75 protein-coding genes (2 of these 75 running past the window's edge) are annotated in these 56,766 nt (G+C 28.1%); 62 read left to right on the plus strand and 13 right to left on the minus strand.

Annotated elements, in window-relative coordinates; translation table 11 throughout:
* The 18 genes from XO11_RS00325 to XO11_RS00410 all read left to right on the plus strand — a co-directional run.
* Positions 1–1,003, plus strand: the 3' portion of a protein-coding gene (locus tag XO11_RS00325; protein WP_175417945.1) for a CHASE2 domain-containing protein. The gene continues 1,007 nt to the left of window position 1, outside the view; the window shows 1,003 of its 2,010 coding nt (coding positions 1,008–2,010); the start codon falls outside the window, past its left edge; its stop codon occupies positions 1,001–1,003.
* Positions 975–2,174: an HD-GYP domain-containing protein gene (locus XO11_RS00330; protein WP_014295596.1), complete on the plus strand. Its 1,200-nt coding sequence runs from the start codon at positions 975–977 to the stop codon at positions 2,172–2,174. The genes XO11_RS00325 and XO11_RS00330 overlap by 29 nt, the downstream gene beginning before the upstream one ends.
* Positions 2,167–2,820, plus strand: a complete 654-nt coding sequence (locus XO11_RS00335) for a DUF3307 domain-containing protein (RefSeq protein ID WP_014295597.1) — start codon at positions 2,167–2,169, stop codon at positions 2,818–2,820. The genes XO11_RS00330 and XO11_RS00335 overlap by 8 nt, the downstream gene beginning before the upstream one ends.
* 4 nt (positions 2,821–2,824) lie before the next feature.
* A complete protein-coding gene (locus XO11_RS00340) occupies positions 2,825–4,972 on the plus strand; it encodes a FecR domain-containing protein (protein ID WP_014295598.1) in 2,148 nt (715 codons plus the stop codon).
* A 24-nt stretch (positions 4,973–4,996) separates the two neighbouring features.
* A complete protein-coding gene (locus XO11_RS00345) occupies positions 4,997–6,250 on the plus strand; it encodes an HD-GYP domain-containing protein (protein ID WP_217671568.1) in 1,254 nt (417 codons plus the stop codon).
* 97 nt (positions 6,251–6,347) lie between these two features.
* Entirely contained in the window at positions 6,348–7,721 is a 1,374-nt protein-coding gene (gene dnaX / locus XO11_RS00350; RefSeq protein WP_014295600.1) for a DNA polymerase III subunit gamma/tau, read from the plus strand.
* A gap of 17 nt (positions 7,722–7,738) precedes the next feature.
* Complete coding sequence (locus XO11_RS00355) at positions 7,739–10,342, plus strand: glycosyltransferase (protein WP_175417946.1); 2,604 nt, start codon at positions 7,739–7,741, stop codon at positions 10,340–10,342.
* An 86-nt stretch (positions 10,343–10,428) separates the two neighbouring features.
* Positions 10,429–10,950 (plus strand): ribosome recycling factor, encoded by a 522-nt coding sequence (gene frr / locus XO11_RS00360; RefSeq protein WP_050899172.1) that lies wholly within the window; start codon positions 10,429–10,431, stop codon positions 10,948–10,950.
* Complete coding sequence (locus XO11_RS00365) at positions 10,947–11,675, plus strand: isoprenyl transferase (protein ID WP_014295603.1); 729 nt, start codon at positions 10,947–10,949, stop codon at positions 11,673–11,675. Before frr ends, XO11_RS00365 begins: the two co-directional genes overlap by 4 nt.
* The gene (locus XO11_RS00370) at positions 11,644–12,507 is read left to right on the plus strand and encodes a phosphatidate cytidylyltransferase (RefSeq protein ID WP_075780043.1); all 864 of its coding nucleotides are present in this window, start codon (positions 11,644–11,646) and stop codon (positions 12,505–12,507) included. Before XO11_RS00365 ends, XO11_RS00370 begins: the two co-directional genes overlap by 32 nt.
* A 15-nt stretch (positions 12,508–12,522) precedes the next feature.
* Positions 12,523–15,129 (plus strand): alanine--tRNA ligase, encoded by a 2,607-nt coding sequence (alaS, locus tag XO11_RS00375; protein ID WP_075780044.1) that lies wholly within the window; start codon positions 12,523–12,525, stop codon positions 15,127–15,129.
* Positions 15,130–15,143: 14 nt separating this feature from the next.
* Entirely contained in the window at positions 15,144–16,427 is a 1,284-nt protein-coding gene (locus XO11_RS00380; RefSeq protein ID WP_014295606.1) for an SLC13 family permease, read from the plus strand.
* Between the two features lie 9 nt (positions 16,428–16,436).
* Entirely contained in the window at positions 16,437–16,736 is a 300-nt protein-coding gene (gene gatC, locus XO11_RS00385; RefSeq protein WP_014295607.1) for an Asp-tRNA(Asn)/Glu-tRNA(Gln) amidotransferase subunit GatC, read from the plus strand.
* 2 nt (positions 16,737–16,738) lie between these two features.
* Positions 16,739–17,077, plus strand: a complete 339-nt coding sequence (locus tag XO11_RS00390) for a YraN family protein (RefSeq protein WP_014295608.1) — start codon at positions 16,739–16,741, stop codon at positions 17,075–17,077.
* Between the two features lie 80 nt (positions 17,078–17,157).
* On the plus strand, positions 17,158–18,837 hold the full coding sequence (locus XO11_RS00395) for a phospho-sugar mutase (protein WP_075780046.1): 1,680 nt from the start codon (positions 17,158–17,160) through the stop codon (positions 18,835–18,837).
* A gap of 17 nt (positions 18,838–18,854) precedes the next feature.
* Positions 18,855–19,448, plus strand: coding sequence for a hypothetical protein (locus XO11_RS00400; RefSeq protein ID WP_014295610.1), 594 nt, complete (start codon positions 18,855–18,857; stop codon positions 19,446–19,448).
* A gap of 13 nt (positions 19,449–19,461) precedes the next feature.
* Positions 19,462–20,196, plus strand: coding sequence for a tRNA pseudouridine(38-40) synthase TruA (truA, locus tag XO11_RS00405; RefSeq protein ID WP_014295611.1), 735 nt, complete (start codon positions 19,462–19,464; stop codon positions 20,194–20,196).
* A gap of 137 nt (positions 20,197–20,333) precedes the next feature.
* Positions 20,334–21,344, plus strand: coding sequence for a hypothetical protein (locus XO11_RS00410; RefSeq protein WP_156865344.1), 1,011 nt, complete (start codon positions 20,334–20,336; stop codon positions 21,342–21,344).
* Between the two features lie 33 nt (positions 21,345–21,377).
* Here the strand turns inward: XO11_RS00410 and XO11_RS00415 are convergent, their stop codons facing one another.
* The 5 genes from XO11_RS00415 to XO11_RS00435 form a co-directional block, all read right to left on the minus strand.
* Positions 21,378–22,022 carry a methionine ABC transporter permease gene (locus XO11_RS00415; RefSeq protein WP_014295613.1) on the minus strand — a complete coding sequence of 215 codons (645 nt, stop codon included), beginning with the start codon at positions 22,020–22,022 and terminating at the stop codon, positions 21,378–21,380.
* 1 nt (position 22,023) lies between these two features.
* Positions 22,024–23,001, minus strand: coding sequence for a methionine ABC transporter ATP-binding protein (locus tag XO11_RS00420; protein WP_232223905.1), 978 nt, complete (start codon positions 22,999–23,001; stop codon positions 22,024–22,026).
* A 5-nt stretch (positions 23,002–23,006) separates the two neighbouring features.
* Positions 23,007–23,798, minus strand: coding sequence for a MetQ/NlpA family ABC transporter substrate-binding protein (locus tag XO11_RS00425; RefSeq protein WP_014295615.1), 792 nt, complete (start codon positions 23,796–23,798; stop codon positions 23,007–23,009).
* A gap of 362 nt (positions 23,799–24,160) precedes the next feature.
* Positions 24,161–25,699, minus strand: a complete 1,539-nt coding sequence (locus XO11_RS00430; protein ID WP_175417948.1) for a recombinase family protein — start codon at positions 25,697–25,699, stop codon at positions 24,161–24,163.
* Positions 25,696–25,863, minus strand: coding sequence for a hypothetical protein (locus XO11_RS00435; protein WP_175417949.1), 168 nt, complete (start codon positions 25,861–25,863; stop codon positions 25,696–25,698). The genes XO11_RS00430 and XO11_RS00435 overlap by 4 nt, the downstream gene beginning before the upstream one ends.
* 209 nt (positions 25,864–26,072) lie before the next feature.
* Between XO11_RS00435 and XO11_RS00440 the strand changes: the two genes are divergently transcribed.
* A complete protein-coding gene (locus tag XO11_RS00440; RefSeq protein ID WP_175417950.1) occupies positions 26,073–26,810 on the plus strand; it encodes a DUF5131 family protein in 738 nt (245 codons plus the stop codon).
* 8 nt (positions 26,811–26,818) lie between these two features.
* Here XO11_RS00440 and tcmP read toward each other — a convergent pair whose 3' ends face one another.
* The 7 genes from tcmP to XO11_RS00475 form a co-directional block, all read right to left on the minus strand.
* The gene (gene tcmP, locus XO11_RS00445; RefSeq protein WP_175417951.1) at positions 26,819–27,955 is read right to left on the minus strand and encodes a three-Cys-motif partner protein TcmP; all 1,137 of its coding nucleotides are present in this window, start codon (positions 27,953–27,955) and stop codon (positions 26,819–26,821) included.
* Positions 27,956–27,970: 15 nt separating this feature from the next.
* Positions 27,971–28,666 (minus strand): hypothetical protein, encoded by a 696-nt coding sequence (locus XO11_RS00450; protein WP_175417952.1) that lies wholly within the window; start codon positions 28,664–28,666, stop codon positions 27,971–27,973.
* A gap of 75 nt (positions 28,667–28,741) precedes the next feature.
* Complete coding sequence (locus tag XO11_RS00455; protein WP_175417953.1) at positions 28,742–30,070, minus strand: type IV pilus biogenesis/stability protein PilW; 1,329 nt, start codon at positions 30,068–30,070, stop codon at positions 28,742–28,744.
* A gap of 14 nt (positions 30,071–30,084) precedes the next feature.
* The gene (locus tag XO11_RS00460) at positions 30,085–30,339 is read right to left on the minus strand and encodes a hypothetical protein (protein ID WP_175417954.1); all 255 of its coding nucleotides are present in this window, start codon (positions 30,337–30,339) and stop codon (positions 30,085–30,087) included.
* 128 nt (positions 30,340–30,467) lie between these two features.
* Positions 30,468–30,773: a hypothetical protein gene (locus XO11_RS00465; RefSeq protein WP_175417955.1), complete on the minus strand. Its 306-nt coding sequence runs from the start codon at positions 30,771–30,773 to the stop codon at positions 30,468–30,470.
* A complete protein-coding gene (locus tag XO11_RS00470) occupies positions 30,766–31,101 on the minus strand; it encodes a hypothetical protein (RefSeq protein WP_175417956.1) in 336 nt (111 codons plus the stop codon). Before XO11_RS00470 ends, XO11_RS00465 begins: the two co-directional genes overlap by 8 nt.
* A 77-nt stretch (positions 31,102–31,178) precedes the next feature.
* Complete coding sequence (locus XO11_RS00475; protein WP_175417957.1) at positions 31,179–31,802, minus strand: LexA family transcriptional regulator; 624 nt, start codon at positions 31,800–31,802, stop codon at positions 31,179–31,181.
* Positions 31,803–31,982: 180 nt separating this feature from the next.
* Here XO11_RS00475 and XO11_RS00480 point away from each other — a divergent pair, with 180 nt between their 5' ends.
* The 3 genes from XO11_RS00480 to XO11_RS00490 are packed head-to-tail and all read left to right on the plus strand — an operon-like array spanning position 31,983 to position 32,724.
* Positions 31,983–32,186: a helix-turn-helix transcriptional regulator gene (locus XO11_RS00480; protein WP_175417958.1), complete on the plus strand. Its 204-nt coding sequence runs from the start codon at positions 31,983–31,985 to the stop codon at positions 32,184–32,186.
* A gap of 41 nt (positions 32,187–32,227) precedes the next feature.
* Positions 32,228–32,503 (plus strand): hypothetical protein, encoded by a 276-nt coding sequence (locus XO11_RS00485; protein WP_175417959.1) that lies wholly within the window; start codon positions 32,228–32,230, stop codon positions 32,501–32,503.
* Positions 32,504–32,523: 20 nt separating this feature from the next.
* A complete protein-coding gene (locus XO11_RS00490) occupies positions 32,524–32,724 on the plus strand; it encodes a hypothetical protein (RefSeq protein ID WP_175417960.1) in 201 nt (66 codons plus the stop codon).
* Here the strand turns inward: XO11_RS00490 and XO11_RS00495 are convergent.
* On the minus strand, positions 32,721–33,101 hold the full coding sequence (locus tag XO11_RS00495; RefSeq protein ID WP_175417961.1) for a hypothetical protein: 381 nt from the start codon (positions 33,099–33,101) through the stop codon (positions 32,721–32,723). The genes XO11_RS00490 and XO11_RS00495 overlap by 4 nt on opposite strands.
* Before the next feature lie 187 nt (positions 33,102–33,288).
* On the opposite strand from XO11_RS00495, the gene XO11_RS00500 reads away from it, so the two are divergent.
* From XO11_RS00500 to XO11_RS00695, 40 genes are all read left to right on the plus strand, one after another.
* Positions 33,289–33,747 (plus strand): hypothetical protein, encoded by a 459-nt coding sequence (locus tag XO11_RS00500; protein WP_175417962.1) that lies wholly within the window; start codon positions 33,289–33,291, stop codon positions 33,745–33,747.
* A gap of 83 nt (positions 33,748–33,830) precedes the next feature.
* A complete protein-coding gene (locus XO11_RS00505) occupies positions 33,831–34,895 on the plus strand; it encodes a PD-(D/E)XK nuclease family protein (RefSeq protein WP_075780061.1) in 1,065 nt (354 codons plus the stop codon).
* A complete protein-coding gene (locus XO11_RS00510) occupies positions 34,896–35,738 on the plus strand; it encodes a hypothetical protein (RefSeq protein ID WP_175417963.1) in 843 nt (280 codons plus the stop codon).
* 69 nt (positions 35,739–35,807) lie between these two features.
* A complete protein-coding gene (locus tag XO11_RS00515) occupies positions 35,808–36,656 on the plus strand; it encodes a hypothetical protein (protein ID WP_175417964.1) in 849 nt (282 codons plus the stop codon).
* A complete protein-coding gene (locus XO11_RS00520) occupies positions 36,653–36,862 on the plus strand; it encodes a hypothetical protein (RefSeq protein WP_175417965.1) in 210 nt (69 codons plus the stop codon). The genes XO11_RS00515 and XO11_RS00520 overlap by 4 nt, the downstream gene beginning before the upstream one ends.
* Positions 36,852–38,132: a replicative DNA helicase gene (locus tag XO11_RS00525; protein ID WP_175417966.1), complete on the plus strand. Its 1,281-nt coding sequence runs from the start codon at positions 36,852–36,854 to the stop codon at positions 38,130–38,132. The genes XO11_RS00520 and XO11_RS00525 overlap by 11 nt, the downstream gene beginning before the upstream one ends.
* Positions 38,133–38,136: 4 nt before the next feature.
* Positions 38,137–38,604, plus strand: coding sequence for a single-stranded DNA-binding protein (locus XO11_RS00530; RefSeq protein ID WP_175417967.1), 468 nt, complete (start codon positions 38,137–38,139; stop codon positions 38,602–38,604).
* 3 nt (positions 38,605–38,607) lie between these two features.
* On the plus strand, positions 38,608–39,027 hold the full coding sequence (gene dut, locus XO11_RS00535; protein ID WP_175417968.1) for a dUTP diphosphatase: 420 nt from the start codon (positions 38,608–38,610) through the stop codon (positions 39,025–39,027).
* Positions 39,027–39,233 carry a hypothetical protein gene (locus XO11_RS00540; RefSeq protein WP_175417969.1) on the plus strand — a complete coding sequence of 69 codons (207 nt, stop codon included), beginning with the start codon at positions 39,027–39,029 and terminating at the stop codon, positions 39,231–39,233. The genes dut and XO11_RS00540 overlap by 1 nt, the downstream gene beginning before the upstream one ends.
* Positions 39,230–39,523 carry a hypothetical protein gene (locus XO11_RS00545; RefSeq protein ID WP_175417970.1) on the plus strand — a complete coding sequence of 98 codons (294 nt, stop codon included), beginning with the start codon at positions 39,230–39,232 and terminating at the stop codon, positions 39,521–39,523. The genes XO11_RS00540 and XO11_RS00545 overlap by 4 nt, the downstream gene beginning before the upstream one ends.
* Complete coding sequence (locus XO11_RS00550; protein ID WP_175417971.1) at positions 39,507–39,872, plus strand: RusA family crossover junction endodeoxyribonuclease; 366 nt, start codon at positions 39,507–39,509, stop codon at positions 39,870–39,872. Before XO11_RS00545 ends, XO11_RS00550 begins: the two co-directional genes overlap by 17 nt.
* Positions 39,873–39,883: 11 nt before the next feature.
* On the plus strand, positions 39,884–40,345 hold the full coding sequence (locus XO11_RS00555; RefSeq protein WP_175417972.1) for a DUF1653 domain-containing protein: 462 nt from the start codon (positions 39,884–39,886) through the stop codon (positions 40,343–40,345).
* On the plus strand, positions 40,345–40,560 hold the full coding sequence (locus XO11_RS00560) for a hypothetical protein (protein WP_175417973.1): 216 nt from the start codon (positions 40,345–40,347) through the stop codon (positions 40,558–40,560). The genes XO11_RS00555 and XO11_RS00560 overlap by 1 nt, the downstream gene beginning before the upstream one ends.
* A 4-nt stretch (positions 40,561–40,564) precedes the next feature.
* A complete protein-coding gene (locus XO11_RS00565; RefSeq protein ID WP_175417974.1) occupies positions 40,565–40,795 on the plus strand; it encodes a hypothetical protein in 231 nt (76 codons plus the stop codon).
* 1 nt (position 40,796) lies between these two features.
* Positions 40,797–41,060, plus strand: a complete 264-nt coding sequence (locus tag XO11_RS00570) for a hypothetical protein (RefSeq protein ID WP_175417975.1) — start codon at positions 40,797–40,799, stop codon at positions 41,058–41,060.
* Complete coding sequence (locus tag XO11_RS00575; protein ID WP_175417976.1) at positions 41,060–41,335, plus strand: hypothetical protein; 276 nt, start codon at positions 41,060–41,062, stop codon at positions 41,333–41,335. The genes XO11_RS00570 and XO11_RS00575 overlap by 1 nt, the downstream gene beginning before the upstream one ends.
* Positions 41,322–41,552 carry a hypothetical protein gene (locus XO11_RS00580; RefSeq protein WP_175417977.1) on the plus strand — a complete coding sequence of 77 codons (231 nt, stop codon included), beginning with the start codon at positions 41,322–41,324 and terminating at the stop codon, positions 41,550–41,552. The genes XO11_RS00575 and XO11_RS00580 overlap by 14 nt, the downstream gene beginning before the upstream one ends.
* Before the next feature lie 14 nt (positions 41,553–41,566).
* On the plus strand, positions 41,567–42,040 hold the full coding sequence (locus XO11_RS00585; RefSeq protein WP_175417978.1) for a sigma factor-like helix-turn-helix DNA-binding protein: 474 nt from the start codon (positions 41,567–41,569) through the stop codon (positions 42,038–42,040).
* Positions 42,041–42,051: 11 nt separating this feature from the next.
* On the plus strand, positions 42,052–42,675 hold the full coding sequence (locus XO11_RS00590; RefSeq protein WP_175417979.1) for a hypothetical protein: 624 nt from the start codon (positions 42,052–42,054) through the stop codon (positions 42,673–42,675).
* The gene (locus XO11_RS00595; protein WP_175417980.1) at positions 42,659–42,988 is read left to right on the plus strand and encodes a hypothetical protein; all 330 of its coding nucleotides are present in this window, start codon (positions 42,659–42,661) and stop codon (positions 42,986–42,988) included. Before XO11_RS00590 ends, XO11_RS00595 begins: the two co-directional genes overlap by 17 nt.
* Positions 42,985–43,815, plus strand: a complete 831-nt coding sequence (locus XO11_RS00600; protein ID WP_175417981.1) for a hypothetical protein — start codon at positions 42,985–42,987, stop codon at positions 43,813–43,815. The genes XO11_RS00595 and XO11_RS00600 overlap by 4 nt, the downstream gene beginning before the upstream one ends.
* Positions 43,815–44,486: a hypothetical protein gene (locus tag XO11_RS00605; protein ID WP_175417982.1), complete on the plus strand. Its 672-nt coding sequence runs from the start codon at positions 43,815–43,817 to the stop codon at positions 44,484–44,486. Before XO11_RS00600 ends, XO11_RS00605 begins: the two co-directional genes overlap by 1 nt.
* Positions 44,470–45,138 carry a phosphoadenosine phosphosulfate reductase family protein gene (locus XO11_RS00610; protein WP_175417983.1) on the plus strand — a complete coding sequence of 223 codons (669 nt, stop codon included), beginning with the start codon at positions 44,470–44,472 and terminating at the stop codon, positions 45,136–45,138. Before XO11_RS00605 ends, XO11_RS00610 begins: the two co-directional genes overlap by 17 nt.
* Positions 45,098–46,450, plus strand: a complete 1,353-nt coding sequence (locus XO11_RS00615; protein ID WP_217671571.1) for a DUF3440 domain-containing protein — start codon at positions 45,098–45,100, stop codon at positions 46,448–46,450. Before XO11_RS00610 ends, XO11_RS00615 begins: the two co-directional genes overlap by 41 nt.
* Positions 46,443–46,961 (plus strand): ParB/RepB/Spo0J family partition protein, encoded by a 519-nt coding sequence (locus XO11_RS00620; protein WP_175417985.1) that lies wholly within the window; start codon positions 46,443–46,445, stop codon positions 46,959–46,961. The genes XO11_RS00615 and XO11_RS00620 overlap by 8 nt, the downstream gene beginning before the upstream one ends.
* Positions 46,962–47,076: 115 nt before the next feature.
* Positions 47,077–47,286 (plus strand): hypothetical protein, encoded by a 210-nt coding sequence (locus tag XO11_RS00625; protein ID WP_175417986.1) that lies wholly within the window; start codon positions 47,077–47,079, stop codon positions 47,284–47,286.
* A complete protein-coding gene (locus XO11_RS00630) occupies positions 47,283–47,693 on the plus strand; it encodes a hypothetical protein (protein ID WP_175417987.1) in 411 nt (136 codons plus the stop codon). The genes XO11_RS00625 and XO11_RS00630 overlap by 4 nt, the downstream gene beginning before the upstream one ends.
* A gap of 426 nt (positions 47,694–48,119) precedes the next feature.
* Positions 48,120–48,500, plus strand: a complete 381-nt coding sequence (locus XO11_RS00635) for a phBC6A51 family helix-turn-helix protein (RefSeq protein WP_014295841.1) — start codon at positions 48,120–48,122, stop codon at positions 48,498–48,500.
* The gene (locus XO11_RS00640; protein ID WP_175417988.1) at positions 48,484–49,731 is read left to right on the plus strand and encodes a PBSX family phage terminase large subunit; all 1,248 of its coding nucleotides are present in this window, start codon (positions 48,484–48,486) and stop codon (positions 49,729–49,731) included. Before XO11_RS00635 ends, XO11_RS00640 begins: the two co-directional genes overlap by 17 nt.
* A gap of 2 nt (positions 49,732–49,733) precedes the next feature.
* Positions 49,734–50,948 (plus strand): hypothetical protein, encoded by a 1,215-nt coding sequence (locus XO11_RS00645; RefSeq protein WP_175417925.1) that lies wholly within the window; start codon positions 49,734–49,736, stop codon positions 50,946–50,948.
* Between the two features lie 4 nt (positions 50,949–50,952).
* Positions 50,953–52,557: a hypothetical protein gene (locus XO11_RS00650; RefSeq protein ID WP_175417989.1), complete on the plus strand. Its 1,605-nt coding sequence runs from the start codon at positions 50,953–50,955 to the stop codon at positions 52,555–52,557.
* On the plus strand, positions 52,554–52,721 hold the full coding sequence (locus XO11_RS00655; RefSeq protein ID WP_175417990.1) for a hypothetical protein: 168 nt from the start codon (positions 52,554–52,556) through the stop codon (positions 52,719–52,721). Before XO11_RS00650 ends, XO11_RS00655 begins: the two co-directional genes overlap by 4 nt.
* Before the next feature lie 65 nt (positions 52,722–52,786).
* Positions 52,787–53,389, plus strand: a complete 603-nt coding sequence (locus XO11_RS00660; RefSeq protein ID WP_014295846.1) for a DUF4355 domain-containing protein — start codon at positions 52,787–52,789, stop codon at positions 53,387–53,389.
* An 18-nt stretch (positions 53,390–53,407) separates the two neighbouring features.
* Positions 53,408–53,761: a head decoration protein gene (locus XO11_RS00665; RefSeq protein WP_175417991.1), complete on the plus strand. Its 354-nt coding sequence runs from the start codon at positions 53,408–53,410 to the stop codon at positions 53,759–53,761.
* A 15-nt stretch (positions 53,762–53,776) separates the two neighbouring features.
* The gene (locus XO11_RS00670) at positions 53,777–54,796 is read left to right on the plus strand and encodes a major capsid protein (RefSeq protein ID WP_175417992.1); all 1,020 of its coding nucleotides are present in this window, start codon (positions 53,777–53,779) and stop codon (positions 54,794–54,796) included.
* A gap of 65 nt (positions 54,797–54,861) precedes the next feature.
* Positions 54,862–55,044 (plus strand): hypothetical protein, encoded by a 183-nt coding sequence (locus XO11_RS00675; protein ID WP_014295849.1) that lies wholly within the window; start codon positions 54,862–54,864, stop codon positions 55,042–55,044.
* Positions 55,016–55,336, plus strand: coding sequence for a DUF6706 family protein (locus tag XO11_RS00680; RefSeq protein ID WP_014295850.1), 321 nt, complete (start codon positions 55,016–55,018; stop codon positions 55,334–55,336). The genes XO11_RS00675 and XO11_RS00680 overlap by 29 nt, the downstream gene beginning before the upstream one ends.
* The gene (locus XO11_RS00685) at positions 55,326–55,799 is read left to right on the plus strand and encodes a hypothetical protein (protein WP_014295851.1); all 474 of its coding nucleotides are present in this window, start codon (positions 55,326–55,328) and stop codon (positions 55,797–55,799) included. The genes XO11_RS00680 and XO11_RS00685 overlap by 11 nt, the downstream gene beginning before the upstream one ends.
* Positions 55,792–56,178, plus strand: a complete 387-nt coding sequence (locus XO11_RS00690) for a hypothetical protein (protein ID WP_175417993.1) — start codon at positions 55,792–55,794, stop codon at positions 56,176–56,178. Before XO11_RS00685 ends, XO11_RS00690 begins: the two co-directional genes overlap by 8 nt.
* Positions 56,175–56,766 carry the 5' portion of a phage tail tube protein gene (locus XO11_RS00695; RefSeq protein WP_175417994.1) on the plus strand. 374 nt of this gene lie beyond the right edge of the window, so 592 of the gene's 966 nt are visible here — the first part of the coding sequence; its start codon is at positions 56,175–56,177; its stop codon lies off the right edge, out of view. Before XO11_RS00690 ends, XO11_RS00695 begins: the two co-directional genes overlap by 4 nt.

The raw sequence follows: 56,766 nt of genomic DNA on the forward strand, positions 1-56,766 counted from the left end.
CAACGATGAACCAGGTGTATATTTACATGCGACTGCTGTTCAAAATTTGATAAACAATGAAAGAATGACAAGAGTTAATTATTTTTATACTTTGATTATTTTGACTTCTATTTTATTAGTAACCCTAATATTATTATCTTTTAATAAGATATACACCAAGTTATTATCCTTTGTGATTCCAATTGCTTATATATTTATCTCGTATTACTTATTTAAACAGCATATATGGGTTGATACATTTTATCCAGTAATGTCGAGTTTGATTATAGCGGTTGTAGATAATGCACAATCATTCTTAAAAGAATCAAGAGAAAAGAAAAAAATAAAATCATTCTTCTTTAAATATGTACCAGATTTTGTTGCACAGAAATTATTAGAACAGGGAAAAACGGAGCTTGGTGGAGAGAAAAAGAATGTAGTTTTAATAATGTCTGATATAGTAGGATTTACTGAAAAATCAGAAAAGCTTTCTCCAGAAGAAGTTGTTAAGTTTCTCAATTTTTATTTATCACAAATGGCAGATATCATAAGAAATAAATATTATGGAACAATTGATAAATTCATTGGTGATTTAATTATGGCAATTTTTGGTGCTCCTATTGAATTTGGCGATGAAGTTGATAGGGCTATAGCCTGTGCAATAGATATGAGAAGAAAATTAAAAGATATAAATAAAGAATTAAAAAATATGGGATTTGATTTTGAAGTAAATGCAGGTATTGGTATGCATTATGGTGAAGTAGTTATCGGAAATATAGGAGCGGATTTCAGGATGGATTATACATGTATTGGAGATACTGTAAATACAACCTCGCGTATAGAACATTTAACAAGAGATTTAAATGAATGGTTAATAGTAACAGAAGAAATAGTAAAGCGATCTAAAAAATATAAATTTGAATACATTGGAGATTTTAAAGTAAAAGGTAAGGAAAAACCTTTAAAATTATACAAGATTAAGGAAGGAGATTTAGATGACGTCAATAAAGAATCTGATTCTTGAGAATATTAATTTTTTGAAAACAAGAAATATTAATTATAAAATAAAAATAGACAATGATATATTTGAAAATTTAAATAATAAAAATGCAAAAAAGATTTTTGAAGTTCATTATGGAAGTGATATCTTAATAGAATTTTATGATAATATAGATAATTTAAAAGATACTTTTTTAATTAGTTTTGATAAATTGTTAAGGGAATATACAGGAATACCTTCTAAAGATAGTGAAGAAATAATATTTGAAATCTTAAAATATGTAAAAACCGAGATAGATTTAAAAGATACTATAGAGGAATTAAAAAGAATATTTGAAAATATATTCCAGTTAAAAAAAACCGAGATTTATTTATTCAAAGATAATAATAATGTAGATGAATTAAAAAGAGCATTAAATATAAAATATATTGAAGAATTTAAAGAAGATGGAATCATAATAAATAATAATATAATGAATATTCCATTTAAAGTCGATGGGAAGAACTTTTTGTTATTTGAATTGATAAAATCCAGAGAAAAATCTTATGATATTATCGATTACATTGTTGTAAAGAATATAAATGAATATATATCAAAAACCATAGAAACCTCATATTTAGAAACCAGATTTGAAAAAATATTGGATAAATCTTTAAAGGTTTTAACGAGGATTTTAGAGGCAAGAGTGCCTGGTGCAGAAAAACATTGTGAAAGTGTTTATAAAGCTGCAATAAAAATTGGCGAAAAATTGAATTTAACCACCAAAGAACTCAAAGATTTAAAATTTGGTAGTATGATTTTTGATATAGGAAAAATAGGTATTCCTGAAAAAATATTGTTAAAAAAAGAAGAATTAACCAATTCTGAAAAAGAAGAAATAAGAAAACATGTAATATATGGGTACGAATTAGTTTCTAAAATTCCAACAATTCCTGATGGAGTAAAAGAAATAGTTTTATATCATCATGAAAAATGGAATGGAGAAGGGTATCCGTATGGGTTAAAAGGAGATGAAATACCTATTCTAGCACAGATAATAGGACTTTTAGATGCGTATTATTCGATGTTAGAGGATAGACCGTATAGAACTAAAATTCCGAAATCCAAAGCTATTGAATTAATTGAAGATTATAGTGGCGTATTTTTTAATTCACAATTGGTCGAGCTATTAAAAGAGGTGGAATCATATGAATAAAGAGATATTTTTCTATTTTTTGCTGACGCATCTTGTAGGCGATTATGTTTTTCAAAATGGATATATTGCAAAATATAAAAATTCTAAACTTAAAGTTTTAATACTTCATGTTTGTATAATATTCTTATCAATGATTATTCTAATGTATCCAAGTTCATTGAAAATAAATAATTTGATAGTAATTATAACCTTGACAATAATTCATTTTGCTATTGATACAATAAAATTTAAAAATAGAACTAAAAAAGTATTTAATACCCATACATATTATATTATAGATCAAGTTATGCATTTTTCTTCCTTATTAATGGCGAGTTTTTTTTACGAAACTGATCATTTTCTCATCTCTCAACAATATGTAAAACTCATAGCTGTAGGATTATTTAATGCATATTTTGTTAGTTTATTGTTCTATATGATTGATGGATTTTCAAAACCTTATACAAGAGATTATCTTGGATACTTTTTTCGGTTTTCGTTACCCTTTATAAAATATTATGGGGATATGTACTTCTTAATAGCTTCAATTATATTTATAACGTTTTCCATAGTAATATTTTTAAGAAATAATACAGAAAATATAAAATCAGAGAGTGGACCTTTAGCTTTAAGTATAATTATAACTTATTTATCCATATGGAGGTGATGTTATGTTTAAAAAGTGGGGAGTATTTCTTTTGTTTATGTTGTTGTCAATTACATTCTTTTCTGAAATTACTGTAACAACAGAAACACAAACTATTTATGTTGGTGAAAGTGTTAACATTACAGTAAGTGTAGATGATTCAGCAGTAACTCATTTATATGTAGATGTAACCAATGGTGGTTTTGATGATCCTTTTATTCTTTTTGATGGTTTTGATTTAGTGGATGGAACAGCAAATCTTGTGTTTTTAGCTCCATTAATGCCTGGAAAAGCAGAATTAGTATTTTATAATGAAGATAAAACACTTGAGAAAAAGATAGAATTTGACATTTTAGAAGAAAAAATAGAAATGCCAGAAACATCGCTTATAATTCTTGAAAAAGAAGGTAATGTTCTTTATAAAGAAGCAGATTCAGATGTTTGGGATTCTATAAACAGTGATACGGTTATAAAAGAAAATTCGGAATTATTAACTTTAAAAGATGGATATATACATCTAAAAGAACCTGAATTAAATATAGAAATAAAAGTTTCACCTGAAACACAGTTATACATAAAAAAGTTAAGAGCTTCAGAAAGTGGAGATATTGATATTGAATATGAACTTAAAAAAGGTGCAACAGTAAATAAAATAAACGAAATTTTAGCTCCAGGTTCCAAATATTTAGTGGGTTCTGGTTCAGTAGTTGCTGGTGTAAGAGGTACAGAATTTGGTTTTGAAAAAAAGGGTAACAATACAAATATAAGAACATTTGAAGGTACAGTTTACACAATGGTAAATAATAAACTATTCCCTGTAAAAGCTGGAAATATGTTTAATTATTCTCCACAAAATCCAAATCCACAACTTGAAAAATTAGACATGCCTATAGAAGATTATGAGAAAAATTTAATGCCTGAAAAAAAGCAGGAAGAACAGAAACCTGAAACCAAAGTTGAAGAGAAAAAAGAAGAAAAAGTTGCTGAAGAAAAAAGGGAAACACCTGTTGCAGAAGAACCTGCTGCCGCACCTGTAAAAACAAAAGCAAATTTAGGAAACATATCCTTCGGGAAACAAACAAAGGGTAATAGTACATATTTAGTATATTCATTTGCACCTAATTTTGATATAGGTCCATTTGGAATAGGAATAGGTTTCAATGCATACCAGGAAAGCATAGACGGTCCATTATATTATGGAATACCTTCAAAAGAAGCAACTTCCCAGGATTTATGGAGTGCAATATCAATTAATTATTTAAAACTTGATTTCCCAATGTTTTATATAAGATACGGTGTAAGTCCTTCATATACAAAGGGATTAGGGTTATTTATGAATAATTATTCAATACCTTATTCAAGAGTTTTTGATACTGAATTAAGATTTGGAGGATTAAAGTTAGGAATGCATATTCCTTATGAAGTTACATCATTAATGCCATTTAATTATCAAAAAACATCAAATCTTATGTTTGGCTATGTTGATATGGATTTGGGATTATTTAATACAGAAATAACAGGTATTTATAATATGTCAGAAGAAGATCTTAAAGACAATGAATTAAAACAAGCTATATTAGCAACATTATATAAAAAGATATTCTTTATAAAATTTGGTGTAGAAACTGATGTTGTTTATTCAGGTGATGATACACTAACTTATGGATTGCTTATAGGTCCTATGATAGATTTTCCTCCATATTTCCAGTTTATGTTTGGATTTGATTACTTATCAGATGGTTTTAATATGGAATATGTCGGACCATATTACGAATATAATGTTGCAAATGGGAAATATATGGACTTAAATCAGGAAAAATCTATGGGTTTAATAGGAAAATCATATTTAACAATAGCTCCATATTTAAATATTACTCTTGATTATAATAGGCCGTTTAGCAATGCAAGAGATGGATTGTTAAAAGGGAATATGACTGTTAAAATCCCGGCATTAGGAGGACTTCCCGAATTAACGGCAGGATTTAGTTATATCCAGTGGAAATTCCTTGAAGATGATACAGTTGATAGTATATTCCTCAATAAAAATACATGGGTTCAAGGATTCATATATTATCCAGTATTAGAAAATTCAGGAATTATTTATTCAATAAGTTATGATGTAGAAAAAGATGAATTTGAATATACAATTAACTTTGAAACGATTGAATTCTAAGGTGATTGTATGATCAACTGTTTAATGAAAGAAATGAAAATTGTAGGACTACAAATAAAACAAGAAGTATATGGAGAAAAAAATGAAAAAGCTATAACCATAGATGATAATATAAAAATATATACAGAAATAGAAATAAAAGATTTAGAAAAAATTTTAACTTTGAAAAATATGTTTTATAATATTTCTCAAGATAAAGCTGAAGAAATATTTAGTACAAAATGTCATAATAAAAATATTTTGGAATCTGTTAATCTAATTACTGAAAACTTTAAATTAGAAAGCATATTAAAATCAATAGAAGAAACTATAAGGAATCTCTTAAACTCAGATGGAGCAGCTATATTATTGTATAATGAAGAAAAAGATGTCTTAAATTTCTATGTAACTTCTGGTGGCGCAAGTGGTAAAATTGAAACCATTGACGTTCCAATAGATGATTCAATAGCCGGAGAATGTTTTTTAAAGAAAGAAACAATTATAATTAATGACACAACCAAAAGCAAAAAACATTTTAAAAAAACAGATGAAAAATCAAAATATCATACAAGAAACTTAATTGCAACACCATTATTTTTTGAAAACGAAGTAATAGGAGTTTTAGAAGCTGTAAATAAGAAAAAAGGGAAATATACAGATCAAGATAAAGAAATTATGGAAATATTTTCATCATTAATATCAAATAAGTTAAAAAACTCAAAAGTATATGATGATTTAAGTAGCACAATAAAAGGATTAATTCAGGCTGTTGCAACTGCAATTGATTTAAGGGATAATTATACCCATACACATTCAAAAAATGTTTCTGTTTTGGCAGTTGAAATAGCTAAAAAGCTTGGATATAATGACTCATTTATTGAAGAGCTTGAAATTGCTGGATTATTACATGATGTTGGAAAAATTGGAATTCCGGATAATATTTTAAATAAACCATCTAAATTAACAGATGAAGAGTATGAAATTATAAAATCTCACACAATAATAGGTGCCAATCTATTATCTGATATAGACTTTTTATCTAAAAATATACCTTTAGGAGCACTGGAACATCATGAAAAAAATGATGGAAGTGGTTATCCAACTGGTAAGAAAGGTAATGAAATTTCGTTATTTGGTAAAATATTAGCTGTAGTTGATATATATGACGCATTAACAGCAAAAAGAATATATAAAGAACCATGGCCTAAAGAAAAGGTATTAAAAATCTTAGAAAAAGATTGTCCAAAAAAATTTGATTGTGAAATAGTAGAAGCTTTAAAAGAAACTGTAATGGCATAAAAAGGGGGATTTTCCCCCTTTTTATTTTTATAGTGATATGGTATAATTGAAGAGATAGAATTTTATAATAATACGTTTTTGGGAGGTATTTTTATTTATGATAACCTTGTATAGGAAATATAGACCTTTAACCTTTGATGAGCTAATAGGTCAGGAACATATAAAAAAATATTTCAAAAATACAGTGCGTAATAATGAATTTTCACATGCATATATATTCTCTGGTCCAAGGGGAACTGGAAAAACAACTACAGCACGTATTCTTAGTAAAATTTTAAATTGTTCAAATCCGGTTGATGATAATCCGTGTAATAAATGTGATAATTGTATAGCCATAAATGAAGGAAGATTTATGGATGTTATAGAGCTTGATGCGGCTTCAAATAGAGGGATAGATGAAATTAGAAAAATAAGAGATTCAGCTAATTTTAGGCCTGTCCATGGAAAATATAAAGTATATATTATAGATGAATTTCATATGCTTACTAAAGAAGCTTTTAATGCGTTATTGAAAACTTTAGAAGAACCACCGGAACATGTAATATTTATTTTAGCTACAACAAATCTTGAAAAAGTTCCTGAAACTATTGTTTCGAGAGCTCAAGTATTGCAGTTTAAAAATATCACAGAAAAAGATTTAAAAAAACATATAATTTCAATAGCAGAAAAAGAAAATAAAAAAATTACAGAAGAAGCGGCAGGGATTATAGCTAAAAAAGCAAAGGGTGGAGTTAGGGATTCTTTATCACTGCTTGAACAAGTATTAAAATTTTCATCTGAAGAAGTAATAACTGAGCAGATTGTGATAGATGTTTTAGGATTATTTGATAAAAGTATTTTGGATAAATTCATAAATGCAATATTAAAAGGTGATTCTGAATTATTACTTCAAATATCTCGAGAGATATTTGAAGAAGGAAAAGAAATAGAGGTATTTCTTGAAGAAGTACTTGAATATATTTTAGATGAAAAGATTGAAGATAAAAAGAGATTAAATATCTATATAAAACTAACCAGAAAACTTTCAGATTTATTAAAAGAATTAAAATATTCAGAGAATAAAAAAATCTTATTTGATATACATATTTTAAATATTGGATATGAATTAAATATGAAAACAGAAGTTAAAGATGAAAAAGTTGAAATTTTGGATCACGATGAAACAAGAGATGTAATTACAGAAGATTCAAAAATAAATAAAGTGTTAAATATATTATTAAATTCAAAGGAAAAAATGGATCTTTCCATGTATTTTGCTTTAAAACATGCTGAAATAACAGAATCGGAAGATTATATAAAAATAGAGTTTAACGAAAACAATTTATTGGAATATCAAATTTTAAAATTAAAAGCAACAAAATTGGAATTATTGCTTTCAAATGAATCAAAACATTTAATAAAAATTGATATTATATATAAAGGAAATGAAAATAGCGAAGCTAAAAAAAATAACATTATAAAACTCTTTTAAAATTATGGGGGGATTATATGAAAAAAGGATTAATAAGTGCATGTATAATGGCAAAAAACGAAGAACAAAATATCACCAGATGTCTTGAAAGTATAAAAGATTTTTGTGATGAGATAATATTTGTAGATACTGGCTCAACAGATAATACAGTTGAAATAGCAAAAAAATACACAGATAAAATATATTTCTTTCCATGGAATGGTAATTTTTCTGATGCAAGAAATGAAACTTTGAAATATGCTACATCAGAATGGGTGTTTATAGTAGATGCAGATGAAGAAGCATCAGATGAACTTAAAAACAATATACGTGATTTTTTAAAGAGTTTAGAAAAAGATATAGTAGCTGTATATATACCTACAATTAATTATATGGATTTTGATAAAAAAACTACGGAAATAGCAAGTACAGCAAGATTTTTCAGAAATGGAAAAGTGAAATATGAAAATATAGTACATAATCAACCAATTTATAAAGGAAAACAGGTAAAAGTCGATTTCCCATTATATCATTATGGTTATATATGGACTAGATTAAGAAGAAAACAAAAAACAGAAAGAACTTTAGCTCTAATTGAAAAATATCTTAAAGAAAATCCAGATGATATATACTACTTAATACAATACATGAAAACACTTTCCATTGCCAATAAATATATTGAAAAAATGAAAATAGGAAAAAAAGTGGCAGAAATGCTATCTGAAAAATTAAGAAAAGGAAATTATAAACCAATTCCCATGGAAGTAGAGTTTATGTTTCTATGGGGAGTAGAATTAATGAATAAAGGGTATTGGGAAGATGCGATAAAATGGTTTAATATTGGAACCAAATGGAATCTGGATTGTTATTATGGTCTGATGAATGTTTATTATAATAAAAGGGATTGGAAAAATTTAAAGCAAGTTTCTTTAGAATTTATAAAATACTTAAATATTTTTGAAAATAGAAAAAGTGAAATAACCTGGTCAATGCAGTCATTATTTAAGAAAAACGAAGGGATTATATACTTAGCTTTATCTAAAATAAAAGAAAGTGATTTTAATAAAATAGAAAAAATTATAGAAGAAATAGATTATCAAAAAAATACAAACAAAATTTTGACGTTATTGGAAATTACGTTTGACACCTTCATATCTGCAAAAACTATGAAAGAAAAGGAAATAATATTATATATACTTGAAAAATTAATAGAGGGAATTACCAATAACATTCAATACTATCCTGAAAATCATATTAAATGGATAAAAAGAATAAAAACATTTTTTGATAATCTAAAAAATGATCCATATGAATTTTTGATATTTTTAGTTGAAAATTTTGAAAATGAAAAAAATATAGTAGGGTTACTCCTTTCATATGGAGACAATTTATTTGAACTAAGGGATTATGAAAAAGTATTAAAAACATTTTTAAAAATTAGAAGATTGAGACGTGAAGCATCTGACAAAGAAAAAGGTGTGATAGAATTATTAATTGGTGATGCTCTTGTAAAGATGGGAAGGTTTAATGAAGCGAAAAATAAATACAAAAAAGCTGTAGAATTTGAAAAATCATTGGCAAAATTTGTGCAGGTTTTAATAGAAGATATATTAACTCAAATGAATCCAGAAGAAATAATTCCAGCATATATAGATTTAAGAGATGAAATGAATCAAAAAATAGAAATGATATTTGAATTAAAAAGTTTCAATAAAAATGAATTATCCATATATGATTATTATCTTGGAAAAGTGTTTATACCTTTAAAATTTAATTATGCACTAAAAATTAGTTATAATAAAGAATTTGATGAAGCCTACGAAAAAATACTATTACAAATTTTTGATTCTATAAAAGATAATAAAAAATTTAAAGCTTTTATAGGATTAAGACTATATCATTATTATAGAAAAAATAAAAAATTTAAAAATGCAAAAAAATATCTACTTAGTGCATTGGAATTAAATCCTATAATTGCTGATTTAAAAGGAGGTCATTATAATTATACAGGTTTCTATTATGAGAAAAATATAGAAGAAACAGAAGATAAAATTATTGATGTAGTAAATCTTGGTGAAATAATGTCATTATTACCTGTGGTTAATCCGGTTAGATGTTGGTATGAATCAGAAAATAAAGGTATTTTTTATGTTTCTCCTCAACCAGAATACAATTCTATTTATGCGCTTGACAAATTCTTAAAGAAATTTACAAATTATTTTGATACAATTTTTCAGAATCCGCTCAATTCTAATGAATTAAAATATAATATTTCCAGAGCTATCAAAGGAAAAACTCTTGAAATAAATACAAAAGAAAAAATATTTGTTGGTGAAAGAATAACAATAGAAAACAATGAATATATAGAAGATAGAAAGATAAAAGAGATATATGATAGTATTATATATTTAAATCCGGAATATTCAAGAAATATATTTGAAGATATAAAATATTTAAAAGAAAAATTTAAAGAAAATTTGATACTTGTATTCAATCTTGATAAAAATCTATTAGATCGAGATCCGCGTGTTTTAAACATAATAAATATAATGAAATTAGATAAATTTATCGAAACAATTGGTAAACCATATGAATCAAAAATAATAGCTGATAAATACCTTTATATTCATTATAAAAAATGATATAATAAAATAAGAAAATAAAAAATTAATTGGAGGTGGATGTAGTGTCATTAAAAGATCCTATTTTAAAAGAAGCTAAAAACAAAATGGATAAAACAGTAAAACATCTTGAAGATGAATATAAAAAATTAAGAACAGGAAGACCTTCTCCTGCTATGTTTGAAGAAATAATGGTTGACTATTATGGAACTCCTACGCCAATAAATCAAACTGCGACATTAACAGTTGGGGAAGATAGAACAGTTGTAATTACTCCATGGGATAAGAGTTTGTGTGCAAAAATTGAAAAAGCCATAAATGCAGCGAATTTAGGTATGATGGCATCTACAGATGGAAATGTCGTAAGAGTTAAATTTCCAAATCCAACTGTAGAAGATAGAAAAAAATGGGTAAAACATGCTAAAGAATTGGCAGAAGAATTTAAAATCGCATTAAGGAATATAAGAAGAGAAGATATGAAAATAGTAAAAGAAAAACAGAAAAATGGAGAAATTCCAGAAGATGATGCAAGGAAATTAGAAGATGAAATACAAAAAATATTAAAAGAACATGAAGGAAAAATAGATGAAGTATTCCATAAAAAAGAAAAGGAGATAATGGACTCTTGACAGCAATAAGAAAAATCCCCACTCATGTGGGGATTATTATGGATGGTAATGGAAGATGGGCTAAACAACGTGGGTTAAAAAGAACAATGGGGCATGAAAAAGGTGCTAAAGTTGCAGAAGATGTAATACAATGGGCTTCTGATTTTGGCATTAAATATTTAACCTTATACTCATTTTCCACTGAAAATTGGAAAAGACCTCCTGAAGAAGTAAAATATCTTTTTTCTTTAATGGTTAGATATTTAGAATCTCGATTAAATAAAATAGTTAGGGAAAATGTTAGAGTGAGATTTCTCGGAAGAATTGAAGAATTACCTGAAAATGTATATAAAGTCTGTAAAAAAATAGAAGAAAAAAGCAAAAACAATACAAAAATTCAGGTAATTCTTGCAGTTAATTATGGTGGAAGACAGGAAATAGTTGATTCTGTCAACAAATTAATATCTTCAGGAAAAAAAGAAATATCAATAGATGATATTTCAACTAACTTATATTTGCCTGATGTTCCTGATCCTGAATTAATAATAAGAACATCTGGTGAAATAAGAATAAGTAATTTTTTATTATGGCAATTAGCGTATTCAGAACTATATTTTACAGATATTCTCTGGCCGGATTTTACCAAAAATGATTTAGAAAAGGCATTAATAGATTATTCTAATAGGGATAGAAGATTTGGTGGTATTTCATCAGATGAGGGAAGTGGCAATATTGGCAGTAAATAAGAAAAATTTATTTATCAGAACTCTATCTGGCTTCATACTTGGTCCGGTAGTAGTTTTTTCTGTATTTACTTTTCCAACAACAATTGGTTTAGTAACAACCATAGTATTATTAACAGCTATGGAATATTTTGAAATGACTCTGGATAATATTGATCATAAAATTAAGATCTTTTTATCTTTAATGGCAGCTTTTACAAGTGCGGTATACGGATTTACATTAAGAACATATTATGCAGGATTGATATTTTTTGATCCAATTACAATATACGTAATGTCAATAGTAATAGTTGCATTAATTAGTTTATTTATTTTAAAAGATAATATTAAATATAAAAATGTAATAACCAGCTATACATATGCATTAATAGCAATATCATTATTTTTATCGTATTTTTATCATATTATTTTAAATTACGGTTTTACTACAGGATTATTAGCCCTAACCTCTGTTTGGGTATATGACATAGGAGCATATTTTGTTGGGTTAAATATAGGAAAACATAAATTAGCACCTGTATATTCACCTAAAAAAAGTATAGAAGGATTCATTGGAGGAATAATTTTTACGTACGTATATATAATAATATTTGAATATATTAGAGAAATTTTTGATTTAAATATGATAGACCCGTTAAGAGCGATAATATTTGCAATTGCTATAGGTATAGTTGATACTGTTGGCGATTTGACAGAATCAGCTCTAAAAAGAACATATAATTTAAAAGATTCAGGAGAAATTTTACCTGGACATGGTGGAATGTATGATAGAATAGATGGAGTATTATACCTTGCACCTACGTTTTATTTTTTAATGAAAATATTAAGAGTATAATGGAGGTATAAATATATGACATCAGAAGAGATTAGAAAATCATTTTTGGAATATTTCGAAAAAAATGGTCATAAAGTAATGAAAAGTTTTCCATTAATTCCTTCAGATCCGCAATTATTGTTTACAGTTGCAGGTATGGTACCATTTAAACCAATATTTTGGGGAAAAGTGGAACCAACTTATACGAGGATAGCTACGTGTCAAAAATGTATTAGAACCAATGATATTGAAAACGTTGGAAGAACCGCAAGACATCAAACATTTTTTGAAATGCTTGGTAATTTTTCTTTTGGAGATTATTTTAAAGAAGGTGCAATTAAATATGCATGGGAATTTTTAACAAAAGTATTAAAACTTCCAGAAGAAAAATTATGGGTTTCTGTTTATAAAGACGATGAAGAAGCTTATAATATCTGGAAAGATATAATAGGTGTACCAGAAAACAAAATATTAAAAATGGGTAAAGAGGATAATTGGTGGGGTCCTGTTGGCCCAACCGGTCCATGTGGTCCATCCTCCGAAATATATTTTGATACAGGAATGGTTGAACTTTGTCCAAATCCTGATAATTGCACTCCATATGATGATTGTGGAAGATATGTTGAAATATGGAATCTTGTATTTACAGAATATTACCAGGATGAAAAGGGAAATCTTGAACCATTACCAAGAAAAAATATTGATACCGGTGCAGGTCTTGAAAGGGTTGTTGCAGCTGTACAAGGGGTATATCAGAATTTTGAAACAGATTTATTTATGCCTATTATTAATAAAATAGAATCTGTATTTAATGTAAAATTTAAAGAAAATGAAAAAACAGACGTTTCAATAAAAGTAATTGCTGATCATTCGAGAGCAGTTACATTCCTTGTATCAGAAGGAATACTACCTTCAAATGAAGGTAGAGGTTATGTATTAAGAAGAATATTAAGAAGGGCTTTAAGACATGGGGCATTACTTGGGAAGAAAGAACCATTTATTAATAAAATAATAGATGCTGTATTTGAAAAGTATGGCGATATATATCCAGAGATTATAGAGAAAAAAGATTTCATAAAGAAAATAGTTGAAACTGAAGAAAAAAGATTCCTTGAAACATTGGATAAAGGAACAGAAAAATTAATAAATTACATGAAAAATACTGAAAATAAAATAATAGATGGTGAGTTTGCATTTGAATTATATGATACATATGGTTTCCCGCTTGATATAACAAAAGAAATAGCCGAAGAAAATGGTTTTGGAATTGATGAAGAAGGATTTAATAAGCAAATGGAGCTTCAGAAAAAACGTGCAAGAGAAGCCGCTGGTGAAAAGGAATATGCGAAAATGAATCCGGCATATAAATTTGTTGGTGATGAAATAAAAACTACAGATTTTACAGGTTATGAAAAAATAGAAGATGAAGGAGAAATATTATATATTATAAAAGAAGAAGAAATAATCGATAGTGCTGGTGAAGGTGAAGAAGTAGTAGTAATTACAAATAAAACACCATTTTATGCTGAAAAAGGCGGACAAATTGGAGATACAGGAATAATAAAAGGGGCTGGATTTGAATTTGAAGTAAAAGATACTAAAATAATAAATAATGAAGTAATAGGACACTTTGGTGTTGTAAAATTAGGGATTATTAAACGCAATGAAAAAGCTAAATTGATAATTAATAAAGAAAGACGACAAAATATAAAAAGAAACCATACAGCTACACATTTATTACATAAAGCATTAAGAGAAGTATTAGGAACACATGTAAAACAGGCTGGTTCGTTGGTAACAGACGAAAAACTTAGATTTGACTTTTCACATTACGAAGCAATGAAACCAGAAGAAATAAAAGCAGTAGAAAAGCTTGTAAATGAAAAAATACTTGAAAATATAAAGGTTATTACAGAAATAAAAAGTCTTGATGAAGCCAAAAGCGAAAATGCAATGGCATTATTTGAAGAAAAATACGGTGATAAAGTAAGAGTTGTAAAGATTTCAGACTTTAGTTCTGAATTATGTGGTGGAACACATGTTTCTTCCACAGGAGAAATAGGATTATTTAAAATAACAACAGAAACAGCAGTTTCTGCAGGTGTAAGAAGAATAGAAGCTATTACCGGAATGAAATCACTTGAATATTTAAATGATCTAGAAGATAAAATAAATGTAATTTCAGAACATCTGGAAGCTGCGCAGGAAATTGTGGTTCCAAGAATATTGGGACTTCTTGAAAAAATCAGGGAACAGGAAAAAGAAATCAAAAGGCTTCAAGAAAAAATGACTTCACAATCTATAGATGCATTTAATGTAAAAGAATTTGAAGATACAAAGATCTACATGAAAGTATTTGAAAAGGTTGACAATGATGTTTTGAGAAATGTTACTGATATTGCTGTAAATAAAGTTGGAAGCGGAATAATAATATTATTCAACAAAAATGGTGAAAAAGTAAATTTTGTTGTTAAAGTAACAAAAGATATAGTTGGAAAATATCATGCAGGAAATATCGCAAGAAAAATAGCGAAAGAACTTGGTGGTGGCGGTGGTGGAAGACCAGACTTTGCACAAGCTGGAGGTAAAAATGCCGTTAAAATTAACGAAGTGATGAATAACATTCAAAATTATATAAAGTAAGCTGGTGTTCTTAAATGGATAGAATTATAGCCCTCATTATATTTCTTTTTTCATATACATTACTTATTACCGAAAAAGTAAATAGAACGATAGTGGCGATTCTTGGCGCCACTATCATGATGATATTTGGAATATTTGATAATCATATCGAAGCAATAAAAAATTATGTTGATGTAAATACTATATATCTTTTAATGGGTATGATGATCTTTGTTTCGGTTATAAGAAAGAAGGGATTATTTGAATATCTTGGAATAGTAACCCTGAAAATATTTAAGAAAAATGGATTTTTGCTCTATTTTGGTTTAACGTTTATGGTTGCATTGATGTCTGCTATTATTGATAACGTTACTACTGTATTGGTATTTATACCGATTACCTTAGCAATTACAGATTCATTAGATGTAGATCCGTTACCTTTTATATTTGGTGAAATAATGGCATCTAATATTGGAGGTACTGCAACCATTATTGGTGATCCACCGAATATTATGATTGCAAGTGCAGCCGGATTAAATTTCACAGAATTTTTTCTAACAAATGGTCCAATATCTTTTATAAACCTATTTACAATGCAAATAATAACAATGATAATGTTTAAAAAAACATTGAATTTTAAAATTGATCAGGAAAAAGTAAAATCATTTGATCCACATTCTGCAATAGGAAATAAAAAGGATTTTATAATATCATGGTTTTTACTTATATTAACGCTTTTAATGTTTATTTTTCAGCATCAACTTGAAATGGAAAGTTCGACAATTGCTTTATTCATAGGTTTCTTAGCACTTTTGATACTGGATAAAGATGAAGTTGAAGAAATATTGAAAGAAGTAGAATGGGGAACAATTTTGTTCTTTTTTGGACTATTTATAATTACGGGAGGTCTTGTAGAAACAGGAATTTTAAAAGACTTTACTTATTTTCTTGCAAAAATTGCAGGAGATTCTATGAGAAGCTTTGCGATGATGCTTATAGGTGTTTCAGGTACAGTATCAGGTGTTGTAGATAATATTCCATTTACGGCGACAATGATCCCTGTAATAAAAAATCTTCAAAATATTAATCCGGAAACATTTGGGAATTTAAACCCATTGTGGTATGCATTATCTCTTGGAGCATGTTTAGGTGGAAATTTTACACCTATAGGTGCATCGGCAAATATTATAGCTCTTGCAATGCTAAAACAATTTAAAAATGAAGAGATTAGTTTTATAAATTTCTTTAAATATGCAGCTTTAATAGTGTCTGTTAATTTAATAATTTCAGCAATATATATAGAATTTATATTAATATGAGGTGAGAGAATGAAAATAGAAGTAAATGATGAATTAATTACCAAATTAGAAAAATTATCAATGATAAAATTAAGTGAAGAAGAAAAAGAGATAATAAAAAAAGATTTAGAGGAAATATTAAATTATATGAATCAAATAGATGAAGTAATTACAGAAAATATTGAACCCATGTTTTCACCTGTTGAAAATATATTAAAAAATGTATTTCATGAAGATAAAGAAAAAGTTTCTGAATATATAGAAAATATAATAAAAGAATATCCAAATAAAAAGGATAATCTCTTGAAGGTGCCTGGAATTCAGAATTAATCATGAACAACAAAGGAAAAATATATGAAGATATTGCTGTAAAATTTCTTAAAAAGAAAGGTTTTAAGATTTTAAAAAGAAATTTTACTACCCGTATAGGCGAAATAGATATAATTGCAAAAGATGGAAATACATTGGTTTTTGTTGAAGTAAAAGGCGGGAAGGATTATTATGGAAATCCTGCCTATAGGGTTAATATTTCTAAAATAAACAAAATAATTAGAGTAGCAAATATATATATTAATAAGTTTAAACCAAACTTTGAAGAAACAAGGATAGATGTAATTGGGATTAACGATAAATTTGAAATCTCATATTTTCCTGACCAAAGATTAATATAAGGGCGTAATGCCCTTTTTTTATTTGTTTATATTATGGTATAATATATGTGGAAAGCTAGCAGTAAAAGGAGGAGAAGATAATGGATTTAAAAGAAATTTCATATAAAAAATTAAATATATGGCTTGAAAAAAGCGATAAAATGCTAAAAAAAGAACTTGAAGAAATTAAGGATAATGAAGATGAAATAATAGATAGATTCTTTAAGGATCTTGAGTTTGGAACAGGAGGATTAAGAGGGAAGATAGGAGCTGGTACAAATAGAATAAATATTCATACTATATCCAAAGCAACACAGGGATTTGCAAATTATTTGAAAAGCATATGCAGATTTCCATCAGTAGTAATTGCATATGATACAAGAAAATTTTCATTTGAATTTGCTAAAGCAGCAGCTTCTGTTCTTGCTGCAAATAATATAAATGTTTATATATTTAAAGAAGTTACAGCTACGCCTATTCTTTCATTTGCAGTGAGACAATTAAAAGCTACAGGTGGAATAGTAATTACAGCAAGTCATAATCCACCGCAATATAATGGTTATAAAATATACACCTCAGATGGTACTCAAGCAGTACCTCATATAGCAGAAAAAGTAATTGAAGAAATAAAAAAATTGGACTATTTTGAAGGCATAAAAACTATGAAATTTGAAGATGGTCTGGAAGAAGGAATAATAAATTGGGTATCTGATGAATTATTTGATGATTACATAGATACGCTTGAAAGCTTTTTAAGATCTCTTGAACCTTCACTTGAAAATAATTTAAAGATAGTATATACACCTTTACATGGAACAGGTTTAAAACCAGTAAAAGAATTATTGGGAAGATTAGGATTTGAAACAATTATAGTTGAAAAACAGGCAGTTCCTGATTCAAATTTTTCCACTGTGAAAGTCCCTAATCCAGAAGAAAAAGATGCATTTAAATTAGCTATAGAAGCGGCTAAACAAAATGATGCTGATCTTATAATGGCAACAGATCCTGATTCAGATAGATTGGGAATATACGCTAAAGAGAATGGAGAATATATAACTTTTACAGGTAATCAAATAGGAGTTATGCTTGCCCACTTTATTTTGACAAGATTGCAGGCATTAAATATGTTACCAGATAATGGATTAATAGTAAAAACAATAGTTACAACAGACATGATAAAACCCATTATAAAAGAGTTTAATGTTTCATTGGAAGAAACTTTAACAGGATTTAAATTCATTGGTGAAAAAATAGAATATTATACTGAAAATGGTCAAAAAAAGTTTATTTTTGGATTTGAAGAAAGTTATGGTTATCTTGCAAATGATCATGCACGAGATAAAGATGCTGTGATTGCAGCTGGATTAGTTTCTGTTTTATTTTCTCATTTACAAAAAGAAAACAAATCTTTAAAAAAATATTTAAATGAATTGTATGAAAGATATGGCTATTATCTTGAAGAAAATGTTTCATATACCTTAGAAGGAATAAAAGGAATGCAAAAGATAAACGATACTATGGAAAAATTAAGAAATGAACCACCAGTAAAAATAGGAGAATATAACTTAATAGAAACTATAGATTATAAAAAAGGGATAAATAATTTACCTAAATCAAATGTTGTAGAATTGAATTATGATAATAAAATAAAGATTATAGGTAGACCTTCAGGTACAGAACCTAAAATCAAGTTTTATTTGATGGCAAAGGGAGAAAATTTAAACGAAGTAGAAAGTTTGATAAAAATGGCAAAAGATGTAGTGAATTTAATAATGGAATAATTATTTGAGGTGAAATTATGGAACCTAATCTTTTATTAGTGTGTAATAATGGAGATTTTTATGTTCCAAAAAAATGTGAATTTATTGATTTAAAAACATTAAAAATAGAACTATATGGTGAAGAGGATATTGAAAATATAAAACAAAAAAACGATGGAATACTCGGATACTTTGTAATAAAAGAAAAAGTAGGGAATCTTGTTGGAATGAAAAGATTCCTGAAAATAGATAAGAGAATTAATAATTACTTAAAAGTAACCTTTGTTGATTTTATACCTGATGAAATAAGGGAACTATACGGTGATTATATTGAAGTAATTTCTGAATTTGTAGGATTATATAATATAATTCATGAATTAAATAGATTAATAAACCTTGGGAATATTCGTGAAAATTATGAACAGTGGCTTGACAATCAATTAAAAGATGTTCCTGATGAACATATTGATACGCTTGGAATGCACATTTCAAAATTTGCAAACCTTTATTTAATTCGTGTTTATGAAAATATGTTTTCAAAAAATCTAGAATTACTTGAAAAAGAAGAAAAGGAGATTGCTTATAAAATATTGGAAACAGGTGTTTTGAAAGAAAAGGGAGTATTTAAATAATGGAGGTAAATAAATGAGAGTAGCAGCAATAGTAGCGTATGACGGAACAAAATTCAATGGATTTCAAGGACAACCAAAAGTAAGAACAGTTCAAGGAGAATTTGAAAAAGTTTTAAAAAGAATATTTAAACAAAAAGTAATTTCATGGGGAGCAGGAAGAACAGATACAGGTGTTCATGGATATGGACAGGTTATAGCTTTTGATGTTCCAAATGAAAGAATGACACTTGAAAATATAAAAGATGCTTTAAATGCAAATCTACCAGAAGATATATATGTTAGAAAAGTTCTTAAAGTAAGAGATAAATTTTCTCCAAGGCATGAAGCAACAAAAAGAATATATCATTATTTTATATATCAAAATGATGAACCAAACATCTTTTTAAGAGATAGAGTTTGGTGGTTTCCATATGATTTAAATATTGAAAAAATGAGAAAAGCTGCAAAATATCTTGAAGGAGAACATGATTTTACGACATTTAAAACTGGAAACGATGATAGAAATCCAGTAAGAACAATATATAGAATAAGAATTTTAAAAATGAGAAATAATATTATATTAATAAGGGTAGAAGGCCATTCGTTCTTAAGAAGAATGGTCAGGAATATAGTAGGAGCACTTGTAAAGGTAGGGACAGAAAATTGGGAACCAGAATATATAAAAGAGATATTAGAGGCCAAAAGCAGGTCAAAGGCACCGGCTTCAGCACCACCACAAGGATTATACTTTTATTCAGTATTATTTTAATAATATCCTCAAATATATTTGCTAAAGAAAAAATAGGGCTTATTTATAAAGGCCCTACTTCTTTATTTTCTAAAATATATTATGAAATATATAAATATGCTGATATTGAAACGCCACCGTCTACTCTATCTGAAAGAATGGACGTTGTTGTCAATCTTCCAGAAATAAAAATCGATTTTAAAGGAAATGAATATATCGATAAGTTTGATAATTATAAAATATTAATAAGAAAAATATTAAAAGATTATTATCCAAGAAGAATATATGTTATGGCTAATGATTGTGAAATAGTATTGAACGATGGAGATAGGGTAAAATCAACATTTATAAATTGGGAAAATGAAGTATATATAAACATATACAAAAATGGTAATATTTTTAATGTACCTGTATCTATGCCGATAGGGGAAAGTATAAAAAGAGTTCCTGATAAATGGGTAAATTTAAAAATTGTTGGATATACGGGTCCAGCTACTTTAAATAACATACCTATTCAGTTGGATGAAAATATGGAAATCCCACCTGCGAAATATGAATTAATAACTCCATACGAAAAAGTAAATTTTGATACGACAGAAAGTGAAAATAATTATACTCTTTCTCTTATAAAAGAGGTTGTAGAAAAAGAAATTAAAATGGAAAATATTTATGCAATTTTTGAATTGGAATCTGGTATATCAATACTTGGAGAAAAAAGAAGCATATGGATACCGAAAAATGGGGATAAAATTCTTGATGTTGAAAATGTGGATTTTATATCGCCATATGGGATGCTTGATAAAAAACATGGTATTCAATATCATGGAAAGCCCATATTTTTATATGAATATAATTACACAGTTTACATAATAACCTCATACGGAGAAATTTTAACTGTTGGATTAAGAAATATAATTAGAGATATGGAAAGAAGTCCAGCAAGTATAAAAGTAAAAAATAATATTATAGAAATTACAACATTTGGCGGGAAAATGTATAGTATAGATCTAAAAACAGGAGGATTGTATTATAAAGGAATTACTTCAAAAATTATGTATAATATAAATTTAAATACTTCAGGAGTGTTTGAAATAAAAGATAAGAAAGTAATAATAAAGAATAATGCAATAAAAATAATAAAGATAAAAGAAAAAACATATAACAAATAAAAAAATTCCCTGGTATTTAGCCCAGGGAATTTTTTATAATAACAATTTTTTTTCAATATTTTTTCCTATAGCCTGTATTAATTGTGTAATAGATATTAAAATAATAATATCATAAATTAAAACATCAAATCTAAATCGTTGATAGCCGTAATTTATAGCCATAGCACCAAGACCTCCAGCACCAACAGCACCGGCAATTGCGGTATAGGTTATAAGATTAATTAATAATAAAGTTATATCAGAAACTATTTTTGGTAAAGTTTCAGGCAACAACATTTTTAATATAAATTCTGTATTATTCATTCCAAGAGTATGTGCGGTATCAAGCATTTCTTTAGGAAGAGAATTAAATGTATTTTCACTTAATCTGGCCATAAAAGGAATAGCAGCTATAGTTAGTGAAACAACTGCTGATTTTGGACCTATAATTGTTCCGGCTATTAATTTAGTTAAAGGAATAACAAGCACAATTAAAATTATAAAAGGTATAGATCTAAAAATATTTATAAATCCATCAAGAATTCTATAAATAATTCTTGAAATTGTATCATTATTAATAGAAGTTAAATACAATAATATTCCAATTGGAATTCCAAAAACAACGCTTAGAAAACCTGAAAAAAATGTCATATAAAGGGTTTCTAACGTAGCTTTTAGTAATTCATTATAAATATGCATCTTATAACACCTCCAGGGAATAAACGTGTTTTTGTAAATCATATATAAATTCCTTTGCTCCGTTTCCCTCAATTTCAATTATAAGTTTTCCAAAAGGTGCATTTTTAAATTCTTCTATTTTTCCGTATAAAATATTAAAAGTAATATTATATTTTTTTGCAATGTTATAAAGAATAGGTTTTTCAACATTGTTTCCATAAAAGATAATTTTTATAATCTTGCCAGTTCTTTCTTTTAATTTATTATAATTAAAATTAACATCCTTATAGAATTCATTATTTAATTCATTTTCAAATTCTGAGAAGAATTTATAAACTTCTCCATAATAATAAACTCTTCCGTTTTTCAAATATAGTATTTTATCGCAAATTCTTTTTATTACATCCATTTCATGAGTGATAATAATAGTTGAAATGGCCATTTCTATATTTATTTTTAATATTAATTCAAGTATTTTTTCAGTAGTTTTTGGATCAAGCGCAGATGTAGGTTCATCAAGGAACAAAATATCAGGATTTGAGACAATTGCTCTTGCAATTGACACTCTTTGTTTTTCTCCACCTGATAATTGTGATGGAAAAGCTTTAATTCGGTGATCAAGACCAACTTTTTTTATAATATCAATGACTCTTTTTTCAATATTTCTTTCTTTATTAAGAATAAGAGGCAAAGCAATATTATCAAAAACATTTTTTCTTGATAACAAATTATAATGTTGAAATGCAACGCCTATTTTTTTTCGAATTTTTCTTAAATCTCTACCTGATAATGAGGTTAAATCAATATTGTTAAATAGAATTTTTCCCTCAGGTCTTTTTAAAAGAGTTAAAGCTCTCAATAAGGAGGACTTTCCGGCTCCGGAAAGTCCTATTATCCCAACGATTTCGCCTTTTTTTATATTAAAATTAATATCTTTTAAAATGTAATTTAATCCATCATATGTAAGATTCAAGTTTTTAACTTCAAGCAAAACATTCACACTCCTTAAAATACTGGAACAACAGCCCCATTATATTTTTCTAATATAAACTCCTTTACCTTCTGACTTTGCAATAATTCAATTAACTTTTTTAATTGTTTATTATTTTTATTTTTTTCTTTTACTGCAATAATATTTGCATATGGTGAATTTGCATCTTCAATAAAAATAGCATCCTGCAAAGGATTTAAACCATTTTCAATAGCATAATTTGTATTAATAACTGCACCAACAACAGTATTATCTTCTTTGTAAGTTCTTGGAAGATATGCAGCGTCCAATTCTACAAAATTTAAATTATATTTATTATCTTTAATATCCGTTATTGTTACTTTCAATGAATTTGTTGATTTAAGGGTGATTAAACCATTTTTTGCAAGTAATAATAAAGCTCTTCCTTCATTAGTTGCATCATTAGGAATAACAACCTTATCACCGGATTTAAATTCTGATAATTGTTTTTTAGAATAAAAACCCATTGGTTCAACATGAATTTTAGCAACGGCAATTAAATCGGTATATCCTTTATTTTTTGAAAATTCTTCTAAATAGGGAATATGTTGAAAATAATTAGCATCAATCTGTTCTTCTTCTAACGCGATATTAGGCTGTACATAATCATTAAAAACAACAATATCTAATTTATATCCCGTTTCCTTTTCAAAATCATTTTTAACAAATTCTAGAATTTCAGCGTGCGGAATAGCTGTAGCTCCGATTTTAAAAACTTTCTCTTTTTCACTACATCCCATCAATACCAATAAAATTCCTACCAGAATAAATACCACTTTTTTCATAAAAAACCACCTCCATAAAAAATATTAAAAAAAAGAAGGCCGATTATTTCTAATCGGCCTTCTCAATTAAAACCACTCAGCACGAAAACAGTGTGGCATTAATCTTCATTAGAGAAGACCGCAAATGCCACATCATCATCATATTTACTTTATATAAAAATTCAAATGTTGAAAAATTTTTCATAAAATCACCTCTGTAATTTTTTACGATTTTAACATAAATAAAGTCAAATGTCAAGACTTTTTTTAATACAAAAATAAAAACTCCCGACATAAGTCGGGAGTTTTTTGGAGGCAACGGAGTGCTTCCATTATATAATCTCATGTAAGTTTTTTCAAAGCGAAGGATTAAAAATATTATGTCAAATATTTTGTAATTTACTAATATACTTACTTAGACCTCTGAGTTTTATTGCTACATAGTTTTTATTTGAGCGCCCCGACGGGCGAATCTCAATTCTATCAATTACTTGATGTAAAAAATCTTCCAACAAAACTTGATCATCACTATTAAGAATACTTATAGCTGTATCAACCATGTTCTTAATAGTTATATCGTCTATCTCTATAACTTCTTCATTATACCTTTTAATTCTTAACTTTAAAGATTTTATCTCATCATCTAATTTTTTAATTCTACTTTTAATACTTTCCGGATTTACGCCGTTTTCAACTGCATCAATAAAACTTTCTTCTAATCGTTTTTTCTTTTCTTTTAAAACATTTATTTTTTTCTTTTCCTCTAGAATTTCGTCTTTATGTTTTTGTTCTTTTAGTTGCATCATAGCTTTTATTCTTTCCAATAATTCTTCAGAATTTAAAATACCAAAAACATCATTTAAAAGAAAGTCTATTACAAAATTTTCTACTTTTTGTTTTGAAATTGAAGTAAAATGATCTCCTTTTTCTCTATTATTTTTAGCTTTTTGCCATTCAGAACAAACATATCTTGGATATGTTCCACCGTAAGGAGTCATGTGAGCTCCGCATACACCACAGTATATAAGTCCTTTTAACAAATATTTATGTTTACTTTTTCTTATTTTTCTTTTCTTCTTCATTTCAGCATGAGCTTTATTCCAAAGTTCTTCAGAAATAATTGCAGGTATTGCATTATTTACTACTACAGCATCATCTCTTTTAATATGAGATGTCCTGTGATTTCCACGTGCCCATACATAAGTCCCCTTATATTTGGGATTTCTTAGTATGTCATAAATTGTACTATAACTCCATTTATTCCCTCTTCTATTGGTGTAACCATTTTTATTCAAATACTCTTCTATTTTAATGCTGGAATATCCTTTTGCAGCCAATTCAAACATCAGCTTTACAACTTCCGCTTCTCGTTCGTTTATAACATATTTTTTCCTTGGTATTTTCTTCACTCTATCTCCAAAAGTTATTTCTTCATAAGTCTCTTCTACATCATATCCATATGGTGGAATTCCACCCAAAAAATAAGCTTTTTCTGCAGTAATTCTTACTTTGGTGTTTATTTCATTCTTAAGATTTTTCAAATACCAATCAGCTACACTGGCCATAATATTAAAAATAAGATCACCAGATGCACCTGTTAAATCTTCAGACACAGAAAGAAGATCCACACCATATTGATTTAACTCAGCTTTATACCATGCAGCGTCTTTTATATTTCGTGCGAATCTATCAATTTTATGAATAATTACAGCGTCAAATTTTTTAGATTTTGCATCTTTTACCATTCTTTGAAATTCTGGCCTATCATCGGATTTTGCTGATCTTGCTCTATCGATATATTTTTCTACAATTTTATACCCATTCTTTTCAGCATATTCTGTTATTGCTCTTAATTGTGCTTCTATGGAATCATCAGTCTGATTTTCACTTGAAAACCTTGCATAAGCAGCAGCTCTTTTCATAACTCCTCACTTCCCTCCTTGCTAACCTTTTGTAAAGACAGAAGAAATTTGTAAAATACATAAAGCTCTTCTTGAGAAAGTTTTCTTTCATCCCAAAACATAAATCCAAATTCTTTCAAAAGATCCAAATCTTCTTCGGAAACAAGCACACGAACTATAATCATTTGCATCACCTCATTGAGATTTTATCTTTTTTCTAATACGGTGATGCAAAATATTAATACTTAAACGATTTAACATAAGTTATCAATTTACTACATATATTATACTACATTTTAGTAAATAAAACAAAACAAAAAATTAATGATAGCGTCACATTAGAAATTAACTTTTTGAAATATTTATGATAAAATATTATTAAGGAGGGATTATTATGGCATTTAAATCAAAAATAGAGTGGACAGAATCTTCCTGGAATCCTGTAACTGGATGTACTAAAGAAAGCTTAGGATGCCAAAATTGTTATGCTGAAAGATTAGCTAAAAGATTAAAAAATATGGGATTAAAAAAATACGAAAATGGATTTAAAGTTACTATACATCCTAAAAGTTTAAATGAACCATTGAATTGGAAAAAACCGCAAATTATTTTTGTAGTTTCGATGGGGGACCTATTTCATAAGGATGTTCCAGATGATTTTATTGAAAAAGTTTTTGAAGTGATGAATAACGCATATTGGCATACTTTTCAAGTTTTAACTAAAAGAAGTGAAAGACTATTAGAAATTTCTAAAAAAGTTAAATGGACAGATAATATATGGGCAGGAGTAACAGTAGAGCATGAGAAATATTTATATAGATTAGATCACTTGAAAAAAATTCCAGCAAAAATAAAATTTGTTTCAATGGAACCTCTTTTAAGTGACATGCCTTATATTGATTTTGATGGAATTGATTGGGTTGTAGTCGGCGGAGAAAGTGGCCCAGGAGCAAGACCAATAGAACCTAATTGGGTAAGAAATATTAGAAATATGTGTTTAGAACAAGACATTCATTTCTTCTTTAAACAATGGGGAGGATTTAACAAAAAGAAAAACGGAAGGATCCTTGATGGCAGAACATGGGATGATATGCCAAAAATTAATACAAAAATAGAACGTCTTCCTGTTTAGGAAGACGTTTATTTTATTATTTCAATTATTGAAGAATCTGGCAATGTGTTTTTTCGTCGTTTCTTTTTCTCATCTAAATCTTTAATATATCTTATTTTACCTTTTTTTTCAAGACTTAAAAGATATTCTCTTATTTTTTTCTTAGGCCAAATAAATTCATCAGAGCGAGTAAAACTATTATAAATGTTCTCAACAATTATTTTTTCATTTAAAGGATATTTTTCTTTAATGGCATTTTCAAATACCTCTTCTCCTATATCAAATAAAAAAAATTGTTCTTTGTAAGATTGCTTATTTACTGAAAAACCAAAAGAGTTAGAAAAAATACTTTCATTAAACATAATTTCTTTCATTTTCTCCACAGCTTTATGGTGCTTTGAGATATGAATTAGCTTGTATACTGTTGAATTTTTAGAATTTTTTATAGGAAAAATCAAAACTTTGCTATCAGGAAATTTCTTTTTTATTTGATTTTTAAATTCTAATGCATAATCATTTATTTGATTTAAATCAATATATTCACCAAAAATTTCTTTGATTTTTTCAGAAGATAATTTCTTTTTATTTCTTATAATGCCGCTTGATATAAAATTTATAAAAATTTCTGATTTGAAGTTTTTTAAAAAAAATTCTATCCATTCAAATTTAATATTAAGTCCAAAGGGATCAATAAAAACAAATAAAGGTAAATTTTTCAATTCATTTTGTGGGAGTTGTTCTAAGAAAACTTTTAAACTTTTTACTAAACTATCAAATTCGATATTTCGCACTTTAAATTTTATTTTTTCATTCATCTCTTCAAAATTATACTTTTCTTTTAAAGAATTAAATTTTTGCTCTAAAGTATTTTGAAGTATATTTGATGATTCTTTATTTTTTTCTATAAAAAACAAGTAAAAATTTGTATTATTATGTTTTTCAAAAGCAAAAAAAGTTTCTTCTAATGCAATTAATGGTGACCCTTCTTTAATGTTACCTGAGGTATCCTGTAATATACCAGAACCTGCAAAACCATCAATATAAAATATTGAAGGATAATTTTTTGATAGGGCAGTAAACCATATATGTAAATATTTTCCCAATATAGCTTCTTTAATCAAGGTATGTTCTTTAATGTCCCAATCTAAAGCTGATTTAGGTGCCATGTTGTTATTCCTCCTTTAATTTAAATCTGTCAATTTTCCATTTTTAATAGCCTTATCTATTTCATTTTTTAAATCTTTTAAAGCTGTACCAACAGTATATTCCGAATTTTTATCAACGCCAAAAATTATTGGTGGAATTTTCTCTATTTTTTTCTCTATTTCGTCGCGTATATTATACATAACAAAATTCAACTGTTTTTCATTTCTCCATATAATAGTATCTGTTTCTATATTGTATTTTATACTATTTTCATTATTACCTCTATAAGAATAAGCAGGTCTTGTTAAATTTGAACTACCAATTAAAGCAATTTGGGGAGTATTACAAATTGTAACCAGAAATATTTTTGCATGCCATTTCATATTTTTTTGACTATTTGTAGTATAAAAATTAAAATTATTACTGAAATTAGAGAATTGTTTTCTAATTGCATTTTCAAAATTTTTGTAGCATTGTTTCCAGTCTTTGTCTGTTGTATCTGAAACAAAAATAAACTTAATATTTTTATTCGTTTGTATAGCAATATTAATAGCATCTTCTAAACCATCTGATAAAATATCATAATATTTATTATATTGAATATATCCAGTTCCAAAATAGACTTTTACATTTTTTTTTGAAATATTACCCAGATTTTTTAAAATACTATTAATATATTCTCTAAATAAGCTATAATTTGGATCTAATCTAAAAAGAATACCCATACCCATCCTAATCCCTCCAACTCAATTATTCTCGTACTCCTCGAGTTTGGTTAAATAAATAATATAAAACAAATATTATGATTACTTTCTATATTTATTTATTATTTTTATAAACCTAGGATCATTTTGTAATTCTTTAAAATCATCATCAACTTGAATATCACTCCATTGTTCTTCAGGATTAACTGCAATACATAAATCAATATATTTTAAAGCTTCTTCCTTATTCCCTTTTTTTAGTTCTATATATGCTTTATTCCAGTATATATAACTTTTAATGTTATCTTCTATTTCCGGATATTTTTTTATAATATAATATCCCGCATTAACACATTCTTCAGATAGTTCTAAATTACCTAATTTTCTAAAAAAAACACTTAAATTATTGTAATATGATATCCTATTTTTTATAGGAATATTAGTAATATATGAATCTTTTAAAAGCATAGTATATAAGAATAAAGACATATCTGGTCGATCAAAAACGTCATATAATAGCCATCCAAAGTTTAAGGCACTATAATAGTCGTTATTTTTTTCAAAAGAATCCATATAATTAATCAATCTCAAAAGTTTGTTAAAATCTACTACTCTTTTTGCATTAGGATCTTCAAAATAGAATGTAACATTTTCATACCATTCTTTTTCCGAAAAATTTTGGGTTAAATTATATAATTTTATTGCTAGAAGTTTAGATTGTTCTTGTTGCTGCTGATTATCTGTTGAAAACATTTTTGATAAACCAGACAAATCATCTTCTTTAAATCCCATTAATACATAGTGAAAATCATAATTCATTAGTTCTTTTGTAGCATAATAAGCTATTAATTTTATTGAGTAATTATCTTTTAAAATATCACTAGGGATTTTAAATATTATTTGAACAGCAGAAGCATTATTCAAAGTTTTTCCTTCTTTAATTTCTGAAAACGCACTCATTGTTGTTAATGACATAGAAGAAATTTTATTACCTAATTTTTTATATAGATTATAAAAAAAATCATCGGAAATAGTGCTTTCTAAATTAGCTTGAATAATAATTGGGAAAAAATCTGAAATTAAATTACGTTCAAGTTCAACAAAATTATAAATATTTATGTTCTCATAATAATTTTTTTCATAAAAACTAATAATTTTATTATGTAAAGAATCAAAATCATATTCAATTATTTCAGCTTTGCTATATTCGTTATTTTGGGTAGCTTCGGTAGACTCATTTGTGGTTGTAAGAGTTTCTTCTTTTCCGAATTCTTCAGTTGCTGGTTCTTCTTTTTTTGTATTTAAACTTTCATCATATTCTTTATCGTCATAATAATAACTTTCATAGTCTACATTATTTTGGTTTGCTCCACAACCAACAAATAAAAAAATAAACATAATAATAACTATTAAAAATACATATCTTTTCATATACTTATCTCCTCCTATTCGTATTTTTTTATTTTAATTTCAATTTTTCTAGCTTTTTCTTCCATCCCTTTTAATCGTAATTTTTCGGCTTTGTATCGTAGTTTTCTAATTTTTTTCAACCTTGAGTTTTCAGACATCCTTGAACCTAAAAAAATCAATATAGCCCCAACAAGTATTCCTAGAATACCTATTCCTGAAAAAATTATAGGCATGTTCAAAGTAATAATAATAAATATAATAAGTATAATCCATCCAATCCACTTTAACATAATACCCCTCCTTAATCTAGAATTAATATATCAAGCGTTTGATTAATTAAAAAAGCGAGACCCTCGAGGTCTCGCTCAATTTTCAATATTATTAAATTTATAAGTATTATTTTTATTAAACATAATAATCAACTCCATATATCAGAAAATAAAAATAACCAGAATTTACGTTTCTTTTTACCTATTTTCTTTGCACCGGTTTTTGTTCGTGAATAAAATTCATCTCTTGTAATTCCCAAATTCTTAATTGTATTTTTTATAATAAGCAATGGCACCGGATCTATATGAGTTTGATATACTATACCAACTTCTTTTTCTTTGATTTTTATCGTTAATATCCTGTGGCCACCGTTCGTTCTTTCTTCGATAACTTCAAAAGTTCTTAATATTTCTTCAAATTCACGAAGAGACAATTGAGGATACTTCTTAGGCATGTAAAACACCCATATGATTTCCAATATTATTTATCTTATTACTGTTTTGTTTTGGAATTTTATTGATTAAATGAGAAATAAGCAATCCATAAATAAACTCGATTTTTTCAAGTAAAGTATCTTTTCTTATAAAAGTTTTTATTTTATTTTTATCACCTAAGTCAAAAATTCCAGATAAAGCTTTATCGAGTTCATCAATAGCTTCATCAAGAGTTTTTCCATACACCATAATAGTAGTATTTGTAATTCTAATATAATATAATCCATCTTTTTTATATACGATTGCACCGTTTTTCGAATTTTTAAATTTTAGGGCAAAATATACCATTTTATCACCCCCTCAGGGTTATTTTACGCTTATTTAGACTGTTAATTATAATAAATAGTTTTATATTTTATGTTAAATTATTCCCATCTTTCATATTTTCCTACTACTTTACCGACAATAATTATGTCGTCCCAATTTCTTTTTGGGATTACTATTGGCGGATGATTTTCATTTAAACTAATTAATGTTATAGCATTTTCAGATTGATAATATTTTTTTACTACGCCTTCATTTCCATTAATAATAATCACTCCGATTTCGCCATTTTCAAGAATAGGTTGTTTTAAAACTACGGCAATATCTCCGTCTTTAAGACGAGGTTCCATGGAGTCTCCTTTGATTATTAAACCAAAATCTCCTCGCATTCCTTCAGGGATAACGATAAAATCGAGTAATTCTTCATATGCAACTTCACCATGCTGACTATTTGCTGCAACATAGCCATATACAGGAATTTGCTTTAAGCTGAGTTTGTTGTCTTCGATGTTTTTAATTTTATTATCTATTCCCAAAAGAAAGTCTACTGAAACATCAAAAATTTCAGAAAGTTGTTTGATTATTTCTAAATTCGGTTCGCTCTTACCTAATTCCCATGACGAAACAGTTGAACGTCCAACGTTCAACATATTAGCTAAATCCATCTGTTTTAAGCCTTTTCTTTCTCTTAAATCTTTAATTCTTTGACTGAATTTTGAGTCCATAATAATCACCTTTTTATTTATTCAATTGATATTATATACCAAAATGTCAAGATTTTCAACATTGACATAATAATAAACTCTTAATACAAATGAAATTATTTTGTAATTGACATGACGATATTATTGTCGTATAATATAAATGTCAAGAAATTCGTCACAAAAGAAAGGAGGTTGAAAAAAATGTCAAAATTAAGAGAATTAAGACTAAAAAATAACATGACCCAAGAGGAATTAGCTAAAAAAATAAATGTTGCAAGAACAACTGTAACTTCTTGGGAAAATGAAATGAGCAAACCCCCACTCGACAAAGCAATAAAAATAGCAAGAATATTAGGAACAACAGTAGAAGAACTCTTCGATTTAAGTGTAGCAGAAAGAAGGTAGTGTGATGCAGGCTCTTTGGAAAGTGAATAGGAGGTGGAAGAGTGAATGTTTATCCTGAAGAATTTAAAAAATTGTGTAAAAAGGTTATTGAAGATGAAAAATTTCATGAACTTGTAGATGCAAACGCTTATATTGTTGGAAGATATTTAGATGATTATAGACTATCTTTAAAAAATGATGGAATAAGTGTTGATGAAATTTTAGAAGCTTCTTCTATTTATGAATTAAAAATAAAAGCTATTGCTAAGAAAAGTGAGTTTTTAACTTTTTCAAATTTATATGCATGGTGGAACGAAATAGTAAAAGCAAAAGATTAATCGATGGGAGGTGTTACAAAATGAAAACACAAAAATGGACAATTCCAATAGAGAAATTGTCCGAATTTATGGAAGCACTTAAAGCATATATGAAATACAAAGAATTGAGTTCTTTAGAAATTACAGTAAATATTGATACCGATGATGATAGAAGGATAGTTAAAAATTTTGGTGATTTAATACATTACATTGCAATCAAAGGTTTTAAGGTAGGAGATTAAAGAATATGAACATTGTTTTCATCAGCAACAATCGCTATGAATTGTGTTCCAGCAAATTTTTCTTCAAGTAATTTAATAAATAATTCAATTTTATCTCTTTCTTTAATTTTTTCTATTAATTCGAATATAAGATTTTCATGCTCTCTATTAACAAATTCATTAATTAAAATACCATCTATCATATTTACCAAAATAGAAAAGATATTTTGATTTCTGGAGATAATTTCTAAAGCTGTAGTTTCAAATTCTTCATCATAAGTTATAGTTTTAGATGCCTCTGCAATTAAACCTTGGTACAATCCAAATTTTTTCAAATCATTTATCAATTTTTGATCTACTTTACCATTTGGAATTACTAAAACATATTTTTCTGACATAACATCATCCCCCTTTATAAAAGATTATCATTAACATTTTAATACAAAATTCAAAATTTTCAAAACGGAGGTGATTTAATGGAATTTAGATTAACAGATAAGGAAGCAGCGGTAATTAATGGTATTTTATACCTATTAGAACATCCAGAAATTGTTGAGAGATATTCGAAAAGAAAGGAGGGAAAAAATGGGGAAATTAAGAAAAGTAGCAATTCCGAGAGTTCCAGTTGCTTATCTGATACAAGAAAACAGCAACAGTATTGCCAACAGTGATTTTATATTATTTGATCTTCAAAAATACAATGATTTGGAAGAAAAAGAAGATGAAGCATTTGAAATGTTAAATGATATTGCAAAAAATCATGAGAAATATAGCAAGTATCAAATTATTAATGTAGTACAAAAAGTTTTAGCAATATTAAAGTTTATAGATAGCAAACAGGATGAAATCATTATAAAGGTTCAATTTAGATCCATTCAAATCAAAACTGAGAACAGGAAGTCTAATGGATATCTTCAGATTTATGATACTAAAGGACCATACCATAAGTGGTTAATTAGAGCAGGTATAAGAAGGTACAATGAAGAACAAGCAAGGTTAATGAAACTTCCGATAAAAAACGCCCACACCGCTGGGACAGTGTGAGCGCGGAAGATAGGGAAAAATTCCATATTTCTGCCAATATTATTATATCATATTTTTTTAAAATTTGAAGAGGAGGAAATGAAATGAATAAATTAGCACCTTATTCAATGAGTAGATTAACAGAGTATGAAAGATGTCCAAAAAGATTTCAATTTAAATATATTGATAAGCTTCCAGAATTAATGGGAGATGAGGGATTTAAGGGAATTAAGATTCATGAAGCTATAGCAAATGCATTGAGAGGAAAGGAGTATAAAGAAATATTATCTGAAATAGCATTTGACGATATAAAAGATGCTGAAAATATGGTTGAAAGAGCTGTCAAACATAGTAAAAATCTTGGAAAAATTTTAGGTATTGAAACTAAATTTGGAATAACTAAAAAAGGTGAGATGACAGATTTCTTTTCAGATGATGTATGGTTGAGAGGTGTAGCTGATTTGATTACTACCCAAGATGGAAAAACTTTAGAAGTTTGGGATTGGAAAACTGGTCACAGTACTCCAACGAAATTTCAAGTTTTTTTATACGCTTGGGCAATAAGTATAGCTCTTAAACGACCAGTTACCCGTGTAGGATATATAATGCTTAATTCAAATGACATTTTAGTTTTTGATATAACTTCTGAAGATTTAGAAATAACTGTTAATAAATTATACAAGTTGATCAATTCAATAGAAACAGATTCTAAATTCGAACCTAAACCCGGAAAACATTGCGCTTTCTGTTCATATGTAAGTATGTGTCCATTAGTAAAGCAAATTGAAGCTAAAGACATTCCTACCATTTTATCTGACGAAGAAGCGGCAAAAATTTATAAAGAAGTTATTGTTTTAAAAGAATTAGCTAAAAATAGAGAAAAAGCTTTAAAAGAATATATTAAGTCAAAGCCGGAAGGATATATTAAAGTTGATGAAAATAAAGTTTATAAAATATCTTACTCCGAAACAATTACCAAAAAAAGAGGCGTAAAAAAAGAAGAGTTAAAAAAGTTTGTATGGGAATTTGCAGAAAAAAATAATTTGGATCCTTTAACTTATTTTGACCTTGATAACAAGAAACTAGAACCTTTGATAATAGAAGGTGTATTAAAAGACTATTTCACTATTTCAAAAAGAAAGAATTTTGTTTTAGAGGAGGTGAAATAAATGGCTACTATTGAAAAAAAGAATTTATGGGAAATAGATTCAATAGAAGAATTTAGTAAAAATACAGGATATTCAATAGATTTTAAAGCCCTAGAAGAAGCTAAAAAGAAAATGAAAAAACAGACTGAATATGGTGAGGTTGAATTAAACGTTTATGAAGGCTTGGTAATTCAAAAATTATTTGAGTATTTTAGATTCGGTATTTTTGACAATATTACAAAAATAATGAAACAACAAGATGCACATACCTCTTTAAATGAAGTAAAAATGATTTTATTAGAAATGGCTCGTTATGAAATTGAATATGGGTTAAAACCTTTATTGCATACAATTCCTATTGCTAAAAAGATTTATATAACTGCTGAAGGCTTTTTATATTATGCACAAACAAAAGGTAATATAAAAACTATTGATTACGAAACTTCCGAAATTAAGCCTGGATTATTTAAAACTATATGTACTGTAATAACAAATGACGGAAAAACCCAAAAAGGATATGCAACAGTAAAAGCAACTGGAAATAAGATGGATGATCCAGAAGAACGTAGCAGAACAAAAGCTTTAAGACGTGCATTAAGAAGACTTTATCCCATTGGGGCAATGTATGAAGAGGCATATATTGAAAATGAAGAAACTTCTATACCTTCTATACCGGAAATACCCAACATACCAACTGTAAAAGAGGAAACAAATAAAGATACAGATACAAATAACGATGATGTAGTTACAGCTCTTCCGGAAGAACAATCAGAAAATGAAAAAAATTCTGAACCTGCTACAACATTATTTGATCTTCAAAATAATTTAGAAAAAACTGATTTGGTAAAAAAAGTATTTGATTGATACTTTTGGGGCCTCCCCCGCCCCTTTTTTATAACAAATGTTGTTATCTGAACTAAAGAGGTGAAATACATGCAAATTGCCACAGTGTTTAGCCGGTTTTGGCGAGACCGTCTGAATTGGGAACTTAGCGATTCTGAGGTTGCTTTATTCTTTGCCATTTTGGCCGAAATTAACAGGACAAGGGGAGAGAATAACAACCTCTTGGAATCCAAGATCTCAATCGGGACTCCCAAGCTGGAATTATTAGCTGGCATGTCACGAGCTGAAGTATATAGAGCAAGAAACAGATTAAAACAATATGGGTTGATTGATTTTGTTAGTGGAAAAGGTAAGAAAAAGTATGCTACTTATTTCCTTGGCGATGAATTCAAAAAAGTGTCTCATATTGATATAGAAAGTGAGACGGTTAATAAAGTGTCTCAATATGAGACGGAAAATGCAACGGTTTCTGAGACGGTTTCTGTTACACTTCCTGAGACGGTTTCTGAGACACGTTATAAGAATATAGAATATAGAGAAGAGAATAAAGAAAATAAAAGAGAATATATAGTCCCTCAACAAGTTGAAGGACCACCGCAGACTCCTTATCAGAAAATTATTGAACTCTATCACACTTATTGTCCCTCACTACCAAAAGTTAGAGTTTTGAATGAAACAAGAAAGAAATATATTAGAGCACGTTGGAAAGAACATCCTGATTTAAAATTTTGGGAAAACTATTTTAAGAGTGTTGAGGAAAGTGATTTTTTAACAGGACGTGCTAATTATGGGAATAGGAATCCATTTATTGCTGATCTTGAATGGCTAATGCGACCGAATAATTTCGCCAAGGTAATTGAGGGAAAATACAAAAATAGAACAGAAACGAAAAAAGAAGAAGATTTTTACATAACTTTTCCGGAGGGGTTTAAAACATGATTGATATTAACAAAGTTTTTGATGATCTTATAGAACTTTTCTTTGCGTATTCAAACAGTTATGGAAAAAAGGCTGAAGGACTAAAAAGAAAAATAATAGCAAAATATTATACTTTTAGAGCTTTGTTTATAAAGGTTAAATGGAGTGATGATGAATTAGTTATGTATTTAGATAATAAATTCAAGGAGTGGGAAAATGCGAGTTGAAGATTTAGAACGTTGGTTGGTTGGATATATGTTTCTTGATGATTCCATTGATGTAGCTACTATAAACAAAAAAGACTTTTCAAATCAGCATTTAGGTTTGATTTTTGAATACCTTAAAAATAAACTTGATAACAATGAACCAATTGATATTTTTACGGTATCTCATGATTTAAAAATAAAGCCGGAAAGTTTAGATGAGCTAATAGATAGTGTTCCTGCTATATTTAATTTTGAAAGTGCCGTAAAAAAACTTAAAGAAGAAAGCATAAAAAGACAATTAAAAGAATTAACGAAACAAATTAATGAAACCTTGGAAGATAGAAATATTTACGAGGTTTTAGGATATGTTGAACAGAAAATATTGGGAATTGATATTATCACTGAACGTCCTTTTAAAACTTTTAATGAAAGTATTTCAACTTTTTGGGAAGAATTAGAACAAGTAAGAGAATTGACATTACAAGGAAAAATAAATGGAATTCCTTCAGGATTAACAGATTTAGATAAGTTTATAGGTGGATTTAAACCAGAGCAATTAATTATAATAGCAGGTCGTCCTTCAATGGGGAAAACAACATTCGCTTTAAACATTGCAACTAACATGGCTAAAAATGGGTATCCTTCTGCATTCTTTTCTTTAGAAATGGGGCAAAAAAACTTGAGAGATAAAATAATAGCTTCATTTACACATATCGACTACCAAAAAATTGAGAATAAATTTTTAAATCACAAGGAGCAAGAGATTATAAAAGGTGTATTAAAGGAATATGAGAAAACACCTATTCTTCTCGGGGATACAACTCATTTGACAATAGAAAGTGTAAAATCACTTGCCAGAAAGTTAAAACGAGAGTATAAGATAAAAGCTTTATTCTTGGATTATCTACAACTTATGGCCAAATCGACGGATCTTGTTAAGGAGTTAGGAATGATTACACGACAGTTGAAGCTTCTTGCTGTTGAGCTTAAAATACCGATATTTTTATTATCTCAATTATCACGTCAGGTGGAACATAGAGAAAACAAACGACCATTAATGGCAGATTTAAGAGATTCAGGAGCTATTGAACAAGATGCGGACATAATTCTCTTTTTATATCGTCCAGCATATTACTGGAAATATAAAAAAGGAAATTATGAGGAAGAAACTGACAAAGCCGAAAAAATGGAAGTAATTGTTGGGAAAAATCGAAATGGAAGAACTGGAATAGTTGAATTAGGGTTCTTTGGAAAGTATTCACATTTCTTCGATCTTGCATTAGCGAGGTGAAATTATGGCAGGTTTTAATAAGATAATTTTGATCGGGCGACTTACTAAAAATCCAGAAATAAGATTAACAACGACAGATATAAAGGTTTCAAATTTTACTTTAGCGGTTGATAGAAATTTCAAAAAAGAAAATCAAGAAAATAAAACGGATTTTATACCTGTAACTTCATTTGGTAAAAGTGCTGAGTTTGTAGAGCAATATTTACGAAAAGGAATGCAGATAATGGTTGAAGGTAGATTGCAAATAGATAATTGGCAGGATGAGAATGGACAATGGCATAATAAAGCTTATGTCGTTAGTAGCAATATTGTATTTTTGGAGAAAAAGAAAGATCCCGCTGATGAGTATCAGGAAAAATACCTTAAAGATATTAACGAGGTTGAAAATAATATTGATGAACCTTTTGGAGATATTCCGGAAATAAAAGATGATGACTTTCCACAATTTTTTCCAGTAGATGAGGAGGGATGATTTGTGTTTAGCCTTTATTATGAAAACAATATGGTAAAGCCCTTTAAAAAACATTGGACTGATGCTGGATATGATATTCGTTCAAAAATTGATATAGAAATTAAACCTATGCAAAGAGCAATTATTCCTACAGGATTAACAATGAAAATACCTTATAAACATGTTGGAATTATAAAAGAAAGATCATCATTTGCTGCTAAAGGAATTGTTGTTACTGGTGGAGTGATTGATAGTGAATATCGTGGAGAAGTACGAGTAATAATGCTGAATTTAGGAGAAGAAACATTAAAAATCAATGCCGGAGATAGAATTGCACAAATATTAATTGTTCCTGTATTATTACACGCTGAAATCTTGCTCGGCAAGGCTGAAGAAGATACCGAAAGAGGAACGAAAGGATTCGGATCTACGGGGGTGAGATAATGATTGGGCAAATAAATTTTGAACGGCAGTATGAACAGATTTTAGAAAAATTACCTGAAAAATTTACTAAGATTGAAATATCTAAAGATGGTTATTTTTATGTTCTTAGATTATATAGGGGAAAACAAGTGTATAGAGTAATAAGAAAAGATCGGATAGATAAATTGATGTTTACTGCAGCAAATTATATGGGGGTGCGAAAATGACTTTGTTTTTCATAGGTTCTTTTGTTGGAGTATTTGTTGGATTTATAATAATTGGAATTTTAACTTCATCTCAAAGTACAGATTTATATACTGAAATTTCAAGGCTAAGAATTGAAAATCGAAGATTAGCATCAGAAAATGATTCTTTACACGAAAGAATTAGCAGTATAGTAAAAGAAAATGCTGATTTACAGAAGAAAAATGCTGAATTATTCGCTAAACTTCTTAAAGTAAAAAGAAACTATAGAAAGAATCGTATGGAGATGGAAATGGATGAAGTTGAAAATTGAATTAGATTGTTTGCCACCAAGCGTAAATCATAGCTACCGAAAAAGAGGTAGAAATTACGGAATGTATATGACTGAGAAAGCAAAGAATTTTAAAGAATACGTATCTTGGATTGCAAAAAAAGCAAGAAGAAAATATAAATTTACACCACTTCCTTATGACAATAAGTTTTATAGAATTAATTTTGAATTTCATTTTAAGAATAGAAAACATCCCGATCCTAATAATTTATTGAAAGTTTTGATTGACAGTTTAGAAGGAATTGTATTTGAAAATGATCGTAATATAGATGTTTCTACTACATCACAAATCACAGGAAAAGAAAAAACAATAATTTGGTGGGAAAGGTAGGAGGGAAAACAATGAAAAAAATTTATTTAATTAAAAGTTATTTGCGTGATGGTTGGGACGATGAAGAGCAGGAAGAAATATTGACTTATTTGACTGTTGAAGGAGTTGCAGAAAATAGAGAAACAGCAGAAAAAATAATTGAAGGTTTAAAAGACGAATTCCCAGAAGATGAATTCGTTTTGCAAATAGAGGAAACTCCATTATTATATGATGATGAGGACATAAGGAAGTTTTTATTAGCAAGAAAAAACGTTTTGTATAAACATTACAAAGGAAATTTATATGAATTAATAACAGATAATGCAAAACTTGAAAAAACTGATGAAAGAATGGTTATATACAAGAGTTTAATTACAGGACAAATTTGGATAAGACCTTACGATGAGTTTTTTGGATTTGTTGAAGGTGGTTGCATTGTGAAACAACCAAGATTTAAACTTCTTAAAACATCTGATTTAGGGGAGGAGAGATAATGATTCAACATGGTGATTTTATGTGTGTTTTAAGTACTCAAGATGGAGAAATACTTGGAATTTTTAAAGATAGTAGAGATGCATTTGATATGAGAGATAGAATAGTTGAAATAGATAAAAGAATGAATAAAGATAATTTAATCATTATAGAAGCAACATTTTATGCAAAGTTTGATTTGGTACTCTATAAAAAAGAATGGATGCAAGGAGAATGATAAAATGCTTAAAAAATCTTTTATTAAAGTTGGAGAAAATCTTGAAATTAAAGCAAAAGACTGGGACGATTTTGTGGATTATATCAAAGAAATTAATCATGAGTCGATAATTGATAACAAAACTCTGTTACAAAAATATTTGAATGAAGAAGGATATGTGTTTTTAAAATTAACAAAACATAATAACAACAAATATTATTTCAAAGTTTTGAATTATTATAAGGTGGTTGAATAAAGTGCAATTAACTGGCTTACAATTTATCATTTATTTGTATAAAAATGTCGCTGACATAGATGAACCTTATACTTTTGATATTCAAGGGTATGTATCAGATATAGCTTTAGTAAAGCGAATAATCGATGAAGGGGTACAAAAAGGTTCTCGTGTATTAAGAATTGATCAAGGATTAACAGAATTTTATATTTATTTAAGCAAAGATAGTATGGTAGAGAAAAAGGTTTTAAATCTTATTACAGATTTTAAAAATGGGGTGGGATAATGATTAATGAAGAGTTACATCTTGAATATGAATATAATCTTGAAGCATTGGAAAATATTCGAAGAAAAAAAGAGAAATGCATTTCCATGATTAAAAATTATGAAAATTCAATTGGAAATGCAAGAAATGAAGAAGCTAAGAAAAATATTGAAGAACATATAAGGCAATTACATGTAGAACTGTATAAGTGGATTAAACTTGAGAATTTTGCAAAAACAAATTTAGCAAATTTATCTTTGTATTTAGAAAGGGATGAGAAACATGAAAAAGTATAATTTCTTTAATTCAAGACATTTGAAACAAATATATATCGAGGAATTAGAAGAAGCTCAATCGCTATTAAAAGTCTTAAATTCAAAAAATCCTATACTCACAGATGAATTAGATAATTTAGTTCAACTTTCAAATATTCACGATGTAATTATACATGTAGAATTCAAGGCTGATACAAAAGTTTTGAAGGAAGGTAAAAAGAAACCTGAAGTGATATAAGGACGTGATATTGAATGGATATCGTTTCTATTTTCGAAGAAATTCAAATTACAGAGGAAGATATAATTTTGATACTTCAAAAGTATAAACCTGCATTACAAAAAATTATGGGCAAACAAGTTAATCTCGATTTCTATGATGATGAAATACACGTTCAAGAAAAATTCAAAAGTGATGAATTTGGAAAAATTAAAAGTTTTGGTGCTTTGAAAGTCAAAGATTTTAATGAAATGCTAAAAAATGGATATTCAAAGGATTTTGTAGATGCATTAGTGATAATAAAAGTTGTAGAAGATTGGTTGAAAATTCTTACAACGCATGAAAAAGAAGTGATCTTCTGGAGATATATAAATCATGATTTTGAGAGAAACAAAAAATGGTTTAAAACGCTTTCATATTTTGAAATTGGTGAAAAAATGAAACTTGATAAAAAAACAGTTTGGAGGATTGAAAAAAGAGCGTTAAAGAAAATTTTAAATAATAATTAGGAGGGAAGAAAATGAATTTGGGGATTTTATTAAATAAACATGTTGAAAAACTACATGGAGAAAGAGAAGGAGTATGTGTTCTTTGTGGTAATAAAGGAAGAGGGTTTTCAATAAATAAAGTTGTATCAGGGAATTTTACTGCTTGGGAGTTTTTGAATGCTGGAACAATTTTTTGTGAAACATGTGCTAGTTCGTACAAAGAACAAAAGCTTAGGAGGAAATCATGGATTGCTAATCAAAATGAAATTATTTATTTTAAAAATGATGATGCTGAGCATTATTTATTTAATCCACTTGAACCACCTTTTTTTATACATATTGCTAAAAAAGGGCAAAAACAAACTTGGCTATCTTTATTCAATGTTCCTGCATACAATAAAAACGCTTATATGTTTTCTTACGAAAATTTTAATTATGGAATTTATTTTGAAAAAAATAAAGCAAAAAAATATTTAGATTTGATCAAATTTTTATTAAAGAAAAAAGTTGTAAAATCAGAATTATATCAAGGAATTTTTAAATCAAAAACATGGGAGAAAGCTTTAAAAGAAAGTTATGAAGAAAAGCTTTTCGAAGCAAAAGAATATTCACAAAATCCATTATGGATGGTGATGGTTGATGTTGCAAGAATATGAAAACAAAATAATAGAAATGTTAGCTTTGATATATATTTCAATTCCTTGGGGGAAAATAAAAACTAATAAAAATGCTTACGACATTTTCAATCATAGAGTTAGGGCTGCTAGTAGGCGAAGTAATTTATATGAAGCAATATCAAAATTAGCTAATTATTTTGGATTACAATCTTTAAATCCTGAGATAATAAAACTTGTGGAAGAGTTAAGACCTTACGAAAGAGAAGTTTTAAATAAAATTTATTTGGAACATATTCCAATTTGCATGAGATCAATAATCAGAGCTAAAGAGATCAAGGAGGGAAGAAAATGAAAAATTTTATTATAGAAGGAACAATAAAAGCCTTAACTCCTATTTTTCATGGTGGAGACGAAAAGACTGGTTCTACTCCTGTTTTAAGAACAATAATGATGTATGTTGAAGGATTAGGCGAAGTAGCAATCCCATATTATTCTGGAAATGCGTTTCGAGGAAAAGGTAGAAGATTATTAATAAAAGATTTTATAGATCATTTGGATTATGAAATAAAGAATTCAAAATTATATCATGTGTTATATTCAGGTGGATTATTGGAAACAAGCGACAAAGAAACAGGTATAATAAATCTTGAAATGCGAAAGAAAATAAGAACTCTTTTACCACCAATTGCGTTATTAGGAACGTCTATAGGGAATCAAATAATTCCAGGCATACTAATTGTTGAACACATGTTTCCAATTTGTATGGAGTATAAGGAATATCTACCTGAAAAATATAAAAACATGAAACAAACAGAAATATCAGTTAGAACATTTACCGATCAAAGTTTTTTTACTAGGCGTGATGATTTACGAGAAGAACGAAACAAAGAACAACAAGCCATTCAAATGAAAGTGGATTACGAATGTTTTATACCTGGAACTACATTTTATCATAGATTAGTATTGCAAATTCCAACTGAATTACAAATTTCAACTTTGGGTAGAATGATAAAACTTATGATAGAGTTACCTTATCTTGGAGGAAAATCTGCATCTGGTGATGGAAAAGTTAAATTTGAATACGAAAATGTTCCTAAAGATAAATTATATCTAGATTTTATAGAAGAAAATAAAGAAAAGATAATAACTTTTTTAAAGGAATTAGAGGAGGTGCTATAATGCACTCTCCTTTTAAGATAACAATAAAATTAGGTTCCCCAATTTGTTTGACATTTCCTTTTTTACATTTAGATGGTATAGTTGCTTATTTAGATGCAATTGATAAATTTGGACAAAAGTTATTTGAATTTTCAAGAATGGAATATTTACCTGAATTGGAAAGACCTTTACCTTTTAAAAAAACAGGAATGGTATATAACGCGAGTGCTGCAATATTTTTACCAGAAGCTGAAATGAGATTTATTAGAATTTATAAACGCTTTGAAGATAAATATTCAGATGTTTTAAAAAAGAAAAAATTAAGAATTGGAAGCGGTTTTTTTCGTTCATTTGCAATTGCTGAACCATATATTCCTGCAACACATGTTATTTTTTATGGTAATGGTAATGTAAAAAGAATAAAATATTTATTCGAAAATTATTTAATAGGTATTGGAAATGATATTAGAATTGGATTTGGTGCAATAAGAGATATAATTATAGAAAATATTAATAATGATTATTCACTTATAAAAAATGGAATGGCTATGAGAACTATTCCTATTAAGATGTTAAAAGATTATGAGGATACAGCATATATAACTTATAAACAACCTTATTGGTATAAAACCAACGCAACTTTATGTGTTGCTCCTGGAATGAGGTGTGAATTAAATGAAAAATACATTTAAAGCTTGGGCAAAGACAGAATCTTTTCAAAAAAAAGTTGCTGAAGCAAAGTTAATTATACATGATGCATTAAAAAAAAGCAAAAAAATGTATATTGCTTTTAGTGGTGGAAAAGATTCAACTTGTTTATTACATTTAGTTTTAAAATTTAATCCTAATATTTTAGTTTGGCATTGGGATTATGGAATATACATACCTCGAAAATTTGAATATGAAACAATTGAAAATGCTAAAAAAATTGGTGCAAGAAATATTAGAATTGATACATCAAATGCTTATAGATATAAAGAAAAAGTTTTTTATAATACTTTTTTTGGTAAAATTTTGCCAGAATTTGAAAAACAAGGTTATGATGGAGTGTTCGTAGGTCTTAGAAAACAAGAATCGATTTCTAGAAGAGAAAGGATAAAAGCTAAAAGAATAGTTGGAAATATTCAAGAATATTGGCCCTTACAAAATTGGGATTGGAAAGATGTTTGGGCTTATATATTTAGTAATGATCTGCCGTATCATTCAGCATATAATATCTATGCACCTGTAATTGGATGGGATAAAGTAAGATTTGCTACATTTTTTGATCCGGAATTTGATTTTTTAGGTAATTCTAATTTGGATGGAATGCTGCTGTGGAGGTGGAAGAATGCCATCAAATAAAAATTATTTAGGCATAGATGTTTATACTGCAGCTAAAAAAAGAATTGAGTTTATATTTGATGAATTTGAAAAAGTTATTGTATCTTTTTCGGGTGGAAAAGATTCAGGTGTCGTATTAAACATGGCAATTGATGAAGCGCGAAAGAGAAGAAGAAAAATAGGTGTAATTTTTATCGATTTAGAAGCATTTTATCAAAAAACAATAGATTATGTAGAAAGAATGTTTAAAAATAATGAAGATGTTTTAGAACCGATGTGGGTATGTTTACCTATGGAGAGTCCAAATTCTTTAAGTTTTTTAGAACCAACATGGATTTGGTGGGAACCTGAAAAAGAACCTATATGGGTTAGACCAATGCCCAAAAATAAGTGGGTAATAAATTTAGAAAATAATCCTTTTGATTTCTATTTTCGAAATATGCCATTCGAAACATTCGTTCAGAAATTTGCTATCTGGTATGGTCAAGGTAAAAAAACTGCTAGCTTGATTGGGATTAGAACAACTGAAAGTTTGAATAGATATAGAGCTATTATGACAGATAAGGAAACTTATAAAGATCAAAAATATTCTACCAAATTAGATGAAAATACATGGAATTTTTATCCGATTTATGATTGGACAGTACCAGATATATGGACTTACTATGGAAAATTTAATAAAGACTACAATCGACTGTATGATTTATTTTATAAAGCAGGAGTTAGCATTTATAAAATGAGAGTAGACGAGCCTTTTGGTAATGAAGCTAAAGCGGGCTTAAACCTTTTTCGAGTAATAGAACCAGAAACATGGAAAAGAGTTGTAAATAGAGTTTCCGGTGCTAATTTTGGTAATATTTATCATGGTTCCAAAATGATGAGTTCTAGATTTAAATTACCTAAAAATCATACTTGGAAAAGTTTTACAAAATTTTTATTAAATACCTTACCGAAGTCGACTCGAGATATTTATATGGAAAAATTTGTAAAATTCGTAAAATATTGGTGGAAAGTTGGAAGCCCGATGCCAGATGAATATATAGAAATCTTAGAAAACAAATATTCAAAATATATAATAAACACAAAGAAATTTAGTAAACGAGGTAAAGGTGATAAATATGTAATTAAATTTAAAAGAATCGTTGATGAAATCCCAGAATTAGATACAAAAACTGATGTATGTACATGGCACAGATTAGCATTAACAATTTTAAAAAATGATATTGTTGGAAAATCTTTATCTTTTCAAATGACAAAAGCTATGAAAGTCAGACAACAAGAATTAATGAAAAAATATGAAAGTTTAAAAAAAGAGGGGGATAAATATGAATAAAAAACAAAAATTTGTATCTCCTGTTTATAATGTTAGACCTGTTCCAATAGAAAAAATTAGAGCCAATGAATATAATCCAAATAAAGTTGCACCACCCGAAATGGAATTGTTATATAGATCAATAAAAGAGGATGGTTATACAATGCCTATAGTATGTTACTACAATGAAAAAGAAGACATTTATGAGATTGTCGATGGATTTCATAGATATACGATAATGTTAAAATATAAAGATATTTATGAACGTGAAAATGGAATGCTTCCTGTTTCGGTGATTGATAAGGATATAAGTGAAAGAATGGCATCAACTATAAGGCATAACAGAGCAAGAGGCTCACATGATGTTGATTTAATGAGTAATATTGTGAAAGAATTAAAAGAAATGGGTCGTTCCGATAGGTGGATAATGAAACATTTAGGAATGTCTTTAGATGAAGTTATACGTTTAAAACAAATAACAGGATTAGCTTCACTTTTTAAAGATAAAGAATTTTCAGAGGCTTGGGAATAAGCCTCTGTTTTTTTATTGTTTTTTTTAACTTTTTGTTTATATTATTGTAATTGATATGATGTCAAAAATGATGTATAATTATAATGTCAACAAAAAAACAAAGGGAGGGAATGGCATGTTATATGATGTATTTGAAATTGATGAGTTTTTTAGCTTAGAAGAGAAACCAAATAATTTATACATTAAAGTTTTTGATAGAAGTGAATATTTAGATTATGCAGAAAATGAAATGAATAAGTTTGGTTATGAATTAATAGATACAGAATATAAATTCGATAATGCATATATGTTGTTTGAAAAAAAAACATGGGAGGGAAAAAGATGAAAAGAGTTACAATTCCTTTTTCTGATGAAAGACTTATAGAATCCTTAGAAAGAGAATATGGTTCAACTTACAGAGTAGCCAAAAGAGCAACAGAAAGTTGGCTCTTCTTGAAAAGAAGAACTTTAGATGAAATAAAAGGATTTTTTGAAAAAGATGAAATTATATTTTTAGTTTCTATGTTAAACGGGACATTTTTTGAACCTGGAATGATAAGAAAAGAGGTTATGATCGCTGAAATTGAAGATACCGTTAGATATGAACAGCCAAGTTATAATCCAAAAGATTTAATAGAAAAAATTAATAAATTAACTTATGCACAATTATTTTTCTTAGTAGAAGATATTTATCATTTTTGGTATGATTTATCAGAAAGAAATTTAGAAGAATTTGTAGAAAAATATTTATAAATTCTTGAAAAATGCCACAAAATATGGTATAATTAAGTAGAATGGAATACTATACTTAGAAGGAGCCTATTAAGGTTCCTTTTTTTATTTCGACAAACATCGACAGATTTCGACAGGTTCGACAACATTTGTGACCATGTGACAACTGTAGAATTTTTGTAGAGTATCGTGACAACTCTTCCCTCCTTGAAATAAATATACCGGCACTCCGGCATTAATCCGGCAGCTTCCGGCACTTTTCCGGCATTTTATATGCCGGATTTTTTTATGATACTAATCATGATTATACTAATTTAAATTATTATGCTGGTTGGTATTATACTGACTGGCATAATTCCAGAATAGAGAGGAGGTCGCGAGACGCAGGGGTTTGACGGGCGCCCCTGCTTTTACACTTCAAAAAGGAGATGAGAGAGGTGATGTGAAATGAGAAAAAATAAGTCAAGAAAAGTCAAGAAAAAAGGGCTTTCAAAAAAACAATTAAAAGCAATTGAAATGTTGATAGATATTGAAAAAGATTACACAAAAAGAGATATAGCGTCTTTACTACAAATTGATGAGTCAACTTTATACAAATGGCTCAGAAAAGAAGAATTTATTGAAGAACTTAATAGACAATCAGAAGAGTTTTTTAAACGCAGTAAAAATTTAGTCAATAAAGCATTATTAAAAAAGATTTTAAAAGGCGATGTTTCAGCAATGAGATTGTATTATGAAAAAGAAAATGAATTCATTCAAAAGCATCAATTCACTGGTAATTTTGAATTAGTAATAGATGGGAATGAGATAAATGATTCTGAGGATTAAACATCCTGAAAAGATATTTAATGATGTATATTTCAAAAACCTCAAAAATACTTATGGGACACAAATATATTTTGGTGGGGCTTCCTCTGGAAAGTCTTATTTTATTTTAGGTCAAAGAACTATATTGGATGTTTTAACCTCAAATAGAAATTTTCTTATTGTTAGAAATGTTGCAAGAACAAACAGACATTCTACATTTAATGAAGTCCTTAAAGGAATAGCAAATTTTAACTTAACAGATTACTTCAAAATAAATAAATCAGAAATGACAATTACAGCATTTAATGGAAATCAAATTTTATTTGCGGGACTTGATGATGTTGAAAAACTAAAATCAATTACACCAGCTAAAGGAGTAATTACAGATATTATTATCGAAGAAGCTACTGAAATAAGATACGATGCGTTTAAACAATTAACAAAGAGGCTAAGGGGTAAAAGTGATGTAAAGAAAAGAATTACCTTGATGTTTAATCCTATTTATCAAACACACTGGATTTACAAAGAATTTTTCCAAGGTTGGGTTGATGACAAAGAAGAATTCATTAACAAGGGAAGAGATTTGTATATATTAAAAACTACATATAGAAACAATAAATTTTTAACTACTGATGATATTGAAAGAATAGAGAGCGAAACTGATCCGTATTATAGAGACGTTTATATTGAAGGTAACTGGGGAATATTAGGTAATGTTATTTTCAGAAACTGGAAGGTGGAAGATACTTCTAAGTATAATTTTGATAGATATATTAATGGGCTTGACTTTGGATTTGCCAATGATCCAGCTGCATTTGTAAGAATGAGTTTTGATAGGAAAAGAAATAGGCTGTTTATCCTGGATGAAATATACGCAACTGGACTGGACAATGAGGAATTAGCTAAATTAATCAAAGAAAAAATAGGTAGTGAATTAGTTACTTGTGATAGTGCAGAACCTAAATCTATACAAGAATTAAGGAAATACGGTGTAAATGCACGTGGGGCAAAAAAAGGAAAGGGAAGTTTAGAAACAGGATATAAATTCTTACAGAAATTAGAAATAATCATAGATCCAAAATGCCAGAATACAATAAATGAATTTACAGTACATAAGTGGAAAGAAAATAAAAATGGTGAAGCCTTACCTATCCCAGAAGATAAGGATAATCATGCTATTGATGCAATTAGATATGGTATTGAAGATGAGATTATAGAAAATACTTATATAGAAGAAGAAATGGAGTGGTGAGAATGAGATTTCACGACAAAATAGATTTTAAATTGTTAGATTCGATGTTTAAAGATGAATTTGAATATGAACAAGAGGATGTTGATTTTTTATATAATTTCATTCCAAAATTTATTATTATATCAATTGCTCTTACAATGCAAAAAAAACTTTCTCTTGTTGGTGATGGAAGTGAAAAAGATAAAGTAAATCAAATTTGGGATATTTGGGAAAATAATAATATGCAAACTTTGAAATATGAAATTGCGAAACATTTTTTCTTGTATAATCAAGTCAATTTAGAAGCTGTTCTTGAAGATACAACTGATAAGATTTCAGGGACAAAAATAATACTTCATCATCCAAGCGCAATTTCAATTGAAAAAGTGGCAAATGAAATAGTAAAAGTTGAGATTCAAAGTGAGATTTTTATTGATGGTAAAAAAGTACAAACAAAAAAGATTCTTACCGAAGATGAAATAATAACCAAAATAGGTGATAAAGAAGAGAGAAAGCCGAATTTATATGACGGAATTCCTTTTATAAGGATTGATAATGAAAATTATAGGATTATAGGGTTAATTCGATTGCAGGATAGATTGAATCTATATGAATCATATCTTGATGTTCTTTTTGATTTACATGCAGATCCAATTCTTTACGATGATTTAGGCGAAGCTTTTATGGCAAAACAACAGGCCAATAAAGAAACTAAGATAATTGTTAGCAAAGATAAAAGAAAAATAAGGAAGTTTCTGCATTATCCAAGAGATTCTAAAGGATTAAACCTTCTTGAATCAAATGGCGCAATGGCTGAGAGAATACAAGTTCAACAAGATAAAATAAATAAGACAATTGAAAAACTTTTCCCTGAAGTTGTTTTGATGGATATTTTAAAAGCTGGAGGGCAAATCACTGGGCCTGGTTTAGAAAAGAAATTAATAGAAATAAGCTCACATATTAATTTAGCTCGTGGAGCTTTAAAAAATGGATTGGAAGAATTAAACGAATTAATAAGTTGGTTAATATTTGATCAAAAAATAAAAACACAGATAGAATTTGAACCAATAACTCCACGTGATTTTGATGATGTAATAAATGAAGTTACTAAAGTTTCAGGTATTTTAAGCAAAAAATGGCAATTGGAGAAATTGCAAAAAGAAGGAATTATCAATAATGCGGAAGAAGAAATGAAAAATTTAGAAAAAGAAAACCAAACTAGTCCTTTAGGTTGGTGAAAAAATGACAAAACAAGACTTTGAATCTAAAATGCTGGAATTAAGAAAGAATTATTTAAATACAACGATAAAAGAACTTGAAGAAAAATATAGAACCGAATATTCAAAATTATTTAAAGAGCTTTATTATGATTTAAACAATAGAATAAAAAAATACAAAGACGATATGGGAAATATTAGAGCAATTTATTTAAATCAAATAAAAGAAGATTTGAAGAAAGAGATAAATAAGTTCTATAAAAGATATAAATCTACCACATTAAATCTTTTAGAAGAATCAAGTTTTAGGGCTTTTGAAGACATGAAAGAAATTTATTTTAAAGTTGGAATGGAAAACTTAATTGAACATATAAAATGGAATAAAAATATTATGGATTATTTGATATCTTATCAAGCGCAAGATGGATTAACTATTTCTAAAAGATTATGGGGTCATTCAAAACAAATAAGAGATAAGATATTTGATTCATTAAAAAAGAATATTCTTGCAGGTGAGTCTGTTTGGGATACGATGATGGAACTTCAGGAGATAAAATCGCCTAAAATAAAAATTCCGGAGTATCTAGAAAAAGAATTTGAGAAGATGTCGCATAAAAAAATAGAGGAAATAATAGATTTATACACAGTAAAAAAGACAAATTATCTTACAAGAAGACTTGTAGAAGCTGAAATTGAAAGAGCATATAGAACAACTACATTGAAACTTGCTGAAGATAAGGAATGGATAAAAGGAATGAAATGGAATCTTTCACATAAACATAAATACGGAGCATATGATTGTAACTGTGAAAAGAATGCGACACAAAATGCTTTTGGGCTTGGAAGAGGTGTATATCCGATAAAATATTATCCTCACGTTCCTGATCATCCATGGTGCAATTGTTTTGAAACCGAAGTTTTTGATGAAAAAGTTCTGGAAGATTATGGTTTAATTGATAAAAAAGATAAAAATGTGAAAAATAAAGAGTTTGAAAAAATACCTCCAAAAGAATATATCAGTAAAAAATATAACATAAAAACAAAATTTGGCAGAACAGATGAAGAGACAATAAAAATAATAAATAGTGCGTTTGATAAAATGCATAATGAATTTGGAGAGGCAATGGATAACATTCTTGATGAAATTTCTTTTGGTAATTTTTCATCAGCTTATGCAAAATATGAATTAAAATATCAAGATAATGAAGTCTACAGAACATTAAAAATTTCAAAAATATTTAAAAACAAAGATTCTATTTTAAAGTCATTAGAACGAGATATACAAGCAAATTTCCATCCAAAAGGCGCAAATCCTGAATTTATAATTGCTCATGAAATTGGACATGCCCTTGAAATGAAAATAACAAGAAAAGAGAAGAACTTTTTTAATGTTTGGAAGTCTAATAAATTAGCAAACAAAATTAGGGATGAAGCATTAAAAAATTTAGGAATTGATCCGACGGATTATAATAAAGTTTATAAATATATAAAAAATGAATTAGGAAAATATGCGACGATGGATACTCACGAACTTATAGCGCAAGCAATAGCAAATGGAATAACATCTAAGAATCCTTCTAAACTTTCCTTAGAAATTTTGAAGATTATTAAAAGGGAGTTGAAAGAATGAAAAAAATACCAGAATGGGTTACTGAAGAACAATACAATGAATTTGAAAAATGGATAAATTACGATGAAAATGGTTGGGTTTTAAAACCAAATGCCCCTCAATGGGTAAAGAAACTTTTTAAAGAATTGACTGAACCGGATGTAATATTAGAAGATTTTGAATAAAATTTTGAATATAGGAGCCTTTTAGGCTCCTTTTTTTATTGCCAAAATATCATGGAGGTGAAATAGTGAAAGGTAAAGATTTAGATTTTAACTTTGATTTGCAGTTGTTTGCAGAAAATGGTGAAGGAGGTGAAAATGGAACAGAACCACAGAATAATCCCACAAACGAAAATGGACAAAACAATGAACCTACACAAGAACCAGAAAAAAATACAGAAATTGAAGCGTTGAAAACACAGATTTCTGAATTAACTAAGATTATTGAGGAATTAAAATCGAACAAAAAAACTGAAACTGAACCCGGCAAAAATGATGAAAATGATGAAACTAATCCTATGAGTGAAATCGAAAAGTTAAAAGCAGAATTGGCCAAAAAAGATTTAATCTATCAAACTGAAAAATTATTAATGAAAGAAGGATTTGCAGAGTATGCAGATTCGCTAATGCCAATAGTTATGAAAGATGACGTGAAAACTACAGAAAAGAATATAAAAACACTTAAAACTGTAATTGAAAAATTGACTCAAGCTAAAATAGAAGATTTAAAAAAAGGCAAAGGATTTAAAGGAACTGGAACAGACAGCATGGAACATTTAGAATCTGAAATAGAAAGTATTTTAAGTGTTGATAAAACAGGAGCGCCTAAAATAGAAGATTTTTGGAAATAAGAAAGGAGAGTGATTTAAATGCTTAATCAAAAAGATTATGCAGGTAGTGTAGCATTTTTGGTAAGTGATCATTTTGTAATGTTAGGTTGTGTAATTGATTCTTCAACAGTAACTGCCGATTCAGATGGAGATAAAATCTTAAAAGCTGGAACAGTCTTAGGAAAAATAACTGCAAGTGGAAAATTTGGACCATATGATTCTACTGCAAGTGATGGAAGACAAACAGCGGTTGGCATTTTAGCACATGATGTAGATGTGACTAAAGAAGATGAAATGGCCAATTACGTAATTCACGGTGTTGTTCAAGAATCAAAACTTACAGGTATTGATGCCACAGCAAAAACACAATTATCACATATTATCTTTATATAAGGAGCGTGATATAGCATGAAAACTATTACAAATCTTTTGGATTCAAAAACATTTTTAAATTACATGTTGAATAGACCTGACAGAAAATTCTTAGGTGATGCCATTTTCCCAAGAAAAAAGATTGATACATTATCTTTTGAATGGGTTAAAGGTGCAAATAATCTTCCGGTAATGGCCAGAGTTCAACCATTTGGTGCTGAAGCTGCTATTATGGGAAGAGATGGAGTATCAACAGTTTCAGGAAAAATTCCAGTTATAAAAATTAAAAGAAGTCTTGATGAAGAAGAGTATATTAAATTAAAAAAATTCCAAAAAAGAGGATATGACATTCCAGAAAGTACAATAAGAAAGATTTTTGATGACGTAACTGCTGTATTTGATAGTGTTGAAAACAAAATTGAATATTTAAGAATGCAAGCATTATGTAAAGGACAACTTGATTTTACAAATGATGGTTTTCAATACTCAATAGATTATCTCATGCCATCTGAAAACAAACCAACTGTTGCAACTCTTTGGAGCGATACCACAAATTCAGATCCAGAAAATGATATTTACACATGGGTATCAATGGTCATTGAAAAAGGAGGACCTCAACCAACAAAAGCTGTAACCTCTTTGAAAGTTGTAAATTACTTATTGAGAAACGTAAATTTAAGGAAAGCAATATTTGGTGTAAATTCAGACAGGTTGCTTGATTTAAGAACATTGAACTCTTACTTTACTTCGAAAGGATTACCAGCATTAACTCACTACGATTTACAAGCACGAGATTTGAGTGGAAATACAGTAAGATTCTTTGATGAAGATAAATTCGTATTGCTTCCTGGAAATGGAGTAGCAGGAGATACACTCGTTGGTCCAACAGCCGAAGCATTATTAGAAGATGCAGGTAAGAAGAAAAAAGAACTTAAAGGCATAACAATTGTACAATGGGAATCAACAGAACCAGTTACATTATGGACAAAAGCTGCAGCTGCTCAAATTCCTTCTATGCCATATGCTGATTATACAGTAAGTGCTACAGTTATTTAATATAATCCGCTCTGATGGGCGGATTTTTTTATTATTTTCAAAATTAAAAATTGGAGGTTAGAAAAATGAAATATAAGGTATTAATTCCATTGACTTTAGATGGAAAAGTTTGGAAAAAAGGCGAAATTGTGGAATTAGATAAAAATTATCCAGTTGGAGATTTGATTAAAAGAAAAGTTATAGAAGCCGTAAAGACTTCAAAGAAAGAAGCTGATAATAATGACAAATCTGGAGAGAATAAGAATTGAATTAAGGGATTCAAATGGGAAGGTTTTCTCTGATTCAGAATTAGAAGCATGGCTTAGTGATCATGGATTAAATAAAGATGATTTATACACTGCAGAAAACAAAATATCTTTAATGCTTGCGGTTAGAGATGCTTTGAGACAACTGCTTAGGGATTGGGATTCGGCAAAAACAACAACGAGAGGTGATTATCAGGAGAGTTATTCAAAAACTTCATTGATACGTGAAATTGAAAGGATTACAAGAGAATATGAGTGGGATTTGGTTATTGGAGAGATGAGTTATGAAGATTGAAATTGTAGGTGATAAGAAGTTAAATAAAAGACTAAAACAATTAGGAAAAAATTTAGGGCCTTCTGGAAGAAGGAAGGCCTTTGGCATTGCAACATCTTTATTAGCTAATTATTTAAAACTCTTGTATGATAAAGAGTTAAACTCATCTAAGATAAAAAATAAAGTTTTTACAGAAGTTTCTACAGAACATGGAAAGGTTTATACTGACCAAATACATGCAATATTTTTAGAATATGGAACTAAAGCACACGATATTTTCCCAAAAAGGAAAAAAGCTTTAAGTTGGTATATTGGGCCAAAACCTAAACCACAAGGATATATGGGAGATAAAAAATACTGGGCAGTAGCTAAACATGTAAGACATCCAGGAACAAAAGGGAAATATTTCTTTGCAAGAACATTGAAAGATAATAAAGAGAAGATTTTGACAATCTTTAAAAAAGGAATGATGGAAGATGTATAATGATTTATTAAATTCAATAAAATCAGATTTAAAAGGAATGACATATAATAACAAAAATGTTTTTCAAAAAGTAGGTATTGGAGCTTTGAAAGCCGATGATTATTTATCTTCAGCTTCAATTTTTTTAGATTCATCTAATCATCAGCAAATGACTTCATTGAGATATGAAATTAATGTAAATGTTGATATAGTGTGTGTGTTTTCAATGAGTAGAGGCGAAGATTCGGAATTGTTTTTTCAAGAAAAATATGATATTGTAGAAGTTCTGGAAAAATATTTTAAGCAGAATTATCAGTTATTGAATACAGAATTTAGTTCCGATGACGAACATCTTTTTGTTATGTTCAGAATAAAAACAAGTGAGGTGAATAATATATGAGTTATACAGGTGCAAAAAGTAGCGTATTGTTAGGAATAGAGAGTTCGTTCGCAACTGAAGCAACGTTGAAATATAAGTTGCCTTTCAAATCAGAAAGTTTGAATCACAAAATTGAAACAGCAAAATCCGAGGCATTGCTTGGAATTAGAGGAACAAAATCACTTGCTCCTACGAAAGAAGGTGCAGAAGGCTCTCTTGAATTAGAAGCTTATCCAACATCTGCAGGATTGGCATTTTACCTTGCCTTAGGTAAAGCAGCATTAGTGGATCCTGACGGAACAGCTGATAGTGGTGATGAATATACGAAAATTACACCTATTGATTTAAATTCAGATATACCTTCTGCAACAGTTCAAGTGGATCATTCAGGACAAAAAATGAAATATTTAGGAATGAAAGTAAATTCATTAAAATTCTCAGGAGCAGTTGGTTCAATACCTTCAATCAGTTTAGATTTAGTAGGTAAAGAGGAAGTAGTAGGAGCTGGAACAGAAGGAACAATAGTTGATGTAGATGATCAACCATTTTTCTTTAAAGAATTAACTCTATACACAGATGATTTTCAAACAACAACCGATCTTTATTCAA

Origin of the sequence: Marinitoga sp. 1138 (genome assembly GCF_013363265.1) — a bacterium.
GTDB classification, from domain to species: Bacteria; Thermotogota; Thermotogae; order Petrotogales; family Petrotogaceae; genus Marinitoga; species Marinitoga piezophila.

Coding starts and splice junctions, on each gene's coding strand:
- XO11_RS00330 (WP_014295596.1), top strand. CDS start 975: ATGACGTCAATAAAGAATCTGATTCTTGAGAATATTAATTTTTTGAAA.
- XO11_RS00335 (WP_014295597.1), top strand. CDS start 2,167: ATGAATAAAGAGATATTTTTCTATTTTTTGCTGACGCATCTTGTAGGC.
- XO11_RS00340 (WP_014295598.1), top strand. CDS start 2,825: ATGTTTAAAAAGTGGGGAGTATTTCTTTTGTTTATGTTGTTGTCAATT.
- XO11_RS00345 (WP_217671568.1), top strand. CDS start 4,997: ATGAAAGAAATGAAAATTGTAGGACTACAAATAAAACAAGAAGTATAT.
- dnaX (WP_014295600.1), top strand. CDS start 6,348: ATGATAACCTTGTATAGGAAATATAGACCTTTAACCTTTGATGAGCTA.
- XO11_RS00355 (WP_175417946.1), top strand. CDS start 7,739: ATGAAAAAAGGATTAATAAGTGCATGTATAATGGCAAAAAACGAAGAA.
- frr (WP_050899172.1), top strand. CDS start 10,429: ATGGATAAAACAGTAAAACATCTTGAAGATGAATATAAAAAATTAAGA.
- XO11_RS00370 (WP_075780043.1), top strand. CDS start 11,644: ATGAGGGAAGTGGCAATATTGGCAGTAAATAAGAAAAATTTATTTATC.
- alaS (WP_075780044.1), top strand. CDS start 12,523: ATGACATCAGAAGAGATTAGAAAATCATTTTTGGAATATTTCGAAAAA.
- XO11_RS00380 (WP_014295606.1), top strand. CDS start 15,144: ATGGATAGAATTATAGCCCTCATTATATTTCTTTTTTCATATACATTA.
- gatC (WP_014295607.1), top strand. CDS start 16,437: ATGAAAATAGAAGTAAATGATGAATTAATTACCAAATTAGAAAAATTA.
- XO11_RS00390 (WP_014295608.1), top strand. CDS start 16,739: ATGAACAACAAAGGAAAAATATATGAAGATATTGCTGTAAAATTTCTT.
- XO11_RS00395 (WP_075780046.1), top strand. CDS start 17,158: ATGGATTTAAAAGAAATTTCATATAAAAAATTAAATATATGGCTTGAA.
- XO11_RS00400 (WP_014295610.1), top strand. CDS start 18,855: ATGGAACCTAATCTTTTATTAGTGTGTAATAATGGAGATTTTTATGTT.
- truA (WP_014295611.1), top strand. CDS start 19,462: ATGAGAGTAGCAGCAATAGTAGCGTATGACGGAACAAAATTCAATGGA.
- XO11_RS00410 (WP_156865344.1), top strand. CDS start 20,334: ATGGACGTTGTTGTCAATCTTCCAGAAATAAAAATCGATTTTAAAGGA.
- XO11_RS00415 (WP_014295613.1), bottom strand. CDS start 22,022: ATGCATATTTATAATGAATTACTAAAAGCTACGTTAGAAACCCTTTAT.
- XO11_RS00425 (WP_014295615.1), bottom strand. CDS start 23,798: ATGAAAAAAGTGGTATTTATTCTGGTAGGAATTTTATTGGTATTGATG.
- XO11_RS00430 (WP_175417948.1), bottom strand. CDS start 25,699: ATGAAAAGAGCTGCTGCTTATGCAAGGTTTTCAAGTGAAAATCAGACT.
- XO11_RS00435 (WP_175417949.1), bottom strand. CDS start 25,863: ATGATTATAGTTCGTGTGCTTGTTTCCGAAGAAGATTTGGATCTTTTG.
- XO11_RS00440 (WP_175417950.1), top strand. CDS start 26,073: ATGGCATTTAAATCAAAAATAGAGTGGACAGAATCTTCCTGGAATCCT.
- tcmP (WP_175417951.1), bottom strand. CDS start 27,955: ATGGCACCTAAATCAGCTTTAGATTGGGACATTAAAGAACATACCTTG.
- XO11_RS00450 (WP_175417952.1), bottom strand. CDS start 28,666: ATGGGTATGGGTATTCTTTTTAGATTAGATCCAAATTATAGCTTATTT.
- XO11_RS00455 (WP_175417953.1), bottom strand. CDS start 30,070: ATGAAAAGATATGTATTTTTAATAGTTATTATTATGTTTATTTTTTTA.
- XO11_RS00460 (WP_175417954.1), bottom strand. CDS start 30,339: ATGTTAAAGTGGATTGGATGGATTATACTTATTATATTTATTATTATT.
- XO11_RS00465 (WP_175417955.1), bottom strand. CDS start 30,773: ATGCCTAAGAAGTATCCTCAATTGTCTCTTCGTGAATTTGAAGAAATA.
- XO11_RS00470 (WP_175417956.1), bottom strand. CDS start 31,101: ATGGTATATTTTGCCCTAAAATTTAAAAATTCGAAAAACGGTGCAATC.
- XO11_RS00475 (WP_175417957.1), bottom strand. CDS start 31,802: ATGGACTCAAAATTCAGTCAAAGAATTAAAGATTTAAGAGAAAGAAAA.
- XO11_RS00480 (WP_175417958.1), top strand. CDS start 31,983: ATGTCAAAATTAAGAGAATTAAGACTAAAAAATAACATGACCCAAGAG.
- XO11_RS00490 (WP_175417960.1), top strand. CDS start 32,524: ATGAAAACACAAAAATGGACAATTCCAATAGAGAAATTGTCCGAATTT.
- XO11_RS00495 (WP_175417961.1), bottom strand. CDS start 33,101: ATGTCAGAAAAATATGTTTTAGTAATTCCAAATGGTAAAGTAGATCAA.
- XO11_RS00500 (WP_175417962.1), top strand. CDS start 33,289: ATGGGGAAATTAAGAAAAGTAGCAATTCCGAGAGTTCCAGTTGCTTAT.
- XO11_RS00505 (WP_075780061.1), top strand. CDS start 33,831: ATGAATAAATTAGCACCTTATTCAATGAGTAGATTAACAGAGTATGAA.
- XO11_RS00510 (WP_175417963.1), top strand. CDS start 34,896: ATGGCTACTATTGAAAAAAAGAATTTATGGGAAATAGATTCAATAGAA.
- XO11_RS00515 (WP_175417964.1), top strand. CDS start 35,808: ATGCAAATTGCCACAGTGTTTAGCCGGTTTTGGCGAGACCGTCTGAAT.
- XO11_RS00520 (WP_175417965.1), top strand. CDS start 36,653: ATGATTGATATTAACAAAGTTTTTGATGATCTTATAGAACTTTTCTTT.
- XO11_RS00525 (WP_175417966.1), top strand. CDS start 36,852: ATGCGAGTTGAAGATTTAGAACGTTGGTTGGTTGGATATATGTTTCTT.
- XO11_RS00530 (WP_175417967.1), top strand. CDS start 38,137: ATGGCAGGTTTTAATAAGATAATTTTGATCGGGCGACTTACTAAAAAT.
- XO11_RS00540 (WP_175417969.1), top strand. CDS start 39,027: ATGATTGGGCAAATAAATTTTGAACGGCAGTATGAACAGATTTTAGAA.
- XO11_RS00545 (WP_175417970.1), top strand. CDS start 39,230: ATGACTTTGTTTTTCATAGGTTCTTTTGTTGGAGTATTTGTTGGATTT.
- XO11_RS00550 (WP_175417971.1), top strand. CDS start 39,507: ATGAAGTTGAAAATTGAATTAGATTGTTTGCCACCAAGCGTAAATCAT.
- XO11_RS00555 (WP_175417972.1), top strand. CDS start 39,884: ATGAAAAAAATTTATTTAATTAAAAGTTATTTGCGTGATGGTTGGGAC.
- XO11_RS00560 (WP_175417973.1), top strand. CDS start 40,345: ATGATTCAACATGGTGATTTTATGTGTGTTTTAAGTACTCAAGATGGA.
- XO11_RS00565 (WP_175417974.1), top strand. CDS start 40,565: ATGCTTAAAAAATCTTTTATTAAAGTTGGAGAAAATCTTGAAATTAAA.
- XO11_RS00575 (WP_175417976.1), top strand. CDS start 41,060: ATGATTAATGAAGAGTTACATCTTGAATATGAATATAATCTTGAAGCA.
- XO11_RS00580 (WP_175417977.1), top strand. CDS start 41,322: ATGAAAAAGTATAATTTCTTTAATTCAAGACATTTGAAACAAATATAT.
- XO11_RS00585 (WP_175417978.1), top strand. CDS start 41,567: ATGGATATCGTTTCTATTTTCGAAGAAATTCAAATTACAGAGGAAGAT.
- XO11_RS00590 (WP_175417979.1), top strand. CDS start 42,052: ATGAATTTGGGGATTTTATTAAATAAACATGTTGAAAAACTACATGGA.
- XO11_RS00595 (WP_175417980.1), top strand. CDS start 42,659: ATGTTGCAAGAATATGAAAACAAAATAATAGAAATGTTAGCTTTGATA.
- XO11_RS00600 (WP_175417981.1), top strand. CDS start 42,985: ATGAAAAATTTTATTATAGAAGGAACAATAAAAGCCTTAACTCCTATT.
- XO11_RS00605 (WP_175417982.1), top strand. CDS start 43,815: ATGCACTCTCCTTTTAAGATAACAATAAAATTAGGTTCCCCAATTTGT.
- XO11_RS00610 (WP_175417983.1), top strand. CDS start 44,470: ATGAAAAATACATTTAAAGCTTGGGCAAAGACAGAATCTTTTCAAAAA.
- XO11_RS00615 (WP_217671571.1), top strand. CDS start 45,098: ATGGAATGCTGCTGTGGAGGTGGAAGAATGCCATCAAATAAAAATTAT.
- XO11_RS00620 (WP_175417985.1), top strand. CDS start 46,443: ATGAATAAAAAACAAAAATTTGTATCTCCTGTTTATAATGTTAGACCT.
- XO11_RS00625 (WP_175417986.1), top strand. CDS start 47,077: ATGTTATATGATGTATTTGAAATTGATGAGTTTTTTAGCTTAGAAGAG.
- XO11_RS00630 (WP_175417987.1), top strand. CDS start 47,283: ATGAAAAGAGTTACAATTCCTTTTTCTGATGAAAGACTTATAGAATCC.
- XO11_RS00635 (WP_014295841.1), top strand. CDS start 48,120: ATGAGAAAAAATAAGTCAAGAAAAGTCAAGAAAAAAGGGCTTTCAAAA.
- XO11_RS00640 (WP_175417988.1), top strand. CDS start 48,484: ATGATTCTGAGGATTAAACATCCTGAAAAGATATTTAATGATGTATAT.
- XO11_RS00645 (WP_175417925.1), top strand. CDS start 49,734: ATGAGATTTCACGACAAAATAGATTTTAAATTGTTAGATTCGATGTTT.
- XO11_RS00650 (WP_175417989.1), top strand. CDS start 50,953: ATGACAAAACAAGACTTTGAATCTAAAATGCTGGAATTAAGAAAGAAT.
- XO11_RS00655 (WP_175417990.1), top strand. CDS start 52,554: ATGAAAAAAATACCAGAATGGGTTACTGAAGAACAATACAATGAATTT.
- XO11_RS00665 (WP_175417991.1), top strand. CDS start 53,408: ATGCTTAATCAAAAAGATTATGCAGGTAGTGTAGCATTTTTGGTAAGT.
- XO11_RS00670 (WP_175417992.1), top strand. CDS start 53,777: ATGAAAACTATTACAAATCTTTTGGATTCAAAAACATTTTTAAATTAC.
- XO11_RS00675 (WP_014295849.1), top strand. CDS start 54,862: ATGAAATATAAGGTATTAATTCCATTGACTTTAGATGGAAAAGTTTGG.
- XO11_RS00680 (WP_014295850.1), top strand. CDS start 55,016: ATGACAAATCTGGAGAGAATAAGAATTGAATTAAGGGATTCAAATGGG.
- XO11_RS00685 (WP_014295851.1), top strand. CDS start 55,326: ATGAAGATTGAAATTGTAGGTGATAAGAAGTTAAATAAAAGACTAAAA.
- XO11_RS00690 (WP_175417993.1), top strand. CDS start 55,792: ATGTATAATGATTTATTAAATTCAATAAAATCAGATTTAAAAGGAATG.